Consider the following 57,671-nt stretch of genomic DNA (forward strand, 5'->3'; position numbering starts at 1 on the left):
TGTCCTTGAGCAGCGGGACGGTCTTCTCGGTGACGTACGCGCTGATGTCCTGGGCGCCGTCGTTGTCGAGCACCTGGGGCAGGTCGGTGAAGTACGTGTAGAACACGTCGGGCTGCGACTTCGCCTTGAGCATGGCCGTGAAGCGCGGCGGCTCCAGGCACTGGCCGGGGGTGGAGCGGCCCTCGATGGTGACGTTCGGGTAGGTCTTGTTGAACGCCGCGACGTCCTCCTTCCACTCCTTCAGCTCGGCCGCCTTCGCCGCCGGCGGCATGCAGTCGATGGTGAGGGTGACCTTGGTCTTCGGGTCCAGCGGAGCGGCGGGGTCGGAGGACCCGCTGTTCTTGGAGCCGGAGCCGGTGTCGTCGTCGCTGCTGCTGCTCGTGCCGCAGGCGGAGAGGGCGGTGAGCGTCAGGGCGGAGACGAGCGTCAGGGCGCCGGTGGCGCGGACACGACGGAACCGAGCACTTCTCATGGGTGGACCCCTTCGGGCATGAACGTGGAAGGCGCCCCACCGCCGATGCGTTGTGGGGCGCCGCTCACTCAACCACCGCGAACAAGTGGACGCAAGATTTCGCGCAGAGTTTGTAATTGATTGACAGGGAGCTGGAGTTCAGAAGCAGGAAGACGTCATAACGTTACCTACGCGGGGCTTCACAAGGCGCCCGCGGCGGGTTCCTCCCCGGCCTCGCCCGGCTGCGCGGTGGAACCGCGGACCACCAGTTCGGGCTCGAACAGCAGCTCGCTGTGCGGCACGTCGCTGCCCTGGATCTGCAGGGCGAGCAGCTCGACCGCGGCCCGGCCCATCGCCTCGATGGGCTGGCGGACGGTGGTCAGCGGCGGCTCGGTGCAGGTCATGAAGGCGGAGTCGTCGTACCCCACCACGGACACGTCGTCCGGCACCCGCAGCCCCTGCCGGCGCGCGGCCCGCACCGCCCCCAGGGCCAGCGGGTCGCTCGCGCACACGATGCCCGTCACGCCGCGCTCCAACAGCCGCGTGGCGGCCGCCTGTCCGCCCTCCAGCGAGAACATCGACCGCTCGACGAACTCGTCGGGGAGCGAGCCGCCGGCGGCCTTCCTGGCGGCCTTCAGGCGGCGCCTGGAGGGGATGTGGTCGGCGGGCCCGAGCACCAGGCCGATGCGCTCGTGCCCGAGCGACACCAGGTGGCGCCACGACTGCACCACGGCCACGGCGTCGTCACAGGCCACGCACGGGAAGTCGAGCCCCTCGATGGCCGCGTTCATCAGCACCACGGGGATGCGCCGCTCGGCGAGCAGCCGGTAGTGCTCGTGCGGTGCGTCCGCCTGCGCGAACAGACCGCCGGCGAAGATCACCCCGGACACCTGCTGCTGCAGCAGCAGGTCCACGTAGTCCGCCTCCGACACGCCTCCCTTGGTCTGGGTGCACAGCACCGGGGTCAGGCCCTGCTGCGCCAGCGCGCTGCCGATCACCTCGGCGAACGCGGGGAAGATCGGGTTCTGCAGCTCCGGCAGCACGAGCCCCACCAGCCGGGCGCGCTCCCCCCGCAGCTGGGTGGGCCGCTCGTACCCGAGCACGTCCAGCGCGGTCAGCACCGACTGCCGGGTCGCCTCCGACACCCCCTGCTTGCCATTGAGCACCCGGCTGACCGTGGCCTCACTGACTCCAACCTTCTTCGCCACCTGAGCAAGTCGTCGTGTCATGAGCGCAAGAATAGCGCAAGCGCTGCAAGGCGCTTGCGCTATTCGGACAGGCCTCGAAAGGCCCGTTGCACCTCTTCCCGCTGCCGTTCCGGGCTGCCGTTGCCGGCTGCCGTTCCGGGCGGCTAGGGGTTGTTCACGATCTTCAGCGTAGAGGTGGTGTTGCGGATGTCCACCGCGTTGTCGCTGAGCTTCAGCCCGTTGAAGACCACCTCGCCGACGGCCGGGCCCTGGCCCGCCTCCGGCATCTCGTTGGCCCAGAGCCCGAAGCCGGACTTCGCGTCGTACGCGTCACCGCTCTTGCGTGCCCCGGAGATGGTCACGTCCGTGAAGACGGTGTCCTTGATCGGGAACTGCGGCTGCCCGCCCACGTAGTTCGTCTGGAACATGATCCCGCTGTACGTGGGATCGACGATGTCCACGTGGTTGACCCGGATCCCCTGGAACACCTTGGAGGCGGAGAAGACCCAGATGCCGGGGAAGGTCTGCGAGCCCCAGAAGTGCCCGCCGGCCCGGACGACCGAGATGTTCTCGAACACCGTCGGATCCGTCCCGAAACCGTTCATCGGGTAGCCGAAGTCCAGCGAGGAGATCGTGATCCCCGAGTAGACCAGGGTGTCGGCGATGTGGATGTTGCGGAAGGTGTTGTGGTAGCCGCCGTACACGGCGACGCCCGCGGCCCGCCAGGTCAGCGTGGACGTCAGGTTCTCGTACACGTTGTTCTTCATGTCCGCGCCGCCCGCGTCGATCGCGGAGAACAGCGCGAAGCTGTCGTCGCCGGTCGCCCTGGCGTCGTTGTTGGTGACCAGGTTGTCCGTCGACCCGTTCGTCATGTTGATGCCGTCGGCGAACATGTTGCGGATGCGGGAGTTCTTGATGGTCACGTTGTCGGTGTTGGCGCCCCAGTAGAGGCACACCATGTGCTCGTTCCAGATGTTGTCGATGACGATGTCGGTGACGTTCGAGAAGTCGAAGACCTTGCCCGGGCCGTCGATGCGCGAGGTGTAGTTGCCGAAGTAGGCGAAGTTCGCGAACGAGGAACCCTTGGCGGTCGCGTCGGCGCGGAAGCCGACGTCGGTGTTCTCCTGCCCCGACGGCGCGTGGAACTGGGTGTACCAGGGCCCCGCCCCGACGACCTTGACCGCCTTGCCGTACACCTGGAACTTGCTGGAGGTCTGGTAATCGCCGGGCGGCAGGTAGACGCCCACCAGCTTGCCCGAGGTGTCCATCCGCACCCGGTCCAGGGCGTTCTGCACGTCCTGGTGGGTGAGCCCGGCGGGCACCGCGTACGTGGCCGGGTCCGGGTTGGCGACCGGTGCGACCTGCTCCAGGTTCACGAAGTCGATCGCGTACGTGGAGGTGTTGGCCGCGTCCTTCTGCAACCGGATCTTCGCGCCCGCCGGGACGGTCTCGCCCAGCATCAGGTGCGCCTCGTCGTAGATGTGCCGCGGCGCCCCGGACCCGGGCGAGTTGCCCGGCGCGGTCTCGTTCCCGTACAGCCAGGCGTGCCGGGAGGTGAGCGGGAACGCCTTCTTCATGACGCCGTCGACATAGACGTTGAGCGTGGTGTCGATGCCGCCGCCGCCCGGTGCGTCCGGTACGGAGAAGCGGGTGACCAGGGTGTTGGTGGCGGCCCTGGTGGTGAACTCGACGTACTCGCCCGTCGCGTCCAGGTTCACCGCCTTGCGGCCCGAGGCCTCGCCCGCGATGTCACCGACGGTGCGGTTGGGACCGACGACCTGTGCGCCTCCGCCCGCCGAACCGTCCTCAGCCTCGTACATGTCGTACGGCATGTTCGCGCCGCGGCCCACGAACAACGGCTGGCTGGAGGTGTTGTTCTCCCGCTTGACCGGCAGCTCGGCTGCGTCGGCGGCGATCGTCACCTTCGCGGTGTACGAACCGTTGACGGCCTTCCAGGTGCCCAGCGAGACGGGGGCTGTGGTCGCGCCCGCGGCGATCACACCGGTGTGGCTGCCCGTCAGCGTCTTGACCGTCGCACCCTTGGAGTCGGTCAGGACGATGGTGACGGCGTGGCTGCCGCCCGACGAGGCGATGGTGCCTTGGTTGCGGATGGCCACCTTGTAGGTGACGTCGTTGCCCGCCGCGGGTGAGGAGGGCGACGTGGTCACCGAGGCGGCGATCAGGTCGGCGCTGGCGACCGGCTTCACCACCAGCGGTGCGGAGTTGGTCAGGGTGTTGTTGGACTCGTTCTGTTCGAGGACCGCGTTGCCGTCGTCGGCCACGCCGCTCAGTTCGTACGAGCCGGCGTCACGCTGCCCCAGGGCGGCGGTGACCGTGGCCTGCGCACCGGCGGCGAGGGCCGGCACCTGTGCGGTGGCGACCTTGGTGGCGCCGAGGCGCAGCGCCACCTTGCTCGCCGCCGCGTCGGCGCTGCCGCTGTTGCGCACGGTCGCGGAGACGGTGATGTCGTCCGTCTCGACCGGGGCGGCAGGGGACGCAGTCAGCTGGGTGACCTCCAGGTCGGGGTTGGGCGCGGCCACGCCCATGACCTGGAACTCGGCCAGCTGTCCCGCTCCCGAACCGGAGTTGGCGGTGAAGCGCAGCTGTACGTCGGCGGCCCGCTTGCCGACGGGGACGCTCACGGTGTTCTGTCCGGACGCCGGGTCGAAGACGTACTCCTTGGCGGCGACCAGCGAGGTGAAGCCGGACGCGTTCTGGTCACGGCCGAGCACCTCGACGGTCTGGGTGCGCCGCCCCCAGGCCGAGTCCGGGCTCAGCTTGAGCACCAGCCGGTCGACGTCCGCGTTGGCGCCGAGTTTGACGGTGAGGGTCGCCGGGTGGCCGGTGCCCTCCCAGTAGGTCGCGGTGTTGTTGTCGTTGGCGTTCTCCGCGACGAAGGTGTGGATCACGGACGACGCGGTGATCGGCTTGCCGACGGCGAGGTTGGTTCCGGTGCCGCCGCCGGTGCCGTTGCGGGTCACGGTGTTGCTGTTGGCGGACCGGTTGCCCGCCGCGTCCTTGGCCCGTACGTAGTAGCTGACGGTGGCGGACGCGGGCCGGCTGTCGGTGTACGTCGTGACTGACGCGCCGACCGAGGCCAGCAGGGCGCCGTTGGCGTACACGTCGTACCCGGTGACGCCCGTGTTGTCGGTGGACGCGCCCCAGGCCAGCCTGATCTGGCCGGTGGCGGGCTCGGTGTAGGCGAGGTTCGCCGGGGCGGTCGGCGCCACGGTGTCACCGGTGTCGCCCGCGCGGGTCACGGTGTTGGAGTTGGCGGACTGGTTGCCCGCGGCGTCCTTGGCCCGTACGTAGTAGCTGACGGTGGCGGAGGCTGGGCGGGTGTCGGTGTACGTGGTCGTGCCCGCGCCGACCGAGGTCAGCAGGGCGCCGTTGGCGTAGACGTCGTACCCGGTGACGCCCGTGTTGTCGGTGGACGCGTTCCACGCCAGCCTGATCTGGCCGGTGGCGGGCTCGGTGTAGGCGAGGTTGGCCGGGGCTGACGGCGCCTGGGTGTCACCGGACTCGGGGCCGTAGACCTCCAGCTCGGAGACCTGGGCGGCGTTCTGGACGGTGTTGGCGCTGACCAGGACGCGCACGTACCGGGTGGTGGCGGCGTCGAAGGTCAGGGTGGTGGAGTTGCCGCCGGCCGCGTCGAAGGTGTACGCCTTGGCCGCGGTGAGGTCGGTGAACTCGGTTCCGTTGGTGCTGCCCTGGAGCTTCAGGGTCTGGCTGCGCGCACCCCAGCCGTCGGGGAGCCTGAGCACCACGCGGTTGACCCGCACGGCGGAGCCCAGGTCGGCCTGGATCCACTGCGGAAGCGCGTTGTTGCGGCTCTCCCAGTAGCTCGCATTGTTCCCGTCACCGGCGTTGCCCGGTGCGTAGACCTCCGTCTGGCTGCTCGCGGTGAAGGTGCGGCCGCGGGCCAGGTTGACGGACGACTCGCCCGCGCCGTGCACCTCCAGCTCGGAGAGCTGACCCGCTCCCCAGACCGAGTTCGCGGTGATCGCGATCCGGACGAAGCGGGCCTGTGTCGCGGGGAAGGACACCTTGACCGTGTTGCCCGAACCGGGGGCGAAGGAGTACGCGGCCGAGGCCTTGAGCGTGCTGAAGCTGGTGCCGTCCGCGCTGCCCTGCACGGACAGGGTCTGGCTGCGCTGCTCCCAGCCGGCGGGCAGCTTGAGTACCACCTCTTCGACCCGCCGGGTGGCGCCGAGGTCGGTCTGCACCCACTGCGGGAGCGCGCCCTCGGCGCTCTGCCAGTAGCTCGCCTGGTTCCCGTCGGTGATGTTCGCCGCGCCGTACTCCTGGTGCGAGCTGCTGGCCGTGGCGGGCTCGCCCACGGCGATGTTGGGGCCCTCGACCGCCGACGCCGGGGTCATGAGCGGACCTCCGAGCACCAGCAGGCCGGTGGCCAGCGCGCCGCTGAGCAGGCTGCGTCTCGCGCGCTTGCGGGTTTCCCTACGTCTTTCCATGCGTCCCCGATCTCGGCCGCCGCGCAGGGCGGGGCCACGTCAGTGGGATGGGTGGGGGGCGGTGCGCCCGGCGGGGAGGCCGGGCGCACCGGTCGTACGTACTGCCGTGTCGCCGAGTGATCAGCCGCGCGGTGCCGCGCGCCCGGCCGCTGGGGCCGCGCCCGGCGCGCCGTTGATCACGAACTGGGAGCCCGGCTCGATGAGCACGTTGCCCTGCGCCGAGTTGGTGATCGTCACGCCGCTCAGGGTTGCGCTGCCGCGAGCCCCGCTCATCGCGAGGATGCCGGAGCCGTTGTTCGACTTGTCGATGGTGACGTTCTTGATCTGCACGCCCGGCATCTCGCCGCCGCCGGTCTTGAACTGGATCCCGTCGTACGTCGAGTCGCGGATGTCGGTGTCCCGGATGGTGACACCGGGGATGGGCTGGCCCTGGGCGAACAGGGTGATGGCGCCGAACTCCTGGTCCTCGTTCCAGAACGCGCCGCCGGTGCGGTACAGACCGTTGTTCGCGATCAGGGTCTGCCCGGAGAAGGGCAGCGGGTCGTGGTCGGTGGCCAGCATGATGCCGGGGTAGTTCATGGTGTCGGAGATCAGGTTGTTCTCGATGGTGTTGCCGTAACCGCCGTACACCGCCACGCCGTTGGCGCGCCACGGCAGCTGGATGGTGTTGTTGCGGAAGTGGTTGTCGTGGCCCACGTCGACGGAGGTGTCCTTGACGTACTTGCTGGCCCACACGGCCAGGGCGTCGTCACCCGTGTTGCGGAAGGAGGAGTTGAAGACGGTCGAGTTGCGGGTGCCGTTGGCGAAGTTGACGCCGTCGGCGTAGGTGTTGCGGATACGGACGCCGTTGAACTCCAGGCCGTCGCCGGGTCCCCACAGCTCGGGGATGTTGGAGTAGTCGCGGCCGACCCAGGCGCCGACGTTGGCGTGCTCGATCCAGACGTTGCTGATCTTCGTGTTCTTGCCGAAGCGGCCGTTGAGCGCCACGCCGCCCTCGGCGTTGCCGTCACCACCCCGGATGGTGCCTGAGCCGAAGATCGCGATGTCGGAGATCTTGGTGTTGTCGTCGATGTCGAAGCCGAAGTTGCCCTCGTGCGGGTGGTTGATGCCGCCCGCGTCCTGCGGCGCGATCAGCGAGTACAGCTGGGAGTGCCACATGCCCGCGCCGCGGATCGTGACGTTGCTGATGCCCACCTGGTTGTACTGACCGCGGTTCAGCGGGTCGTCGGTCAGGATCTTCTTCTCCTGGCGCCACTGTCCGGCCGGGATCCACACACAGGGGATCTCGCCCTTCTGGTCGGCGGTGACGGCGCGCTGGATGGCGTCCGCGTCGTCGATGCCGTCGTTGGGCACGGCGCCGTAGGCGGTGATGGAGGTGCACTCGGCGGGCTTGCCGGCCGGGGCCGCGACCTGCTCCAGGTCGATCAGGTCCACGACGTAGAAGGCGGCGTTGTCACCCGCGTCGCGCTGGAGCCGGAAGACGGTGCCCGCCGGGTAGGTCTGGGTGAGCAGGGCGTTCGACTCGTCGAACAGCCGCCGCGCGTCACCGCCGGGCCGGTTGGTGAGGCCCTCCGGGTCGTCGGTGCTGCCGTACAGCCAGCTGTGCTTGGAGGACAGGTTCACCTTGCGGACGAAGGTGCCGTTGGCGTACAGGCTGAGCGTGGCCTCCTGGCCGCCGCCCGCCGCCGCGTCGGGGATCGAGTTGCGTACGACGATCGAGTTCGACGGGCTGGTGGAGGTGACCTCGACGTACTGGCCGGTGGCGGTCAGCCGTACCGACTTGCGGCCTGAGGACTCGGTGGCGAAGTTGGTGTGGCCGAAGGTGCGCAGTGCGTCGGACTCCAGCAGGGTGCCGTTGTGGCGTCCGTCCTCCGCCTCGTACTCGGCGTACGGGACGGCGGCGCCGCGCCCGACGACCAGGGAGCGCGCGTAGGTGTTGTTGTTCTCGTTGGTCTCGGCGACGGTGCCGGTGGCGTCGGCGGTCGCGGTGAGGGTCGCTCCGCCGCCGGTGGCGGTCCAGCTGCCGCCGATGGCCACGTTGGCGGTGGCTCCCGTCGCGACGGCGGGGGTGGTGCCGTTGAGCGTGCTGCCACCGACCGAGAGGCGGGTCACGGAGCCCGCGGCCACCGCGCTCGTACCCCTGTTACGCACGGAGACGGTGAAGGTGACGGGTGAACCGACCGCGGGGGACGCCGGGTTGGTGGTGATCCCGGTGACTTCCAGGTCGGGTCCTGGCGCCTGGCCGACGACCAGCTTCGAGGCGGCGCTGCGGCCGTTGTTGGTGTTGTCGAGTTCGGCGACGGTGTCGGTGGGGTCCACGACCGCGGAGACGGTGTAGCTGCCCGCGGGCCGCTTGCCGACCTGGACGGGGACCTTCACGGACGCCCCGGGGGCGAGGGCGCCGACGGCGGCGCTGCCGGCGACCGCGCCTTCGAGGCTGACGTCGACGGTGCTCGCGGGAGATGCGGCGGTCCCGGTGTTGCGTACCGTCGCGTCGACCGTGACGGCGTCCGCCTCGGACGGGGTGCCCGGCGACCAGGTCAGGTCGGTCACGGTGAGGTCGGGGGCGGGCGCCGCGGCTCCGACGACCTGGAACTCGGCGATCTGTCCGCCGCCCGCGCCGGTGTTGCCGAAGAACTGCAGGCGTACGTCCGCGTACTTGCCGGCCACCGCGATGTTGACCGTGTTCTGGTTGCCGGACGGGCTGAAGGCGTAGTCGGCGCGGGCCTTCAGCGAGGTGAAGGCGGACGCACCCGACTGACGGCCCAGAACCTGGAGGTTCTGGGTCCTGGCTCCCCAGGCTCCGTCGGGGTTGAGCTTGAGGACGACGCCCGAGAGGTCGGCGTCGGCGCCGAGCTTGACGGTCAGCGTGGAGGACTGGCCGTTCGCCTCCCAGTAGGTGCTGGTGCTGTCGTCGTTGGCGTTCGTCGACACGTAGTTCTGCGTGGTCGACGAGGCCTCGATGGGCTTGCGCAGGGCGAGGTTGGTCCCGCTGGGCGGCGGGTCACCGGGGTCGCCACCGGTGCTGCCGTACGCCTCCACCTCACTCAACTGGGCTGCCGCCCAACCGGTGTTGGCGGTGATCTGCACCCGGAGGTAGCGCGCCTTGCCGGACACGGGGAGCGCCAGCCTGTTGCCCGCCGTGGGGTTGAAGCTACGGGCCGAGGCCGCGGACAGGCTGCTGAAGGCGCTGCCGTCGGTGCTGCCCTGAACACTCAGGGTCTGGGTGCGGGCCTCCCAGGACGCCGGGAGCTTGAGGACGACCTCGTTGAGGTCGACGGCGCTGCCGAGGTCGATCTGCACCCACTGCGGGAACGAGCCGGACGGGCCTTCCCAGTAGGTCGCCTGGCTGCCGTCGGTGACATTGCCCGCCGGGTAGGCGCCGTGCGCTCCCCCGGTGGTGACGGGCCGGCCGAGCGCGAGGTTGGGGCCGGCGAGGACCCCGGCCGCTCCGGAGGCCTTCGCGGACTCGGCGGACTTGGCGGACTTGACGGACTTGGCGGGTCCGGTGGCCTTCGCGCCCGCGGCTCCGGCCTTCGCGACGGCGTTCACCGTGTCGTGCGCCGGGGGCAGTTCCGCGGCGTACGCGGCGGCGGGCAGCACCCCCGCGCCGAGCAGGCCGGTCGCCAACAGGCCGGCGAACAGCCGTCGGCCGCGAGGCTTCTGCCCCGGTATCTGTACTTTTCTCGGTCTCTGACTCATGAAGCCCTCTCGGGAGGCGACGGGTCTCCTGGTGATGCCGAGACGCGATAATCAAAAAATTGAGTTCTTTCGTCAATCTTTTGCAGCGTCGAGGTGACAGGTTTCTACCAGGTATCAACTTTGTCAACGGCTCGGTACGGAGCGGGAGTTGCCGAGGGCACATGAAGCACCCGCCCGGCGACTTCGCGGGGCGGGTGCGGGAGGCGTGCGAGGGGTGCGAGGGGCGGATGCGGGAGGGGGGCGAGGGGTGGATGCGAGAGGGGGCGAGGCGCCTACGGTTTGTGCGTCACCCAGAGCAGTTCCGCCGGCCAGCGGTGTGCCCAGTCGGACGGCTCGGTCTCGTTGTAGCCGTTGGGGGTGCCACGTTCGGGTCGCGGCTCGATGAGGTCGTCGATGACGAGACCCGCGGCGCGCAGGACCCTGACCCAGTCGCCGTAGGTGAACTGGTAGCTGGTCGCGCCGTCGCCCTCGGCGATGGCGTTCAGCCCGAAGTAGTCCTTTTGCAACGTCGTAATCACGCGGCCGGCCGCTTCGTCGTAGCAGGCTTCGAACCACGGGCTGGCGACGTTGAACACCAGGCGTCCGCCCCGCCGCAAGACGCGTGCGGCCTGCGGGACGGCCAGGTGCGGGGGCGCCCAGCTGAGCCCCCCGAAGTCGCAGAACACCAGGTCGAAGCTCTCGGTGGCGAAGGGCAGTTGCTCGGCGGCGCCTTGCACCAGCGGGTAGCGCAGGTCTCCCATCGCACGCCCTGCTGCGGCGAGTTGGGCCTCGGACAGGTCCATCCCGACGATGTCGGCGCCCTCGGCGGCAAGCGCCCTGGACCACTGGCCGGCTCCGCAGCCGAGTTCCAGTACGCGCTTACCGGTCACGTCGCCCAGGGCGCGCAGATGGGCGTCGGGGATGGAGTACATGCCCCACAGCCGGGGCGCGGCGCCGATCTGCGGGTCGTGCTTGTGCTGGTAGGAGCTGCTGATCCGGTTCCAGAGACGCCGGTTGGCGGGGATGCTGTCCACGTGCCGACTCCAGCACTGCCCGCCAGGGGCGGTCAACACGATTAGGGCCGGCCGTCGTCTCGGTCCGGCCCCGACTCGGTCCATGATCGGCCGGACGAGCCCTGGTAGCCCCCTGGCCGCCCCCTAGTCGACCCTGTACATCGGGTTCGGCAGCTTGAACGTACGGTCCGCGTGGCCGCCGGGGAAGTCCGAGGCCTGGTCACCGATGCTGGCGACCAGGTCGTACCCCCGGGACTCGATGTACTTCCGCGTGGCCGCCTTGTAGCGGGCCCCGTCGCAGGTCCAGGCGTCGCCCGCGCCGCATGCCCGCCTCAGGTAGGCCGGCGGGTCCACCTTGTCCTTGAGGAAGAGATGGGCACGGTCGAGCGGGGTCCGTACCCCGACCTTCGCCAGGTTCTTCGCGAACGGCGCCCGGACGTCCTCCGCGGAGGCGGTCAGGAAGAAGATCTCCATGCCCTTGCCCTTGGCGTAGTTGACGAGTTCGGGCATCCCGTGGACGGGGCCGCGGTCGGCCTTGCGCACGTAGTCCGTGAACGACTTGACGGCGTAGGTGAAGTTGGTCGACTTCTCGTAGTCGTAGGTGAGGAGCATGGTGTCGTCGACGTCGAGGACGACGGCGGGCTTTCCGCCGCGCCGGGCGCCCTTCCTCGCGGTCTCGTCGGTGTGCTTCCTCGCGGCCTCGGCGATGTGCTTCCGCGCGGCCTGCTCCACCCGGCGGACGTCGCGTGTGTAAGGGCTCTCCGCGGCGGCGGACCAGGAGCCGTCGGCGTTCTTCGTACCGCCGTAGTAGCGGTCGATCTGGGTGACCAGGTCGGCGATGTTCAGCGGCTCACGCACGTCACCGGGCCGGTGCGCGGGGGCGGGGAGGCTCGACGGAGGACTGCCCGCGACCGCCGCACCCGTACCGTAGGCGGCCCCGCCGCCGAGGGCGAGGGTGGCGGCGAGTCCGGCGATACGGGTGGGCCAACGCGTCATGTCCGGTTCTCCGATGGGGCGTCGTCGCGGAGGGCGGCCTGCCCGCCCGTGTCCATGGGTACGTCGTAGCAGGTCACCTCCCACTACGCGCGTCACACGCCCGGCCACCGACCGCTTTGCCCACCCATTGCCTGATCCACGACGGGGCAGGACGGGCCGCGACGGGCCCCAACGGGACTACGGGGTGCAGGCCTCGGCGATCGACAGGCTGTTCTCGTAGAGGTGGTGCCTGGTGATCCGGCCGTCCTCGACGGTCAGCCGCAGGGCGAACGGGCCCTCGAAGGCCTTCCCCGTCGCCCGTACGGTCCCCGACACATGGCCCGTCAACACCGCGTCGGCGCCGTCGACGAGGAAGGCGTCGACGCTCGCCCGCGCGTCCTCGGGCACGGTGTGCGCCATCAGTTCCGTGAACTGGGCCGCGCACTCCTCGCCGGTCGACCGCGGCCGGATCCACGGCACGGCGGAGTTCTCGGCGAGCAGCCAGTCGACCTCGTCGGCGAACAGCTCGACCAGCCGTCCGGTGTCCCCGGCCAGCCGGGCCGCGATGAACTCACGCACGGTGGCCCGGGTGGCTTCGGAGCGGTCGCTCGCGGCGGTGGCCGAACCCGCGGCGTGGGCAGGGGACGTGACGGACATGGTGTGCTCCTCAAGGCTGCGACCAGATCCGGCGGGAGCTCCCTGCCGGACCCCGGCGGGGGTTCCCGCCGATGTCCTGGATCCTGCCGGAGGCGGCCGGAGCGGTCGATTACCTCCGGGGTAAGACCGCCGGGGTCAGGCCTCCGGGGCAGGGCCTCCGGGGCAGGGCCTCCGGGGCAGGGCCTCCGGGGCAAGACCGCCCGGAACACGGGAAATGGAGGTGAGAGGCCCTAACCCTGCGGGGCCGGGACGATCTTCCCGTCCTTGTCGACGGTGTGGCTCTGCCAGTACTCGTCCCACTCGTCGCCCACGTGTTCCGGAACCTTGCCCTCCGGGTAGCGGACATAGCCCTTGGGCGGCTCCTCGCCCTCGGAGACGCAGGCGCTGCCGGTGGAGCCGACGTTCAGCACCGGGTACTCGCCGCCGCCGCAGATCGCGTCCTCCAGCGAACAGCCGGTGACGGAGAAGGCCGCCGCTGCGACGGCCAGCACGAGGGCCGGCACGCCGCGCCCCCTTCGGTAGCCGGACACGGCGGTGCGGGCACGGGCGGGCTGGCGGCGCATAGCAGGCTCCCTGAGAGATCGACGTTGCCCGCAAGTCTTTCCGGATACCGGCCCGGCCAACATGAGTACGGGTACTCAAAACCCCGCGCCGGCAAGGTCGGCAGCGGCGCGGGGTCCCGCAGCGTCAGCAGGTGCTGGACATCCCGGCGCGGAGCCGGCCCAGGATCCGGGAGAGGATGCGTGAGACCTGCATCTGGGAGATGCCGAGCGTCTCGGCGATCTTGGTCTGGGTGAGCTCCTGGCCGAAGCGCAGGGTCAGGATGTCCCGGTCGCGCTCGGAGAGTTGCGCGAGGAGCGGTGCCAGGGTGTGCAGGTTCTCGAAGAGTTCCATGCCGGGGTCGCAGTTGCCGAAGAGGTCGGCGAAGTTGAGCGCCGAGTTGTTGCCCTGCCCGTCGCCCGCGTCCGCGGGCAGGTCGAGGGAGCCCGCGGTGTAGGCGTTCGCCGCGACCAGGCCGTCGATGATCTCGCTCTCGCTCCGTTCCAGGAACGCGGCGAGTTCGGCGACCGTGGGGTCGCGGTTCAGCGAGACGGAGAGCTGTTCCTTGGCCTTCGCCAGCTCCACCCGCAGTTCCTGGAGCCTGCGGGGTACGTGCACGGCCCAGGTGGTGTCGCGGAAGAAGCGCTTGATCTCGCCGGTGATGTACGGGATGGCGAAGGAGGTGAACTCCACCTCGCGGGTCAGGTCGAACCGGTCGATGGCCTTGATCATTCCGATCGTGCCCACCTGGACGATGTCCTCCAGGTCCCCGCTGCCCCGGTTCCTGAAGCGCAGTGCCACGAACCTCACCAGGGACAGGTTCATCTCGATGAGGGTGTTGCGCGCGTACTGGTGCTCCCGCGTGCCCTCCTCCAGCTCCTCCAGCCGGTCCAGGAACAGCTTGGAGAGCCGGCGCGCGTCCTTGGGGGCGACGGCCTGCGGGTCGACGATCCGCGGCAGCTCGCTCCGCTCACCCGTGTGCGCAGCGGGTGTCTCCCGTACCGCCGACTCCGGCTCCGGCTCCGGCTCCGTCCGCGCCCCGGACCGCGGGCCCTCTTGCTCGGACCACGGTCCCACCGGCTCCGGCCACTGGGCCACCTGCTCGGACCGTGGGCCCCTCGCCGCGGACCAGGGGTCCACCGGCGCGGACCACGGGTCCACCGGCGCGGAATCCGGCCGGAGGTCCCGCGCTGCCGATATCGTCCCGGTCCCCGTCTCCTGCACTGCCGACATCGTGCCAGTCCCTTCTCGCACCCCGTTACCTGCCTGCCTGCAGCGAGACTTTCCCTGCCCAGGGGCCGACGCACCCATCCGAAGGACCCGCCTTCGCCCTGCCGAAGGGCCCGTCCCGTACCTGCCGAAGGACCCGCCCCGCTCCTGTGGCCTCCTGCCGTCCCCACGCACCGGTGCCCGAACACCGCGGCCCGAGCCTGTGTTTTCATGAGCACGGCAGTCGGACGGTGCGGGCGGGGGAACAGCGACGTGGCAGATACGCCGAGGGTGACCGTTTCTCCTGGTCAGGAGCGTGTCGGACGACACGCCGCCGTGGTTTACTCCGACGACCGGCAGTGGGCCGCCCACCTGTGCGCGTTCGTACGGGACGGGCTGGACCGGGACGAGCAGATCCGGTACTTCGCGGACGCCACCGAACCCGCCCGGGTGCTGCACACACTCACCGAGGCGGGAATCGACGCGGCGGGCGCGGTGCGGCGCGGCCAGCTGGCCGTGTCGACCGCCGCGCAGACGTATCTCGCCGGCGGCGGCTTCGACCCCGACCAGGTGATCGCCCTGTGGTACGAGGCGGTGGCCGAGGCCTCCGCGCAGGGCTTCCGCGCGCTGCGGGCGATCGGCGAGATGTCCTGGGGGGCCCGGGACGTCGCGGGCGCCGACCGCCTGCTGGAGTATGAGCTGCGGATGCACCACGAGGTGTTCGAACGACTGCCGCTGACGGCGTGGTGCTTCTACGACCGTCGTCCGATGCCAAAAGAGGGAGTGGACGTGCTGGCCGGCGCCCATCTGACGCACCGGGGAACGTGCCGGGAGGACGTCGCGCCCCGGCTCGCGCTGCGGGTCGCCCCGCTGGCCGGGTCCTCCGGCTTCCTGTTGAGCGGCTCGGCGGGCCACGAGTCACGCCATGTGGTGGCTGCCGCGGCTGCCGCCGTGACGAACGCGCCGGACGCCCGGGTGGAACTGGACCTCTCCGCCCTGCGCCACCTCGACGCCGCCTCCCTGCTCACCCTCGCCGAGGCGTCGGACCGGCGGCCGGGCAACGTCCCGCTGCGGATCCGCGAGGCTCCGGCGACCGTGCGCAGGCTGCTGGACCTCTTCCCCGAGCTCAGCTCGTCCGTGGAGGTTGTCGGCCGATGACCACCGAGTCGCCTCTCGCCGTCGGGCGGGACAGCCGGTCCGCCCTCTACCACCCGGCCCTGTTCTACGGCAGCCAGGAGGAGTACCTCGTCGGCGTCGGTACGTACGTCAGGGACGCCCTCGCCGAGGGGCAGCCGGTGCTGGTGGCGGTGCCGGGCCCCTCCCTCGTACTGCTGCGGGAGGAGCTCGGCGCCGAGGACGCGCGGGTGACGTGGGTGGACATGACGCTCGCGGGGCGCAACCCGGGGCGCATCCTGTCGCTGCTCCAGGACTTCGCCGACCGCCGGGCGGGTGCGCACGACCGGGTGTCGATCGTGGGCGAACCGATCTGGGTCGGCCGCACACCGGCGGAGGCGTGGGAGGCGACCCGGAGCGAGGCGCTGATCAACCTGGCCTTCGAGGGCCGCGAGATCGGCATTCTGTGTCCGTACGACACCGCGCTGCCCGTCGAGGTGCTGGCGCAGGCGTACCGTACCCACCCGGTCGTCCGCGGCCTTGGGCCCTACGGCGCCAGTTCCCGCTACAGCGATCCGCACGAGGTCTGCCGGGACTGCGACTCACCGCTGCCCGAGCCCGGGGAGGCGGTCGTTGTCGCGTTCGACGAGACCGGTCTCGGGCGGGCGCGCGACGAGGCGGACCGGTGGGCGGCCGCGGCGGGCCTGTCGTCCGCCGGGCGCGCGGACTGGCTGCTCGCCGTCGGGGAGGCGACCAGCAATTCGGTACGCCACGGAGGCGGCCGGGGCAGACTGCGCATGTGGCGCGAGGGGGACGAGCTGATCGCGGAGATAAGCGACCGCGGCACTCTGGCGGACCCGCTGACGGGCCTCAGGCGCCCCGACCCGGTCGCGGCCGCGGGCGGTCGGGGCGTGTGGATCATGCACCAGCTGTGCGACCTGGTCGAGATCCGCGCGGTGTCCCAGGGGCTGGTACTGCGGCTGCACCTGGGGCTGAAGTGAGGCCCCGCCCCTGAGGACGGGCCTCTCGACCAGCCGGCACCTCGGAAGCCGGCCGCTCAGGAAGCCGGGACGGGGCCGCCGGGACGGAAGCGCTCCACCCCGACGATGTGCCGCACCTTCACCGGACGGACGATCACCGCGACGCGCTCCTCCCCCGGCATGAGCCACTCGAACCGCTCGCTGCCCAGGTACTTGCGGGCCAGCCGGTCCATCCGGTCGTGCGCCTCCTCGCCCTCGACGAAGCGAACCACCTCGCCGCTGATCTGAACCCGGTCGAAGGGGTCGACGGCGTCCGCGTGCGACAGGTAGACGCGGGGGTCGTGGCGCAGGTTCTGTTCCTTCACCCGGCCCACCGAGGTGTTGAACGACAGCTCCCCGTCGCCCTCCAGGTCCACCCACATCGGGCTGACCTGCGGCGCTCCGTCGGGGAACACGGTGCCGACGTACCAGATGTGAGGGGCTTGCAGACGGGCACGGACGGTTTCGTCAAAGCGGAAAGTCATCAGGGGAGGCTACCAACCACGCGTCGAGCGCCTGCGACGAGCACCTGCGTCGAGCACCTCGCCTCGCCCCCGGCCCGCGGCCCCGCTCAGCGCACGTAGCGGTCGACGACCGCGGCGATGGTCCTGGTGTAGCGCTCGATCCCCGGCGAGGCCGTCGGGCAGGGGCGTGCCTTCGGGGTGGTCGGAGCCAGACAGAAGTGCAGCGGGTCGTCGTCCCTGTGCAGGGCGGTCAGGCCGTCGCGGCACTGGCCGGGGCGGGAGCGCTCCGTTGCGTTGCAGGGCACCCGCTGACGCCACTGGTAGCGCGCACCGGGCGCGCTCACCTCGTGCCCGGCGTCGGCGACCGTGTCCCCGGTGGCCGAGGCGTGTGCCCGGTAGAGGTCGTTGACCCGGTGGGTGCGGTCCGCCGAGAAGGCGTCAGGTCCTTGGAGGACCCAGACGAGCCGGGGCCGGGGAATTCCCGCGTTCCGTGCGGCCAGGGCGATTTGCGCGGTGAGTGCCTCGGCGTCCTGCGCGTACCGCGCGTAGTAACGGTCGCTGCCCTGGGGGATGCCGTCCATGCAGGGGGTGAACCCCCAGGAGTTCCCCCAGAACTGGAGGACGACGACGCGCGGCCGGTGCGTGGCGACCAGTGCCGCGGCCTTGTCCCGCGGGGGCACGAGGGACCGTGTGGCGCGGCCGGTCAGGTAGTCGCAGAGCGTGGTGCCCGAGTACGGGGCGCTGTGCACGCTCGCCCGTCCGCCGGCCGAGACGTGTTCACCCAGCGCCACCTGGCTCTCCATGGCGAGCGAGTCCCCGAGGTAGAGCACGGCGGCCTTCTCACCCGCCGGTGCAGGCCGCTCAGGCGGGGGCGGCGGTGACTGCGGGGCAGGAGGTGGCTGCGTGGCCGGTGGTGGTGAATCCCGGGGCGGGCGCGGCCCGTCGGCCGCTGCGGGAGCCCGCGGCAGCTCCGGTGTGGTGTCGGGCCCGGCGGCTGCCGCTGCCGCGGGGCCCTGGGGCGCCGCGACCGGCTGGTCCATGGGCACCGCGGCCTCCGTGCAGCCGGTGACCCACAGCAGCACGAGCACGACGAGCGCGGCGCCGTACCGGCGGGCGCCGGCCGGCTGCGGAACTCCCCTTCGCCCCACCGGTGTCTCCCTCCCTCACCGTACGGACAGGAGTGACCACCCTGGACCGGCGGACGGCGGAAGAACAGATACCTGGGTGACAAAGAGCCGCCGGGCCCACATGCCTGTCCCGCCGCCCCTGCGGCCCCTCACGAGGGGGCGGCGGGACGGCGGGACGGGGGAAAGGGTGGGAAGGGGGTGGGAAGGGGGTCCGGTGGGACGTTGCTCGGTCGCGTCGCGGCTCAGTCGCGGTCGACGTGCTCGCGGACCACCGAGCCGTCGGCCGCGTCGATGTCGTACGTCGTCTTGTCCCAGTTCCCGGGGGTCACCACGTCGACCTTCCAGACGAGCCTCTTGTCGTCCATGTCGTCGAGTTCGACGGTGGTCACCGTCCCCTTCTTCCGGTCGGTTGCGGTCTTGGCGGCCTTGTCCCAGGTCACCTTCGCCTTGCTCAACCGGTCGACGAGCTTCTGCTTGTCCTCCTTGTCCTGGTCGTCGTCAGCGCGGGGCTCCGCCACCTTGCCGCCGATCGCGTCCACGTCGACCCGCTGGACCGTGCCGTCGGTCTGCGCGACGTCGGTCTCCCACACCGGGGCGCCCTCGCGGGTCTTCTTCGTCAGCTCCATGGCGACGAGCTTGCCGCCGGAGACCTTCTCCTGCGCCGTGGTGCCGGCCTTCTCGTAGCCGACCTTCGCCATCGGCAGCAGACGCTGGCGCTCGGACTGGTCGTCGGTCAGCCGGCTGGTCGAGGGCGACGGAGAGGCGCTGCTGGCCACGGCGGCGGGGGAGGCGCTGGCGGCGGCCTCCCCCGTCCCGCTCCCGGTCGTCTGCGAGCTGCTGCTCCCGCACGCCCCGACGAACAGCATCGCGGTCGCGACGCCGCATGCCGCGAGAACGGCCCTGGCCGGCGCGGGGCGGGAGGGGGCCTGCTGATTTCGCTTCTGGTGCTCTCTTTCGATCATTCCTCAGCAGTACCCCGGCGTGCCGATTTGCCATCATCTGTCCGAAACGATCCACCCGGACGGATGTCTCCGCACCACAGCGAACCCTACGGAGCCATCTCGTACGTGCCCGAGAGCGCCGCCACCCGCTCCCAGACCCTTGCCGAGCGGGCGTCGTCCACGGCCGGGCGACGGAGCGCGGCGAGGGCCCACTCCTGCTGCCGTTCGGTGGCGGAGTCCTTCCCGTACAGCTCCACGGCGTGCGCCGAGAAGTCCCGTACGAGAACGGCGAACAGCTCGTCCAGCACGTCCTCGTCAAGACCGGTGAGGCGGGCCTGCTCCAGGATCAGCTGACCGTGCACGACCAGCGCGAAGAGCTGGCCGACGGCGAGCAGGAGGTCGAGGTCCTGGCTCTGCTCCTGGTCGGGGGCTGCCGTGGTGACGAAGTCGCAGAGCGCGTCGGCCTGCTCGCGCAGACGTGCCACGTTGGGGAGCGTCGCGTACGCGTCGAAGGCGGGGCGCCAGTCGTGGAAGCGGACGGAGCCCAGACCGCGGGCCGGGCCCTGCCGGAAGAGGAAGTCGTCGTCGGCCGCGTCGAGGCGGGTCGGCACGGGCTCGTACGGCGCCGGGTCCAGCAGGTGGTTGCGCATGAACTTCAGGATCAGCGCGAGATTGACGTGGACCGTGCCCTCCAGCTTGGGCAGGCCGCGGATCTCGACGGCCGCCTGGGCGAAGTAGTTGTCCTTCTCGAAGCCCTTGGCCGCGATGACGTCCCACATCAGGTCGATGACCTTCTCGCCCTCCGTGGTCACCTTCATCTTCGTCATCGGGTTGAAGAGCAGGTAGCGGCGGTCGTCGGGGCCCGCGGTGCGGAAGTAGTCGACGGCGCGGTCGCTGAACAGCTTCATGCCGACCAGCCGTACGTACGCGTCGGTGAGCTCGCGGCGCACGTGCGGGAAAGCGGTGACGGGGCGGCCGTAGAGGATGCGGTTGTGCGCGTGGGTGACCGCCTCGTACATCGCGTGCTCGCAGATGCCGACGGAGGCGGTGCAGAGGTTGAACTTGCCGACGTTGACGGTGTTGAGGGCCGCGTCGAAGGCGGCGCGGCCGGTGTGCAGGACGTCGTCCGCGCCGACCGGGTAGTCGGCGAGGCGGAACTCGCTGACGTACTTCGAGGAGTCGACGACGTTCTGCACCAGCTCGTAGGCCGGGTGGCGGCTGTCGGCGGCGAAGAAGACGTATCCGTCGGGGCCCTCGACGTCGGTGCGGCGGCCGAAGACGGAGACCAGGCCCGCGGCGTTGCCGTTGCCGATGTAGTACTTGGCGCCCGAGGCGCGGAAGCCGCCGTCGCCGTCGGGGGTGAGCAGCATGTCCGTGGAGTAGATGTCGGCGCCGTGCGACTTCTCGGAGAGGCCGAACGCAAACACCTCACCGTCCGCGAGGAGGGCGGCGGCGCGGCTGCGGGCGGCGGCGTTGTCGCTCTGCCAGACCGGGCCGAGGCCGAGCACGGTGACCTGCCAGGCGTACCAGTAGTCGAGTCCGTAGAAGCCGAAGATCTCGTTGAGTGCGGCGATCCGGGCGGTGTCCCAGCGCTTGTCCGGGTCGCCCGCGGAGGCGGCGGCCGGTGTGAGGAAGGTCGCGAACAGGCCTTCCTTCGCGGAGAAGGCGAGGAAGTCCGCCAGCCAGGCACGGGAGCGGTAGTCCTCGATGAGCCGGCGTTTGCCGCGCGCCTCGAACCAGTCGACGGTGGCGCGCAGCAGCCTGCGGGTCTCCGCGTCGAAGCCCTGGGGGTCGTACGTGCGCGGGTTGAACAGGAGGGACTCGGCCATGAGGGGTTCCCTTTCGGGGCGCGGGGGTGCCGTGCGGCGGGACGGGTGGCGCCTCGGGGGTACGAGTGCCTGTCGCGATCTTCCTATGCAACTTGTTGCACAAGCAAGACCTATCACGCCTTTTCCCAGTTCAAAGGCGGTATGGCCCGCTCAGCGTCAGCCAAAAGTCAGTATGAGTCCGGAGTCAGCACACCATGGTCAGCAAAACCCTCGCCCGCGGCACATGGGCACCTTCCTGAAGAAGTGCGACTGCGCCAAGCCCACGCGTTGCCCCCACCACTACACCATCCGCTTCCGGAACCCAGCCGGCCGCCGCCGCGACTGGGGCGTCTCGAGGCACGCCGGCTTCCCTTCAGGAAGCCCCGGAGCTGATGCCGCCCGTACTCGCTGTATCTGGTGGGTGCGAAGTTCCCGGTGGCAAGAACTGCGACAGCAGCCGGTGCCGTTGTGGGATCTCAGGTTACGTGCCATGTCGAGTTTCAGTGATCTGCCATCTCACGGCGTTGGCCGCGCTCCTGTCTCAGGACCACGGCCATTTCCTCTTCCGTATCGTGAGCAGGCACGAACTCTCCGTTTGATCTTGTCCTTCGGCACGAACTCGGGACATAGTCATCGCCCTAGCCTGAGGTGGTGATCAGTGAGATGCCGGTAGGTCCCCGCACGAGCCTGAGCCGTGTGCTCGAAGACCTTGGTCCGTCCCTGCTGGACCTCGTGCACGGCAATCCGGGCTTGGCCGACGACGTAGGGGGTGTGGTCATTCATGACCCGGGGGACGAGGTTTCCTACCCCTCCCAGGCGATCGTCCTGGGCGTCGGCGTTTACGGGGCCGGGGAGATCTCCCGGCTGCTGATGGAACTGAGCACCTACGGTGCGGCTGCACTCGTGGTACGCGGCCCCGTGGAACGGAGCGAGGACCTTGCCGCGGTGTCGGCCGCGTCGGGGGTTGCTCTGATCACTGTCACGCAGGGTGCGTCGTGGTCGCAACTGACCGCGCTTTTGCGGACATTGCTGACCGAAGGCGATGTGGGAGACGCCGGGGCGGAGATGCTGGGCGGCGTTCCGTCGGGAGACCTGTTCGCCCTGGCCAACGCGGTGGCGACGCTGCTGGACGCACCGATCACGATCGAGGACCGGCGTTCGCGGATCCTCGCCTTCTCCGGCAGGCAGGACGAGGCCGACCAGTCCCGGGTGGCCACGATCCTGGCGCGTCAGGTGCCGAACGGGTACCTGCGGATTCTGGAGAGCCGGGGAGTCTTCGGCGAGCTGTACCGCAGCGACCGGCCGGTGTACATCGCGCCCGCGACCATCGAGGAGGGGGAGACCGCGCTGCCCAGGGTGGCCGTCGCGGTGCGCGCGGGTGACGAGTTCCTGGGGTCGGTGTGGGCGGCGGTGCGCGAGCCGTTGTCGCCGGACCGGGAGCAGGCGTTCCAGGACGCGGCGAAACTCGTCGCCCTGCATCTGCTGCGCTACCGCGCGGGCGCGGACGCGCAGAACCGGCTGCGGGCCGACCTGGTGAGCACGGTGCTGGAGGGCGGGGCCGGGGCAGCGCAGGCACTGGACCGGCTGGGCTTCGTGAACGAACCCACCGTGGTGATGGCCATGGGTTTGTCCGCCCAGACAGGGGATCATGCGCATGTCGCGGCAGAGCGGCAGCGGCTCACCAGCGCCCTGGGCATCCACCTCAACGCGGTGCAGCCCCGGTCCGCTCTCGCTCTGCTGGGCGATGTCGCGTATGCCATCGTTCCCGTGCCCGGGGACCCGGAGGCAGGCCGCATGCGAGCTTCGCAGATCGCGGGGAACTTCATGGAGCGCACGGGCCGTCGCCCGGGAGCGGTGATCGGCATCGGGTCCGTCGCCACCGAACCCTCGGCACTGGGGCGCTCACGGACCAGCGCAGACCGCGCACTGCGGGTGTTGCTGAGCGGGCGCACTGGCAGGCGTGTCGCTGCGATCGCAGACGTCTACATCGACACGCTGCTGCTGGAGCTGCGCGACTCGGTGGCCGTGTACGGCGACGAACCGCTGACTCCCGTCGCCCGGCTGGCCACGTACGACACCAAGCACCAGTCCCACCTGGTCGAGACGCTGCGCGCGTGGCTGGATGCCTTCGGGGACATCCCGACCGCGTCGGCGAACCTCTTTGTCCATCCGAACACGTTCCGGTACCGGATTCGGCGGGTTGCGGAGGTGGCGGAGATCGATCTGGGGGACCCGTCGGTGCGCTTCGCGCTGATGCTGCAGCTGCGCCTGCTGCCGGACCCGGTGCCGCAGGCCGACAAGGAGAGCTGAGGCCCAGGGCGTCTGCCGGCGGCTTCGGTCGCTCGGGCGGCCCGTCGGCGACACGTTCCGGTAGGAAAAGGTGTCGCCGACGGGCCGTCTCCCCCGAGATTCTGCCCGGAGCATCCTGGTGAGGACGCGTGCGGGCGGACGTTCGTGCCCCCTGGCGGAGGCGGGTCAGAAGCGCAGACCGGGCGGGACCGGGAGGTGCGGGGTGGCGCGGTGGAAGGCGTTGGCGCGTTCGATGGTGCGTACCCAGTCGTAGAAAAGTTCCTTGGTGGAGAGCGTCTCGATGCCCGCAGCGGCCAGCCGTCGCAGTCCCGCAGGGTGGGCCGGGCCCGGGGAGAAGGTGGCGTCGTCGACGACGACCACCCGCTTGCCCGCCGCCTGGAGCTGCAGGGCGGAGTGGGCGACGCAGATGTCGGTCTCCAACCCGACGAGGACCAGGGTGTTGCGGCCAGTCCCTTCGATTCCTGCGGCGATGTTCGGGTTGTCCGACACGGCGAAGGCGTTCTTCGGGAAGGTCTGCGCATCTGCTGCAAGGGCCTTGACGATGACCGGCTCGGTGCGTTCGTTGTGGTCGGGCTCCTCCTCCGTCACCACGGTCGGCACCTTCAGTTCCGCGGCGGCTGCGGCGATCCATGCGATGCGCTGAACGGTTTCGTTCAGCCGGAGGCGGTCGACGTCCAGCCGCTTGGCCGGGTAGAAGTCGGACTGCACATCGATGACCACCAGAGCGCAGTCGTCAACATCGAGCAACGGCATGTTCATCTCCCACGGGACCTCAAGAAGCGTTCCTTCGCGCGAAGCGCGCGGCACGGACGGCCAGATGCGGCAGGGGCACCGGCGGCCGGTCCCCCCACCCTAGGCACCGCAGCGGGGAACACGGCTCGTCGTCCGCGACGAGGGAGGGCCGGATTGTTCGTACCCCCGTACCACCCGCCGTGGGAGCCCGTCGCGCACTATGCCCGGACCCCGCCGGCGGAGCGGGACCCGTCCGGCAGAAGGATGCAGTCATGCCCAAGTCGCCCCAGGCCCCGGAACACAACCGGCGCGAACCGCCGGTGGACGCAACAGACCGCGCGCTGCTCGCGGAACTGGTGAGCAACAGCCGCATCTCGGTGCGTGCGTTGGCCGAGCGCGTGCACATCTCCCGGGCCGGCGCGTACGCCCGGATCGAGCGGATGCTGGCGGAGAAGACGATCCGCGGGTTCACCGCCCGGATCGATCCGGCGCGCGTCGGGCTGGGCACCACGGCCTACGTCACGCTCTCCATCGACCAGGCTGCCTGGCGCCCCCTGTGCGCGGCGCTGCGTTCCGTGCCCTATGTGGATCACTTCGCCCTGGTCGGGGCGGAGTTCGATGTGCTCGTCCTGGTGCGGGCTCCTGACAACGAGGCGTTGCGGGACGTGGTCCTGCGGGAACTCCAGGCACTGCCCGGGGTGCGGAGTTCCCGTACCTGGCTGGTCTTCGAGGAAGCAGACGGCCGGGGCTTCTCCGATCCGGCCTGACCCGTCTTCGTATCTACGGACGAACGCCGCCCGGCTCTTTCGTCTTCACAGCCATGAGCAGCGACGACATGCGGCCATAGTGTGGCGATCTCGCCGCTCCCTCCTCGTCTCAAGGACGGTTTCGTGACGTCTCCTGCCGACTACAGCCACTGGCACCACCGCCTGGCCGCCCTGGCCGCCGAGTTCGGCATACCGGGTGCCTCGCTGGCCTTTTCACACGCCCGGGGACAGACCCATGCCTTCGCCGCCGGAGTCCTGAACCGGGACACCGGCGCCCCTGCGACGGCCGACTCCCTGTTCCAGGTCGGGTCGATCACAAAGGTCTGGACGGCCACGCAGATCATGCTCCTGGCGGAAGAAGGCCGTCTCACGCTCGATACCCCGGTGGCGGGCCTGCTGCCGGAATTTTGCGTACGGGACGCCGGAGCGACGAGCTTGATCACCGTCCGGCACCTGCTGACCCATACCTCGGGCATCGACGGCGACCTGTTCGTCGACACCGGGCGCGGTGACGACTGCCTGGAGAAGTACGTGGCGGCGTGCGCCGGGCTGCAGCAGCTGTTCGCTCCGGGAGACGGGCAGTCCTACTGCAACGCGGGTTTCGTCGTCGCCGGCCGGATCGTGGAGCACCTCACCGGGCTGCGCTGGGACGACGCACTGCGCACACAGATCGTCGAGCCGCTCGGGCTGGCCCACACCTGCACCCTGCCCGAGGACGCACTGCGGTACGCCACCGCCCTGGGGCACCACGACGACGACACACCGGTCACCACATGGGGGCTGCCGCGGTCCATCGGCCCCGCCGGGCTGGTGTGCGCGCGGGCCGCCGACGTAGTGGAGTTCGGGCTCGCTCATCTCCAGCCAGGACGACTGCTCGCCGACCCGCAGGCGCTGCGCGTACCGCAGGTGGACGTGCCCAACCCGCATGTGGACGCCGAGCGGTGGGGCCTGGGCTGGGGACTGACCACCTGGGAGGGACAGCCTGTTGCCTTCCACGGCGGGGACACCATCGGGCAGCACGCCATGCTGTGGGTGCTGCCCGGCACCGGAACGGTGGTCGCGCTGCTGACCAACGGCGGCCGCCCCTTCGAATTCCAGCACGCCCTCGCCTCCGAGCTGTTCGCCGAGCTGGCCGGGGTGAACGTCCCGCCGCCACCCGCCCCGCCCGCGCAACCCGTCGCCGCCGAGCCGGCACACTACGCCGGGGTGTACGAACGCTCAGGCAGCCGCATCACCGCGACCCTGCAGGACGGCGCGCTGTGGCTGCGGACCGAACCCACCGGAGCCCTCGAAGGGCTGGCCCCCACGCGCGAGTTCCCGCTCACCGCAGCAGGCGAGCGCACCTTCCTCGGTCGCCTCGACGAAGCATCCGTGTGGGACGCGGTGGTCTTCGAGACGCGGCCCGACGGCACGTCCTTTGTGCACTACAGCGGCCGGGCCACGCCCCGAGTGCGCTGAACATCCCCGACCCGACCTGTCAGGAGCAGCCGTGACGGCACCTTCCCCATCCCGAGCGCCCGCACCGGCAGCGCTCTTCCCCTCCCTCTTCCACCACGCCGGGGCAGACGGCTTCGTCCACGTCCTCGACGTGGACAGCGGTGCCGAAATCGCCTACCGGGCCGACGAACCGGTCGTCCTCGCCTCCGTACGCAAGATCGCCATCGCCCTGGAGTACGCCCGCCAGGCCGCGGCCGGGACCCTCGACCGGGCCGGTCGGCACACCGTGCGGGTGGCCGAGAAGGAGGGCGGTGGTATCGGCACCGACGGATGCCTGGACGATGTGACGCTGGCCGCCCGCGATCTGGCGTACTTCATGATGGCGATGAGCGACAACGCCGCCACCGACACCCTGCTCTCCCTCGTCGGCGCCGACCGCGTACGGGCCACGCTCGACGAGCTCGGCGTCTCCGGATTTCCCGTCGGCACCGGACGTGAGCTGTACGGCCACGAGTGGGCCGAACTGGGCATCGACCCCGAGAGCGACATCGACGCCCAGCTGGAACACGTCGACGAGGCACGCATCCGCGCCCTGTCGATCCTCGACCCGCAGATCGCGCAGGCCAGCACGCCCCGCGACGTCACCGCACTGCTCGCCGCGATCTGGCGCGACGAGGCGGGCGAGGCGCAAGCCTGCGCCGAAGTACGCGACCTGATGGCACGCCAGCTCTCCCGTCACCGTCTCCTGGCGGGTTTCGAGGACGGCATCAAGGTCGCGGTCAAGAACGGCTTTATGTGGAACCTGCGCAACGAGGCCGGGGTCGTCGAGTACCCCGACGGCAAGCGCTACGCCGTCGCCGTCTTCCTGCGCACCCATTCCCTGGCCACCCGCCAGCCGAGGGTGGACGCCGCGATCGGACGTGCGGCCCGTACGGCGATCGACTTCCTCCGGGCCTGACGCCGCCCCCGCCGAAGGAGCACACATGACCACCGAGTCGTCCCTTGCCGCACCCCCCTGCGTGGCCTCGATCTTCGAGGCCGCCGAGGCAGACGGCTTCCTCCACGTCCGCGACCTCGCCACCGGAGCCGAGGTCTCCTTCCGCGCCGACGAACGCGTCGTCCTGGCCTCCGTGTTCAAAGTGCCGATCCTGCTGGAGTACGCCCGCCAGGCAGCCTCCGGAGCCCTGGACCGGCAAGCCCGGCACACGGTCAGCGCCCCCTACCGGATGGGGGGTTCGGGCAGCGACGGGTGCGCGTACGACATCGAGCTGAGCACCCGGGACCTGGCGTACCTGATGATGTCGATCAGCGACAACGCGGCCACCGACCTGCTCCTGGACGTCGTCGGCCTGCGAGAAGTCCGCGCCACTCTCGACGCACTCGGCTTCCCCGGCTTCGGGGTGTCCTCATGCCGGGAGCTGGACGTACCCGTACGCCGCGACCTGTGCATGCCGCCCGACGCCGACTTCGACACCTGGGTGGCCGAAGCCGACGAGGAGACGATCCGCCGGCTCAGCGTGCGCGACCCCGCCCGGGTGCCCTCCAGCACTCCGCGCGAGGTGACCGCGCTGCTGGCGGCGATCTGGCAGGACCGGGCAGGTCCGGCCGAGGCGTGCGCGGAGGTGCGGGCGGTGATGGGGCGACAGGTATGGCAGCACCGGCTCACCTCCGGGTTCGAGGACGGCGTCAAGATCGCGGGCAAGACCGGCACCGAGTTCGGCATCCGCAACGAGGCCGGCGTCGTCGAGTACCCCGACGGCAAGCGCTACGCCGTCGCCGTGTTCCTGCGTACGCACTCGATGGCCGACCGGCAGCCCCGCGCGGACGCCGCCATCGGGCAGGCGGCACGGGCCGCGATCGAATCGCTGCGGGCCTGATCCGGCCGACTCCGCCGTCACGGACCTGCCCCTGCCGGACACACCGGTTCCCCGGCCGACTCACGGCCCCACACTTTTCTCCCCCTTTCCTTTTGGAGCCCTCGATGACACGTGTGCGCAAAGCGGCACGGTGTACGGCGTGGTGTACCGCGGCGATGCTGCTGGCCGCCGGTTGCGGCAGTCCCCAGTCGGCCGGTTCGGCCGGTGGTGACACCTTCAGCTTCGCCGTCAAAGGAGATCCCGGCCTGCTCGATCCGGCGCAGGTGCGCAACACCACCACCTACACGGCGCTGTCCCTGGCCTACGACACCCTCGTCCACGTCGAACCGGACGGGAAGGTCGTCTCCGGCATCGCCCGGAGCTGGGAGGTCAGTCCTTCGTCGGTCACCTTCACTCTGCGGCCGGACGTGGCCTGCTCGGACGGCAGCCCGGTGACACCCTCGACCGTGGCGGAGAACGTACGCCACCTCACTGACCCGGCCACCAAGTCACCGACGCTCGGCGTCACCGTCCCCGAGGGGCTGACCGCGAAGGCGGACACGGCTGCCGGGAAGGTGACGCTGTCCACGCCGAAGCCTTTCGCGTTCATCCTGGAGAGCACCCGGTTCATGTTCCTGGTGTGCGGCAAGGGGCTGAAGGACCGTTCCGTCCTGGCCCGTACGACGTCCGGCTCCGGGCCGTTCACGCTGACCTCGGCCCAGCCCAACCAGCTCTACACCTACGCCCTGCGCAAGGACTACGCCTGGGGTCCCGGCGGCGCCAACACCAAGGACCCGAGGATGCCGGGCACGTTCGCCCTCAATGTGGTGCCCAGCGAGCAGACCGCGGCGAACATGATGATCTCCAACCAGCTGAACGGGGCCATGCTCAACGGCCCCGACCGGTCCCGCATGCAGAAGATCCCCGGCGTGAGGACCACCGAGCAGTCCATCGGCCCCTCCGAGTTCTTCTTCCACCAGGGAAAGGGCCACCCCGGACACGATCCGGCCCTGCGCCGGGCACTGCTCCAAGCCGTGGACCTCAGCCAGCTGGGGGCCATCGCCTCCAGCGGAACGGGACGCAAGGCCACCGGACTCGTCCAGAGCCCGCGACCGTGCCCCGGGGACACCGTCTCGGGCACCCTGCCCCCACCCGACCGGGCGGCTGCCGAGAAAGCCCTGGATGCAGCCGGCTGGCCGCGCGATGCGTCCGGCACCCGGACCAGGAACGGCAAGCCCCTCAGCGTCCGCATGGTGTACGGGGCCTCCTCCGGCGAGGCCGCCACCGCCGCCGCCGAATACCTGGCCCAGGCGTGGCAGGACGTGGGCGTCCAGGTCCACCTGCGGGGCGTCGTGGACGCCGCGTACGCCGACGTCGAGTCGGTGACCCAGGACTGGGACGTGATCTGGGAGCCGCTGGGCGTCACCCTTCCCACCCAGCTCCTGGGCATGCTGTCGGGCCCCTTCACCCCGGACGGCGGGAACTTCGCCCACCTCACCAACACCCGCTACGAGCAGCTCAGCGCTGAGGCGGGAAAGCGCCCGGGAAGCGCAGGATGCGCCCAGTGGCGGGCCTCCGAACAGGCCCTGCTGCGCGGCGGTGACATCGTCCCGGTCGTGGACCGCACGGCGACCGTCGCGGCCCGCAACTCCACCTTCCGGATCATGTCCGGCCTCTTCGAACCGACCTCGATCCGGATGACCGGAGACGGACGATGACCCTCGCCGCACCTGGCACACCCGCCTCCGAACGGGCGCGTCGCCGCACCCTGACGCCGCGCTTCCTCGCCCGGCACCTGACCCGCTTCGCCCTCTCCCTGACGGCACTGCTGGTGGCCTCGTTCGCGATGATCCACCTCATCCCCGGCGACCCCCTGCGCAAAATGCTCGGCCCCACCGCGCCCAGGGAACTCATCGAGCAGCGCCGCCACGAACTCGGCCTCGACGACTCGATCCCCGTACAGTTCGCCCACTACCTCGGCGACGTGTTCCGTGGCGACCTGGGCACCTCGTTCATCTCCGCCCAGCCGGTATCGGCCATCATCCGCGACGGCCTGCCCAACACGCTGGCGCTCGCCCTGCTGGCGACCCTCGTGGCGCTGCTGGTGGCGGTGCCGCTCGGGATGTGGGGCGCCGTACGGACGGAGAACGGCCGCAGCCGGCGCACCGAGAGCGCCTTCGGCGCGCTCACCGGTGCGGCCGTGGCCGTCCCCGAGTACCTGTACGCCCTCGCCCTGGTCATCGTCTTCGCGCTCGGGCTGAGCTGGTTCCCGCCCGCCGGCCTGACCGCGCCCGCCTCGTACGTACTGCCCGTGCTCGCTCTGTCCATCGGGCCCGCGGCGATGATCGCCCGGGTGGCCCGTGTGGAAACCCTGCGCGAACTCGGCTCCGACTACATGCGCCTGGCCCGCGCCAAGCGCCTGCCCGCCGGACGGCTCTACCTACGGCACCTGCTGCCCAACACCCTCACGGCCACCCTCACCATGGGCGGCCTGCTGCTCAGCGGGCTGATCACCGGCAGCGTGCTGGTGGAGAACGTCTTCGCCTGGCCCGGACTGGGGCTGCGCACCGTCGAGGCGATCACGCAGAAGGACTATCCCGTCGCCCAGGCCGTGATCCTCGTCTACGGGGCGATCGTGCTCGCGGTGAACTTCGTGGTCGACCTCGCTCTCGGCGCCCTGGACCCCAAGTCCGCGCTGAGCGCCGGCAAGGAGAACTGATGCGCCGCACATGGAAGAACCCGACCACCCTTGTCGGCGCCCTGCTGGTCACCGTCCTGGTCGTCCTCGCGGTCGTCGCACCGCTCCTGTGGGACGAGGCGGCCACCCGGTTCGACCCCGACTCCATCAACGCCGGCTCCTCCGCCGCGCACCCGCTGGGCACCGACGCCCTGGGCCGCGACCTCCTCGCCCGCATGCTGGTCGCCACCCGGCTCTCCCTCGAACTGGCCGCGCTGGCCACCGCGATCGGAGCGTTCCTCGGCATCCTGCTCGGGGTGCTGCCGACCGTACTGCCACGCCGGGCAGGACGGTTCGTGGTCGGTGTCGTGGACGCGCTGGTGGCCTTCCCCTCCTTGCTCCTGGCCATGTTCACCGCAGTCATCGTCGGGCTCGGTGCCCAGGGTGCGGTGCTCGGGATCGGGGTGGCGCTCGCGCCTACGTTCGCCCGCATCACCCACACCCTGACCGCCTCGATCGCCCAGGCCGACTACATCGCCGCCGCCCGCATGCTGCGCGTACCGCGCCTGCGGGTCCTGACCCGGCACGTCCTGCCGAACATCGCCGAACCGCTCATCCTCAACCTCACCCAGGCCATGGGCGGCGCCCTGCTCGGACTCTCCGCGATGTCCTTCCTCGGCCTCGGCGTCCAGCCGCCGTCGTACGACTGGGGCCGCCTGCTCTTCGAGGCGTTCGGGCACGTCTACGTGACCCCCGTCGTCATCGTCGGCCCCGCCGTCGCCGTCACCCTCGCGGGCGTCGGCTTCACCCTGCTCGGCGACACGTTCGCCAAGGCGGCCTCCCGCACCCCGCAGACCGCCGGCACGGTCACCGCGACCACAGTTGCACCGGCCACAGAGGTGCCGGAGGCCGACGCGGTCTTGGAAGTGCGCGACCTGACGGTCTCCTTCCCCGGCGACGTACGCCCCGTGCGCAACCTCTCGCTCACCGTCCGCGCCCGCGAGATCGTCGGCCTGCTCGGCGAGTCCGGCAGCGGCAAGAGCATGACCGCCGCCGCGATCGGCCAGCTCGTTCCCTACCCGGGACAGATGACAGCCGCCCGCTACCGGCTGTGCGGCACGGACGTCGACACCCTGAACGCCCACGACCGGCGCAAGCTCCTCGGCTCGTCCCTGGCGATGGTCTTCCAGGACCCCACCGCCTCCCTCAACCCGGCCCTGCGCATCGGCGGCCAGCTCGCCGAGGTCGCCACCGTGCACTCCGGAGCCACCAAGGCGCAGGCACACGAGCGGGCGGTCGAGCGCCTCGCCCAGGTCCGCATCCGCGAACCGCAGACCACAGCCGATCAGCACCCGCACGAACTGTCCGGCGGCATGCGCCAGCGTGCCGTGATCGCCATGGGCCTGATGGGCATCCCGCAACTGATCATCGCGGACGAGCCGACCACCGCTCTCGATGTGACCGTGCAGCGCGAGGTCCTGCGCCTGCTGCGAGAGGTCGTCGACGACAGCGGAGCAGGCGCCCTGTTCATCTCGCACGACATCGCGGTCGTCAGCGAACTCTGCGACCGGGTCGTGGTGATGTACGCGGGCCGCATCGTCGAGGAGCTGCCCGTGCACCAGCTCGCCACCCAGGCCGCCCACCCCTACACCCGGGCACTCATCGGCTCGCTGCCCGACATGGACACCGACCGCGCCCGGCCCCTGGACACCATCCCCGGCCGCCAGCCCGCCCCCGCCGAAGTCCCCTCCGGCTGCGCCTTCGCGGCCCGCTGCGCCCTGGCCACCGACCGCTGCCAGGTACGCCCACCCCTCGTCGAACTCACCCCCGGCCACCACGCCGCCTGCTGGGAGGCACAGTGAAGATCACCGAACTGACCGTGCGGTACGGCACGTTCACCGCCGTCGACCACCTCTCGCTGGAGGTGCCGCCCGGATCGGTGGTCGGCCTCGTCGGCGAATCCGGCTCGGGCAAATCCACCGTCGCGCGCGCCGTCGCCGGCCTGACCCCCTGCAGGGGGACGGTCACCGGCATCGACAGAGCCCGTATCCAGATGGTCTTCCAGGACCCCTACTCCTCCCTCAACCCCCGCATGACCGTCGGCGCCTCCATCGCAGAGGGTCTCGGCCCGCGGGCCCGCCGCGCCGAACGTGCCACAGGCGTCGCACGCCTGCTGGACCTCGTCGCACTGCCGGCCACCGCGGCGGCCAAGTACCCCCGGGAGCTGTCCGGCGGCCAGCGCCAACGGGTGGCCGTCGCCCGCGCCCTGGCCGCCCAGCCGGAGCTGCTCATCGCAGACGAGATCACATCCGCGCTCGACGTCTCGGTGCAAGGCGCCGTCCTGAACCTGATCCGGGACCTGCGCACCGAACTGGGCCTGTCGATGCTCTTCATCTCGCACAACCTGGCCGTAGTCCGCTACGTGGCCGACACCGTCGCGGTCATGCGTTCCGGCCGCCTCGTGGAGGCAGGCAACGTCGACGAGGTGATCGGCAGTCCCCAGCATGACTACACCCGCTCCCTGCTGGACGCGGTGCCACGGCTCGCCCACAGCTGAACCGGCATCACCGGAAGCGTGGCGTGCGCTTCTAGAGTTGGATCCACTCGCTGGATGTCGTCACTTCTTCCAGGAAGTCGGTGACCGGCTCCACGCCAAGGCCCGCCCCTGTCGGGACGTCAAGGTGTCCCTCGTGGAGCTCGAAGGGTGCGGTGATGTCGGTCGCGAAGTAGCGGCTGGAGCCCGACGTGTCGCCGGGCAGGGTGAACCCGGGCAGTGCGGCCAGCGCCACGTTGGCGGCGCGGCCGATGCCGGTCTCCAGCATGCCGCCGCACCACACCGGCATGCCGTGCGCGACGCACACGTCGTGAATGGCCTTGGCCTCCAGGTAGCCGCCGACCCGACCGGGCTTGATGTTGATGACCGAGGCAGCGCCCAGCGTGATCGCTGCCGCCGCGTCCTCGGCGGACTCGATCGACTCGTCCAGGCAGACCGGTGTACGGAGTTGACGGGCGAGGGCTGCGTGCTGCACGAGGTCGTCGTCGGCGAGCGGCTGCGGGCCACGTCCCAGCACGGCTCGATCTTCAGCTTGATGCGTACGTAGCCCTCGTCGATGAATCCGCCGACGGAGTCGAGGAGGTGGGGGATCGAGTCCATGATGCCGACCGACACCCCGCACGGGACCCGATCACGTTCGGCACCGAGGTATGCGCCGAACGACTGCCCGGATGCCCGGAGCTGGGCGTCGAGCACAGCTGTCTCCAGGGCGGCCTTGGCCATCTTGTGCCCCTTGAAAGGATGCAACGCCCGCTTGACCGCATACGCATCCACGGCATCGGGCAGTGCAGGGATCAGGAAGCGGCGCAGGACGTCGGCTGCTCCGTCGACGTACTCGGAGCAGTAGCGGGGCTCGGACATCGCGACGCACTCGCCCCAGCCTTCGCTCTCCGGGGTGACGACGCGCACGAGCAGAACGTCGCGTGCGGTTTCCACGCCGAAGGAAGTGCGGAACGGCGCCTCAGCGGCATCGCGATGACCGGGCGGGCGCCTAGCCTGGTCAGATTGAAGTGGGCGTTGCGGCGCACCAGCGGGTCGTACGTCCAGGTGATCCGGGAAAGCCCGCGGGCCTGGGCCCAGTCGCGCTGGTGCAGCTTGAGAGCGAGACCTGCGCCATGGCCGGGACGTGCGCCGGTGACGTGCGGATGAAGCACCCATCCGACCGGTGCGGCGAAGAAGGTGACCGAGGCACCGGTCAGTTGGCCGTCCGTACGGGCTCCGGCCACGTAGTTCCCGGCGTGCGAGAGGGCGCGCATCTGCTCAACGTCATTGGCGAGGCACCAGGTTCAGCGCCCCAGATCTGCTCGAAGAGCGCGCGGGAGCATCTCGGCGACGATCACGTGCTCGCGATCGGCGTGCGCACCCCCGCCGACGGCTCCGAGACCGTCCAGGGTCGGGCAGCCCAGTCCTACGGTGAAGTTCCCGTCGGACGCCCCGCCCACCGACGCCGACCCCAGCGGCTGAAGTCCCTGCCGCTCAGCGAGGGCACGCGCCCGGTGGAACAGGTCGGCGGACGATGCCTCCTCCAGCGGGGGACGGCTGGGGCCTCCCCGTACCTCCAGGCGTGCTCCCGGCACGGTGGTCCGCAGCGCGCGCAGTGCAGCGTCCACCTTCGCCTGGGCAGCGAAGGTCGGCACCCGGACGTCCACGCTCACCGTCGCCTGCGCCGGAACAGTGTTGGTCACCGATCCGGCGGCCACTACGGTCGGCGTCACCGTGGTGCACCAGCTTTCGGGCACCCCGGCGTTGACGTCCCTGGCCACCTTGTTCAGGGAGAGGGTGAGGTGCGCGGCTTCGATCGCGGCGTTGACGCCCTTCTCGGGTTCGAGGCCGGAGTGGGCCGCTTGCCGTGCACCTCCAGCTCGTAGGCGGAGGTGCCCTTACGGCCGGTCTTCAACGCCCCGCCGTCGGCGGACGCTTCCAACACGAACGTCGCCACGCACTTCCTGGCGGTCTCCTCGATCAACGCCCGCGAGGTGTCCGAGCCGACCTCCTCGTCCCCTGTCACCAGCACGCAGACACCCTCCAGGGAGGGCAGTGAGGCCAGTGCGTGGAACATCTGCACCAGCCCCGCCTTCATGTCGAAGACGCCGGGACCCCGCGCGATGCCATCCGTCACCTACCAGGGGCGGGTGTGGAGCGAGCCCATCGGCCACACGGTGTCATGGTGTCCGAGCAGCAGCACGCGCGGAGCTCCGAACGTCCACCGCAGGTGTGTGACACCGTCGACGACGATGCGCTCCGGTTTCGCCCCGAGGTACCGGGCGCCCATTGAGGCCACTACCTGGGCACTGCGCGCGACAGCATCAAGATCAGCGGAGAGGGACTCGCAGACCACCAGCTCTTCCAGATCGGCGAGCGTCGCGGAGAGTTGCCCGGGTGTCCGTTCCTGTGTTGCGCCGGCGCTGTTCATCGTCCCCTGCCCAGCTCGGCGCGGAAGAGACGCTGCACGTTGCCGCCCAGGACGGCGCGGATGCTGTCCTCGTCAAGTCCGCGCTTGACCATTGCCTCGGTCAGTGTGGGCAGCTCGGCCGGTCCGTCCAGTCCTGGCAAGGCGGCGTCCAGCGCCACTCCCGTGTAGTCGTTGCCGTCGCAGCACGGCGGTATGACGTCGGCGGCCACTTCCTTCAGGAAGTCCGGGCCGATACCCACGTGTTCGACGCCGACCAGCGCGGCGATGTACTCGATGTGGTCGACGATCCGGTCGATGGTCTGTGACTCCCGGTCGCCAGCCAGGAAGTCCGGTACGAAGTTGACGCAGACGACTCCACCGGTCGCCGCCACCCCGCGGATCTGCTCGTCGGTGAGGTTGCGGTGGTGGTCGCACAGTGCGCGGGCCGCCGAATGTGAGGCGATCAGCGGACGGGTCGCCAACTCCAGCACGTGCGCCACGCCGCTCGCCCCGAGGTGGGAAATGTCGAAAACGATGCCCTGACGCTCCAGTTCACCCAGCGCCGCCACACCCTCGCTGGTGAGCCTGCTGCCCGTGGCGTCCTCGCCGCTCCCGTCGGCGAGCGGCGAGCGGCCCCAGTGGGCGATCGAGGTGACCCGCACGCCGAGACGGTGCAGGGTACGGAACAGCTCCACGTCCGCATCGACACCGGGTGCGCTCTCCAGCGCGAGCACCAGGGCGATCTTGTCCTGGGCGAGCGCGGCGTCGATGTCGTCGCCGTCCAGGCACAGCTGGACGCGGTCGGCGTTGCCCTCGGCGAGGGCATGAGCGCACTCGATCATCCGCAGGGTGCGGCGCAGCGCGCCTTCGGGCCGGAACTGGTCGTCCACGAAGACGGGCAGCACCTGGATGTTCACCCCGCCTTCGAGGAGCTGCGGAAGCCACCGCTCGCGGAAGAACTCCGCCCACCGGTGCGGAGGCCGCTCCACCACCGACATGAGCAGGTCGTTGTGTGTGTCGGCGACGACCGCGCGGTCGTGCAGATCCAGGGTCACCTTCGGCTCCTTACGAGAGACATGCTCCCGACGCTACGAGGGACAAAGCGACGACGGTTCGTCGCAGAGACCCAAGAAAGCGAGCTAGATCCGTACCCGGTGACGACACCGGCCGCTGTCTTTCCGGCGGGTGAGCGCGGAACCGGGCTGGTGCCACCGCACCGGTCGAACGACCCCCTTTTGTTTCGACCGACGAAGCTGCGTCCCGTATGGCACCGAAGACTGGCACCCATGCATCCGACACCGATGGCCATACCGGCAGCGGCCCCCCTGAAGGGCCCATCCACAGGCGAGAGCCGGGCAAGGGCGGCACCGCGCTCGCCTGCCACACTGCTGGGAGTCCTTGGGGGAATGGGCCCCCTGGCCACCGCTCACTTCTACCGGTGCCTGATCGAACGGACACCCGCCGGCCGTGACCAGGAACACCTGCCCGTCGCCATCTGGGCGGACCCCACCGTCCCCGACCGGACCGAAGCCTTGCTGGGGCGAGGCCCCTCCCCGCTCCAGACGATGCTGACCGGCCTGTCCTGGCTCGCCCAGGCCGGCGCCACCTGCGTGGCGATTCCCTGCAACACCGCCCACGCCTATCGCAATGCCCTACGAGACCACACCGACCTTCCGGTGCTCGACATGGTCTCGATCGCCCTGCGAGCCTGTCAGGCCCAGAAACCGTCCCTGCGCAACGTGGGCATCCTAGCCACCGAGGGCACCCGTCAGGCACGCCTGTACGAGACTGCCGCAGACCGACTCGGCCTGCGCGTCATCCACGTCACCCAGACCACCCAGGCACAGCACGTGAACAGCGCTATCACAGCCGTCAAGCAGGGTCAGCCACGCGCCGCCGCCCGAGCCCACATCACCGCCGCTGCCACCGAACTCCACGACGCGGGAGCAGAAATAGTCATTGCCGCCTGCACGGAGATCCCCTTGGTTTCGGACCAGGCACAGAAGATCCTGCCTGTGCTCGACTCGACCGCTGCCTTGGCCGAGCACGCACTCGCCGTGCTGATGCCGAACATCCAGCACGTTGGGCAGTCCGCCCCGCGCCTGTAGCCACGCGCCCAGCTCTTCTACGGTTGCCTTGGGTAGGACCCGGTGGGGCGGAGCTGGGTGCCGGTTCTCAGGACTGCGAGTCAGGAGTCCAGTGCCTCGCCGGGCTGAACCGCGTAACGGATCGGCAGGATCCGCGGCACGGCGTCACCCGGCGGCCTGCCTACTGCAGGGCCGCGACGCAGGGTGGCGCCGACGGCACCCGCAAGGCGTTCAACCTCGCCAACAGCGCGCTCACCGAGCGCAACCTCGCCATCGCGGACGTCGTGAAAGCGGTCGCCGCAGAGCAGGGCAGGACCCCCGGCCAGGTCGGGCCGGCGTGGCCCCTGCAGAACCCGGGCGTGACGGCGCCGATCATCGGTGCGCGCACCCCCGCACAGCTGGAGGAGAATCTGGGCGCCCTGGAAGTCGATTTCACCGCCGCCCAACTGGCCCGCCTCGAAGAGGTCAGCGCCATCGGGCTGGGCTTCCCGCACGACTTCCTTTCCAGCGCCAGGGGCCGCACGTTGAACAGCGGCGACCTGAAGATCGAGCCGCGCCGCTGAGACCGGATCGAACGCCGAGAGCGGTGCCACCGCCGCACCCGGCGCCGAATGCCGTACGACCGATCACAACCGGAGCGCGGTCGCACACGCGGCAGCGTGCCGCACGACCGAACCGCCGAACCGCCGAACCGCCGAACCGCCGTAAGCCAGGCAAAGACCGACGGCCCCCAGGGCTGGAACACCCCGCGGGCCGTCGGCCGATGTCCGCCCGCCGGTGCGGCAGGGCGGTATGTCAGCGGTGCCTCAGTCGAGCACGTAGCCCCACCAGATCCCGTCCGTTCTGGACAGTTCCACCCGTACCTCCGGCAACGCGGTCGTGCCCGGCCGGGTGAAGGACAGTTCGGCCGTGGCCGTGCCGCCGCCCGGGTGGGCCAGGCGGGTGAGCAGTGGGCGGGTGTCCGTCGGTGCGGAGAGGCGGACGGACACCGGGGCCTTGCAAGCCCACTGGGCGTACGAGGGCGGGAAGTCGGACTGCTCGCGGTGCACGGCGGCGCCGTCCGGGTAACCCTGCGCCAGGGCGTCCACCTCCTTTGTGTCTCCCTCCGCGATGCGCTGCACCAGCACCTGGAGGAAGGTGCGCAGGCCCTCGTCCGCGGGCGCACCGGTGTCGGCCCCGGAGCCGGCGTAGGTGAGCGTCACTTTCGGCCCGGACTTCAGCGCGTAGGGCAGGTCGGCGGGGTCCGGGGCAGGATCGTGCAGCAACCGCCAGGTGCCCGCGGCGATGAGCGCGACCAGGAGCAGGGTCAGGGACGTCCACAGCGCACGGCGCCGCCGCCGGCGGGGGCCGAGGCCCTCGCCGGCAGCGATCCGGGCGGTGCCGTCCGGGGGAACGGGACTACCACTTGGGTGTGACATGCGCGATCCAAACCGAGTACGGACGGTTGCGCTTGCGGCCGTCCTTCATCGTCGTGATCCGGTACTTGCTGGTGTGCTGGGCGATGTTGACCCGGCTGCCCGACTTGCTGATGACGATCGACGCGTGCTGGATCGGCTTGCTCCGCTTCCACTTCCAGAAGACCACGTCACCCGCGGTCGCCTGGGCGTCGTAGGAGCGCCAGGTCACCTTCGCCTTCTTGTTGAAGAACGAGAAGAGGTGGTTGGAAGCGGCCCAGGAGTAGGTCTGGTTGCCGAGGAAGCCGTAGGTGCGCCACCAGTAGTTGTCGCTCCGGTACCAGCCGGGACTCTTCATGCGCATCTTGCCGCCCCGGTTGAGGGCCTTGGACACGAAGTTGGTGCAGTCGGTCCCGAACTCGTCCTTGTCCTTGGCGTGCTTCTTCGCCCAGGACGCGGCGCCGGAGCGGTTGAGCGAGGTGCGGGCCTGGACCGGAGGGTTGGGGTCCTCCAGCGAGAACCCGTCGGCGTCGGTCTGGATCGCGGGGGCGTCCACCGGCTCCGCGCTCTCCGCGTCGTCCGTGCTTTCCACGGTCACGGCGACCCGGGCCGCCTCACCGGCCGGCAGGGCCGCGTACACGTCACGGTCGTCACTCACGCGCTGGAGGACGGGCGGCTTGCCCGCGCCGGGGAGCGTGAAGACGTACTCCTCCTCGGCGAGTTCCTCGATCGGGTCGGAGTCGACTCCGTCCTCGACCTCCGTGCGGGTGCCGGTGCGGGTGACCCGCAGGACGGCAGTGCTGCCGCTGGAGCTGACGACGGCATCGGAGAGCGCGCCGGTCAGGTTCTTGTACGTCACGTCGTGACGTGCGTACGCGGCCCTGTCCTCCAGGATCGCCGGGCCCTGGGCCCGCAGCAGCGTCTCGAAGGACGCGGCCAGCGGCGACGCGGCCAGCGCGGCGTCGACGGTGGCGTACTTGCCGGAGAGCAGCCCGTCGGACGCGGCCGTGAACTGCTGCACGGTGTCCTTGAGGGCGTTCTGGTCGGCGGCCGCGGCCACCGGTCGCACCAGCGCCGAACGGGCGGCGGCCCCGGTTCCGTGTGCGTTGACCGCCGACACCTCGACGGTGTAGCTGCCGCCGTTGGTGAGCGCGGCGATGCCCGCGAAGGCGGCGCGGCGGTCGGCGGTGGTGGTCTCGGCGACCTGGGTGGTGCCGCTGTCGCGGACGACGACCTTGTACGTCACCGGGTCGACGGACGAACTGCCGGTGTCCTCGGGGGTGTTCCAGGTGGCGACCAGGGACTTGTCACCGGGAACGGCGAGAACCTCGGTCGGCTTCCCGGGCGCGGTGGCGGGCAGGTAGGCCACGCGCAGGCGCGGCTTCAGGGCGTCGCCGCCGGTGGTGCGCGAGGAGTGGTACGTGACGCCGGTGGTGGTGTCGCTGTCCTCGTCGGCGGCGCGCAGGGCGAAGCCGTTGTCGGACTCCGGGTCGGAGAACCACTGCGAGACGGCCTCGGTGAGGTCCAGCGCGAGCGGGTCGGCGACGGAGGCTGCGTACGGCTCCTCGCTCTCGGCCGCGACGAGGCCCTCACCGGTGCCGGTGGCCGGGTCCCAGGCGTCGTTCAGGGGGTGCGCGGCGATCTGGTGCGCCTCGCAGGCGCCCAGGCAGCCGGCCGCGTCCAGCGACAGGGTGGCTCCGACGATGCGCGCCCCGGCGGGCAGCGAGCTCAGGTCGGCCTTCAGGTAGCTGTGCCAGTGCGTGGTGTCCGCCCCGTCCGCTCCGACGCGCAGGTCACCGTCGGTGACGGGGGTGTCGGCGGTGCCCGCCTTCACGGAGGAGTCCGTGGCGGCGGGCACGGTCACGGTGGTCGGCTCGGGCTGCACGGGGGCGGCCGGAACACGCACGGTGAACGCGGCCGGCGCGGTGTACGCCGAGCAGCCGCCCGGCGTGCAGGCACGCATCTGCCAGGTGTAGGCGCCGCCGTCGACGACGAGACCGTCACCGACCTCCAGAGCGGCGCGCTTGCCGCTCTCCACGCTGACAGAGGCCAGCGGGGTGCCGCCGACGACCGCTCCCGTGGCGTCCTTCAGGACGAACTCCGCGGTCGGTGTACCCGCGTTGGGCGCGGTCACCACACCCGACAGGATCGGGTTCAGCGTCTCGGCGCCACCGGTCTGCGGGGCCTGCGGCAGGTCGGCGGGCGGCGGCGGGGCCTTGGCCAGGTCGACCTGGAAGGGCAGCGGGTCGGACCAGTCCGACCAGTCGGTGCCATCGCTGGTGCGGGTGCGGAAGGAGTAGGTGTGCTTGTCCAGCAGCTTGCCCGCCGGCGCCTTCACTGTGACCGTCGTTCCGGCGGCCGCGGAGGGGGTCGTGCCGGAGGCGACGACGGTGGCGCCCTCGGTCAGCTGCCAGCTGCCGGTCAGCGCGTTCTTGTCGGCGTCCGCGGTGCGGAACGAGAACGAAGGGGTGGTCGAGATGACGTACGCGGTGGTGCCCGAAGTGCCGCCCGGTGTGGGCGGGTTCACGACCGGGGTGCCCGGCTTGGTGTTGTACGTCACCGACAGGTACGGGTCGTTGCTGGTGGCGTCCGAGGAGTTGAACCGCTTCCAGCCGTACTCGTCGGTCTCGTCGGCGGCCCGCAGACCCAGGTGGTTGACCGTGCCGCCCTTGGCCGCCCAGGACTTGACCAGCGCGGTGGTGTCGGCGCTTACGTATCCGGCGGCGCACGCGGACGAGGAGAAGCCCTTCGTCTGCGTCGACGTGGCCGACTTCGACGTCCACTTGGGCTGGCTGGTCCACCGGGTCGCGGTGGAGGCGGCCGGTGTCGACCACACCTCCCAGGCGCGTGCCGAGCAGGACCACGAGTGGTACTCGTACAGGTTCAGCGACGCGGAGAGCACGTTCTTGCCCGCGAAGGAGCCCGTCGGGAAGGAGAGGAAGGAGCGGGCGACCTGGCCGGAGCCGTTGTTGCCGAGCTTGAGCTCCGTGGCGTGGGACTGGTCGGTCCCGTACCCCTGCTGCACGAAGGTGTCGAAGGTGTCCCCCAGCTTGAGGGCCGGGTCGACGGTGACGGGGTAGACGGTCCTCGGGTCGTTCAGGAAGGCGGGGTCGGCGCTGATCTTAAGCGCGACGCTGTCGCCCTGCTGCTCGACCTGCATCGAGACCTTGCCGCGCCGCAGGTGTTCGCCGGAGCGCTCGTCGATGCTCGCGTCCCACATGACGGGGGCGGGTATCGCCCCGACGGGCAGGCCGCTCTTCTTGTCGAGGAAGGAGACGCTGCCGTCGAGGCCACGCCTGGCGGTGAGCCCGGCGGCCTTCAGCGGCAGGGTGAACGTGCCGTTCTCGGCGGCGGACCTGTCCTTGAGGACGACGTACTGCTCGGCGCCGGTGCGGGTGGCCTCGACAACGACGTCCGTACGGGGCAGCGCGTCGCGGTAGACGGCTCGCTCGCCGTCGAGCTCGGGGGCGGGCAGCGGGCCCTCCCAGCCGAGGGTGAGCGCCTGCGCACCGGAGCCCATGGTGAGGAGGGGCACGGCGTCGGTGGCTGCGGCCTTGGCGGAGCGTCCGGTGGGGCGGGTGCCCTCGTGCTTCCCCGCCAGCTTCAGCGCGCCGGGGTGCGCCTTGGCACGTACCGAACCGTCCGCCGCCCGCACCAGACCGGCGTCGACGGCCTGCCAGGCGTCGCCCTGGGCGTTCGGCACCCGGACCGGGGCGGCGTGGTAGTCGACGGTGACCGTGCCGTTGCTGTTGGCCCAGGTGGTGCTGGTGGCGGTGCGTTCGGCGACGGCCTCCACGCGCTTGCCGCTGCGGGCGGCGTCCTTGAACGCCTGGCCGAGCTGTCCTGTAGCCGTGGGAGCGGGCTTGGCAGGTGCGGCGGGCTGGTGGTCGGCGTTCGCCTGGACCGCGCCGGTGGCGAGCAGGCTGAGCGCGGTGACGGCGACGAGCGAAGTGCGGACTCTGCGACGTCGGGCGGCCGGTGGTGGTGACTCTGGTGCTGGGTGTGCGTGCGCGTGCATGCGGAGCATTCCCCCCTGGGTTTGCGTGACTTGCTGAGCTGGCCCGTCAACTCCCGTTCGAACGACGGGCGGAGAAAAAGTAACAGGAGTGTGGACTTATACCTTCCGTTTGTCCGTTTTCTCCTTCACAACCATTGCGTCACGTCTTCACCATGTGAAGGTCAACGATGCTCGGACGGGAGCGAATGGGCAGCAATATCCTTCTTTTTGAGTCATTGCCACAAGCTTTCAGTGAAGATGACCTTCGCAATTCGCACACTTCCAGTTTGAAATGGATGTACACCAGGGCCTCGCGCGGGCCGGTGCTAGGTTCCTGCTCCGGGAAGCGCACCGGCCCCGCACACGCAGTGAACGTCCTTCACACAAAGTGAACGACCCGCACGGTGCGCGTGCGCCGAACCAGGCGCGCGCGCCGCGCCGCGCCGGGCCGGGGCAAGGCGCCCCCGAGCGGCAGACCTGCAGCAGTTCAGGCCGGCGGCCTTCCACCTTCCCGGCCGTTCCCGTCCGTCTTCTCACCCGTCAAGGAACCCGATGCCAGACTTCCGTGCGAACCGTCGCACCGTCCTCACCACCCTCGCCGCGGTCGCCGTCGGCGCCCCGGTACTGAGCACCCTCACCGCCACACCGGCCTTCGCCGCGACGGGCGACGACACGTATCCGTCGAACACGGCGCTCTACCGCGCCACGGTCGAGGGCAAGGACTTCGCGCGCCGGTTCAAGCGCCACGAGATGGCCGACGACGACAAGCTCGCCACACCGGGACCGCGGCTGACGACGGTTTTGGCGATCCACGGCGGCGGCATCGAGATGGGCACCTCGGAACTGTGCCTGGCGATAGCCGGATACCGCCCGGACACCCTCGCACCGCTGACCGAGGGTGCCGCGCTCCACGACTACTGGATGCTGGAGGGACTGCTGCCGTCCGGGAACGGCAAGCTGCACGTCACGGCGTCGCACTGCGACGACCCCGTCGCCCGGTCGATGGCGGCGGCGAGCGCCAACGTCCTCAGCCTGCACGGATGCACCGCCGCCCAGGCGGGCGCGCCCGCCAACCGGCCGGAGGCCGTCGTCGTCGGCGGGTTGAACGCCCGGCTGCGTACGCTCCTCACGGCGAGCCTGCGCACGGCCGGCTTTCAGGTGATGGCAGGCGACCCGGAGGACCTCAACGGCGACCTCCCCCACAACATCTGCAACCGCACCCTCACCGGCGAGGGCGGCAGCCAGCTGGAGCTCACCACGGAACTGCGCCAGAGCCTGTTCGGAAACTTCTCCGGCGCGACCAACCGGGCGACCACGTTCAACGCCACGTTCCTGAAGTTCACGGCCGCCTGTCGCGACGCGCTGGCCACGATGGAGGCAGAGCAGCGAGCCCGGCCGAGTCTGTTCACCTTCTGATCCAAAGCGACCCTTTGCGCATTATTTGGGTGCTTTGGTCCTGAAGCCTTCCTTCCACCGTGCCGGTCGTGCGGGGCCGCGTGGTTCAGATCGCCATGGCCTCCTGGGTCCACCGGTTCACCCGGTAGGGGACCCACCAGGCGAGCGGCCCGTGATGGAGTACGAGGCGCTCCTCGGTGAAGTCGTCGAGGGCGTCCCTCGGCACGGACTCCGCAGGCGCGCCGTAGGCCAGCGCGTCGACGGCGGTGCGGTAGTGCGGCTCGTCCGCGGTGAAGCGCTGGAGGTTGCCCCAGCGGCGGTCGCGTATCTGGAAGAAGCCGGGTCCGTTGCGCCACAGGCATTTGCCCAGGTAGTGGCCGTTGCGCCAGGTGGCGAGCGCGGCTTCGGCGTCAGGGTGGCCGTACAGGGTGCGCGGCGGCTGCAGGTGGCTGAGCACGAGCGGGTCGTCGGGGCGGGCGGGGTCCAGGCGCAGGTCCCATTCGACGAGCACGGCGCGGGCCGTGAGGTCGCGGACCAGGCTGAGGGCCCGTACGGTGCGGCGGGCGGCGGCAGGACCGTCGGGTTCGGTGAGGTCGACGGGCTCGGGCAGCAGGACGCGGCGGGCGCCGGCCTCCCAGAGCCGGTCGGCCTCCTCACCTGTGGCAGCGGTCAGTTCGAAGTCCCCCAGGAACATCCCGGGCAGGGCGCAGGCGGCTTCGTCGTAGTCGCGCCAGGCGGAGACGTTCAGGGGGGCTGCTGCGTCGACGGGGGTGGAAGCTGTGTCCATGGCGGGGGTCTCTCCGTGTCGTGGCGGGCCGTTGCGCGGGCGGGGTCAGGCCAGTGCGGGCGTGCGGTCCGGTTCCGTGTCCCGCTCGGGACCCTGGTCCGCCTCAGGCGCCGGGGCCGCGTGCCGGTGGCGCATGAAGTCCAGTCGCAGAAGGTCCTCGTTGACGGCCGCCGGGGCGAGATGGACGTACTGTCCGGCGTCGGTGAAGACCAGTCCGAGGCGTACCCACTCGGTGAGCAGGTGCGCGACGTCGGCCTCGGTGCGGTCGTGGTCCCGGACGCGCGCGGTCGCCTTGCGGAGGAGGGCGGCAGGAGTGTGCGGCTGGTCGAGCAGGCGGAAGAGGGCGACCTCGAAGGGGTCCGTGAGTTCCTTCGTACGCCAGTCGAAGGCGCGCCTTCTGCTGACCAGGACGATGCGTGAGCCCAGGTCGGTATGGGTGAGGCGGGCGTCCGCGTGGTGCTTCTTCCACGTGGCGAGAGCGTCGTTGAGGGCGGAGACGGTGGGCTCCGCGATGCCGCGTTCCGGGGCCTCGAAGACGTACGCGAGGTCGTACAGCTCCCGCTCGGGGAGATCGTAGGTGAAGCGGTAGTGGGCTTCGGGGCGCAGGCCGTCGAAGCCCAGTTCGGGGCGGTTGAAGTAGGGGCTGAAGCGTTCGATGGCGATGCGGGCGGAGAGGTCGACGGGTGGGTCGAGGTGTTCGAGGGCGGCGAGCTGGCCGATGACGCCGTCGTAGTCCTGGGCGCTCTCGCCGGGGAAGCCGTGGAGGTAGTTCCACGACACGGAGAGTCCGGTCTCGGCGCCGTCGCGGAGCATGCGGACGTTCTGGCAGCCGCTCACGCCCTTGTCCATCAGGTCGAGGACGCGGTTGTTGAGGCTTTCGATGCCGGGCTGGACGTAGATGAGACCGGCGTCGGAGAGGGTGCGCAGCTGGCTGCGGCGCATGTTGGCCTTGATCTCTATGTGCAGGCGCAGGTCGTAGCCGCTGTCGATGATGCGGGGCAGCACGGTGTTGAGGTAGCCCATGTCGAGGATGTTGTCGACGACGTACATGTCGAGCACCTTGTGCTTGCGGGCCAGGTCCATGATCTCGTCGTAGAAGACGTCGGGGCTCTTGCTGCGGAACTGCATGAAGGAGCCGTTGAGTCCGCAGAACGTGCAGTGGTGCTTCTCGCCCCACCAGCAGCCGCGCGCGCCCTCGACGACGAGTTTGGGCTCGACCCAGTTGCGTGCGACGGAAGCGGCGAGACGTTCGAAGTAACCGCTGTAGTCGGGCGGCAGGATGGTGGCGGGCGGCAGCGGGCTGGTGGCCATGGGATTGGCGACGGAGGCCCCGTCGTCGGTGCGGCGGCACAGGCCAGGCACGGTGGAGAGGTCGTCGCCCGTGCTGAGCGCGGTGAGGAGTTGCGGGAAGGCGGCCTCGCCCTCGCCGCGTACGACGAAGTCCACGAAGTCGAAGTTGCGGTGCAGCGCCGCACCCTGTTCGGCGTCGCAGTTGGCACCGCCGATGACCGTCCTGATGTGCGGGGCGAGCCGCTTGACGTGCTTGGCGGCTGCGAGGGCGGCGGTGTTCTGCTGGAAGGTGGAGGTGAAACCGACGACGTCGGGGTTCTCGGCCACGATGCGGCGGGCGGTCTCGTCGACGAACTCCGGTACGACTGCGTGCAGTTCGTGGGACATCCGCATACGGGACTTGTTGAGGCGGGAGCGCATGGTCTCGGTGAACTCTCGTACGCGCCAGGCGGGGTCGTCGTACAGGGCGGAGGAGAACACCCAGTCGCCGCAGCCCATGAAGTAGGAGGAGAGCGCGTAGTACTCGTAGTCGTCGGCGGTGAACTCGGTGCGGGCCGTGATCCAGTCCGTGAATTCCAGGTTGGCGTGCAGGACGGTCGCCGACGCGCAGGGGACGCGCTCGTCGACACTGCGTTTGAGTATCCCCAGGGCGAGCGACGGAAGGTCGATGGGCGACCAGGGCATGTTGACGAGCAGGACACGCACGGGGAGCACTCCTTGGGGTGGGGAGAGGGGGTGGAGCCGGTCCGGGGTACGCACACCCCGGACCGGCCCCTTGTGCGGGAACGGCGTCGTGCCCGTCCCTCGGTGCGGAAGTGGTGAAGCACCGCTCCCGGACGCGGGAGCGGCGGGACGCCTACTCCTCGTCCTGGCCTTCCTCGGTGTTGCGGAAGGGGACCGTCACGGTGATGCCGACGCTCGGCTTGCGGTTCTCCTCGTCACCCGCGAGCGGGTCGTTGTTGATGATGTCCTTCTGCATGGTGGGTCGTCCTCTCCGTGGAATGGTGCGGTGTGCTGCCTCCGGCCGGTACGGCCGAGTGCTCCGTCGGGCCGGACTCCCCTCGCCGGGTGGCGGGGGGTGCTGTGGGGGTGGTGCGGCACCGGGGACCGGGCGGGGCGTCGTCACCACACGGTGGGCGGTCGTCGCCCGGGGAGCGGTCGCCACGCAGGGAACGCTCGTCGCCCGGGGAGCGGTCGCCACGCAGGCAGCGGTCGAGGAAGACGATGGATTCGCGCAGCGCGCGCACGTGGTCCGCGCCGTCATAACCGTCGTGCCCGGTGTCCAGCCAGAGGACCCTGTGCTCTTTCCTTTGCCTCGTCAACTCGGCCGCGTACTCCCGGATCTGACCGGGCGGACACTTGACGTCGTGCCTCGCCGCGACGATCAGCAGCGGGGCTTCGAGGCGGGGCAGGTAGGTGTGGGGCGAACTGCGTGCGTAGACCTCGGGCAGTTCCTCGGGGGTGCCGCCGAAGAGGCGTTCGTCGAGGGCGCGCAGTGCCGGGGTGGTGGTGCCGTGGGCGCGGGCGAGGTCGGCCGTGGGCTTGGCCGCCACTCCTGCCTGCCAGAGTCCGGGGCGGACGCCGAGGGCGAGCAGGGTGAGGTAGCCGCCAAAGGAGGTTCCCCACAGGGCCAGGGCGCCGGCGTCCGCCAAGCCGCGGTCGACCAGGGCGGCGCGGGCGGCGACGAGGTCGGCGACCTGGGTGAGTCCGACGCCCTCGGTCATCGCGGCCCGCCAGGCGGGTCCGTAGCCGGTGGAGCCCCGGTAGTTGACGCGGGCGACGCCGAACCCGGAGGCGACCAGGGAGTGCACGGTGCCGTCGTAGGCGTCCCGGTCGTGGTCGGCGGGACCGCCGTGCACGAGGAAGACCGTGGGCACGGGGCCGCGAGCCCCGTCGGGGAGGGTGACCAGGGTGTGCAGGTCGCCGTCCGCGCCCGGGGTCCACAGGTCGTACGACACACCGGGCACGGGGTCGGGGAGGCGCGGCAGGGTGGGCAGTGGGGTGCCGGCGCTGGAAGTGGCGCGCGGGGGTTCGGCGGTGCTGGTCCAGAGCGTGTGGAGGTCCCGGGTGGCGGGCCCGGTGCCGTGCTCGGCGGCATCGAGGAGGGTGCCGGGCGGGGTGGGCAGGAGGGTGAGGGTGCGGGCGTCGAGGTCGGCGCGGTACAGGATGCTGCGCCCGTGCCGGTCCTGTCGGATCAGCACGCTGTGGCCGTCCGGGCTCCAGCGAGCGGTGATCTCGGTGTCGAACGTGGCCCAGGCCAGGGCGTGCGGAGGTTCGCCCGGCCGCCAGGTGGCGAGCAGGTAGCGGCCGCCGTGCTCCCGGACGAGGAGCAGGTCGTGGCAGCCCACCGAAGGCGTGAAGCCGAGCGACCACAACGCACCGTCTTCTTCACGGAGTTGGGCGACAGGAGCGCCGTCGGCGGTACGGAACACCGTGACGGCGTACGGGGAGCGGGCCTGGCCGCCGATCGAGAGGAGTTCGCCGTCTGCGCTGATGCCGGTCAGGTTGGCGTGGTACGGAAGCCGGGCGAGCTGACGGGCGGGGCCGCCGCGCTGTCCGCCGTACACCGTGGTGCCCACCGCGTCGCCCAGCGCGAGGGCGACGGCTCCGTCGGTACTGACCGCGAGGCCGCGCGCCTGCCCGCCGGGCAACTCCCGCAGGCCGTCGTACGTCGGGCCGCCCTCGAAGGGTTGGAACCGCCAGCGGCCGAGGCCGTGGGCGTCCTCCTCGAACCACCACACATACGCTTCGGCGTCCACGGAACAGTGGAAGGTGCCGCCGGGACGGTCGGTGACCTGTCGGGCGGTGGCGGTGGAGGTGTTCCAGGTGAAGACCTCGCAACGGCCGTCCGCGTCGGCGGTGAACACCATGCGGTCGGGGTCGAGGGCGCACACTTCGGGAAGGGCGGCGCGGAAGACGCGGTAGCGGGCGGGAGGCTCCGGGACGGGGCCGGGCGAGACGGGGCCGGCAGAGGGCTCCGGGACGGGGCCGGCGCCGGTGGGGGCGGTCATGAGGCACTCCCGGTCGTATCGGCGGTTCCAGCGGTTCCGGCGTTACCGGCGTTACCGGCGGTTCCAGCATCACCCTCGGCTTGGATACTGCCGGGACCTCCGACGGCACGGGTGACTGCGGGGCGATCGCCGGTTCCGGCGCTGCCGGCGCCCTCGGTGCTGCCCGTGCCGCCACCGCTGCCACTGGTGCCACTGGTGCCACTGCTGCCACTGCTGCCACTGCTGCCACTGCTGCCACTGCTGCCACTGCTATGAGTGTCGTCGGTACCCTTGCCACGCCCCGGATGCCCGTCCGTGCCGCCCGCGAGAGTGCGGGAGTGGACCCGACCCGTGTACGCCGCCAGGGCGAGCAGGACCGCTGCGCAGCCGAGCGGGGGCCCCGCCTCGCCTGCCTCGGCCAGCATGCCTGCCGCCGCGGGCCCGAGCGCGGCCGCCGCCCCCGCTCCGGTGGCCAGCACGGCCCCGGCACGGGCCTGAAGGTTCGGCAGCGTGGCCGCGATCGCCCGGGACTGGAGGACGACGGTGGCCACGGGCATGGCCAGGCAGAGAGCACCGAACAGGACGGCCTGCCACCACGGCGAACGGGTGGCGGCCAGCGCTCCGGTGAGCGGTACGAGCAGCCAGGTCACCACGAGGACGCTGCGGTTCGCGCCGACGCGGACGGCGAGTGCGGGGGCGGCCAGCGCCCCGGCGATTCCGGCGGCGCCGGCGACGGCGAGGACCGCTCCGGTGGTGGTGGCGCCGTGCCCGCCGCGCTGGAGGTTGAGCAGGACGCCGAAGTAGAGCGCGGCCAGCACCCCGTTGACGACGGAGGTCCACAGCAGGACGAGCCGAAGGACGGCCGAATGTGCCACGAGGCCCACCCCGGCGGCGAGTTCGGCGCGGAACGGGACCCTGGCGCCGGCGCGGGACACGCCGGGAGCGGCGGCCGGGACGGCGTCAGCGGACAACGTGCCCGGTCCCGCCGTCGGCCGGGCCGGTGCCTGAGCCTCGTCGGGCACTGTCGCGGAGACAGTGCCGTCCGGCGCTTCTGAATGCAACGTCGGCCGCGCGTCGACCACACGTTCGAGAGCGCGCAGGTCGGCGCGCATCGACCGTACGCAGAGTGCGGTCACCGCGTACGACACGGCGTCGACGGCGAAGGGCCAGGCGCGGCCCAGCTGGTACAGCGCGCCGCCGAGCACCGGGCCGAGGACGAGGGCCAGCCGCTCCCCCACTTCCAGGCGAGCCACTGTGCGGGCGTACCCCTCCGGCCCGGTGAGCAGGGCGACCGTGCCGCGCGAGGCAGCCTCGTACACGGCGGTGGCGAACCGTTCCACCAGCACGCCGGCCAGCACCAGTGCCAGGGGCGGACGGCCCGTGGCGACCGTGACGGCCACGACCGCCATGGCCAGTGCCGCCGTGCACGCGGACCACACCATCACCGGTTTGCGTGCCCCGCGATCGGCGGGAAGGGCCGCCAGCGGGCCGAGTACCAGGCCCAGGACCGCCGAAGCGCCCACGACGACGCCGACCGCGGCGGGCGAGTGACCGAGGGCCAGCAGCAGAAGTGGAAGCACCACTCCCGAGGTCTGACTGCCGAGGGCGTCGGCCGTGTTGGAGGTCCAGAAGAGACGGAAGTCGCGTGGCACGGCAACGGTCGGGCTGCTCGGGGCACCGGTCACCTGCGGGCGCGGCAGTGGCGGTTCGTGTGCCGCCCGCGACGCCGAAGTCTCCGCCATCCCCGCCCCCTTCCGGTTCTCCCGGTGCCGTGCCGGCCCCCGCCACCCCCGCGCGTCCGGTGTCCGATGCCGCGTGCCCGCTGTGCGGACATGGCATGACTGTTCACCATTCGCTCAAGAGGTTGCAGAAATTACGAAGGAACTGAAACGAGCCGGAGCCTAACCACCCTCCTTCGAGCGCCACAAGACGGCCGCCCCCCTTGTCGCGGAGCGCCCATCGGCGTGATTCCGCTGGCGTGCACAGAGCTTGTACGAGGCCGCAATGCCTTGGAGCACTTACCCGCGTAGACTCCCCGGCCCGGCACGGCGCGCGAGGGAGGCGCGCCTTGGCGTAGAAGGCGAATTCGCTTGGGCACACCTGTCTCGCGAACCCCGCACGGAACCGCACCAATGCCCTCCCGAGTACATTCCCGGAGGCGAAGCATCGGGCCGGGCACTGCGCGGAGCGGGCTCGGGTACACCGCTTCGCAAGAAGCGTGACGCCCCGAAGTTGCCGGGATCGCCGGAGCACGCGCGAAAGCCCTTGCCCTCCACCATCATTGGCCGGAAGCGGCCCCCGAACCGTCCGGGCGCCGCCGTCGAGGCGGCGCCCAGCCAGGCTTCAAAGCCGAGTCCCCGTGGTTCCTAGCGGTCGTACGGCAGCCGGCCGACGCCCCTGGACCGTCTCGCCCCCTTCGGGCCTCGGGGCCCGGCCCGCCTCAGCGGCGCTCGGGCAGGTCGGCCTCCGCCGGAAGGACGGAGAACGCACGCGTCGTCGCGGTCGACGACGACCCGGGCGGCACGGTCTTCCTCCCGCAGAACGCCGCCTCCAGCGTTCCGCCGAGCGCCGTGTTCGCCGCGCCGCGGTTCGAGGTGTTCGCCATGGCGGAGAGCGCGCGCCGACCGTCGCGGGTGGCGAACGCGTAGGTGTAGTAACCCTGCACGGTGCCGGTGTGCCCGTACACCTCGGTGCCGCAGGACAGGAGGTACCGGCGCAGCCCGAGCCCGTAGAAGCGGGTCCCGGTGGCATCGGTGGGGGTGGCCGTGGTCATGGCGTCCAGCATGCGGGGCGACAGGAGTCTGCCTCGCATCAGCGCGCTCGTGAAGGTGTTCAGGTCGGCCGGGTCGGAGATGACCGCGCCGGCCGACCGGGCCCAGGAAACGGCCTGCTCCGTGGAGTCGACCAGCGGGGCCCCCTCCTCGTCGGGGTGGAGGTAGCCGCGTACGTGCGTGCCCTTGATGCTGACCCGCGGGTGGACGTAGGAGGTGTGCCGCAGCTTCAGCGGCTTGAAGATGCGCCGCTCGTACTGGGTGGCGACGGAGGTGCCCGTGGCGTTCTCGATGAGCATGCCTACGACGACGAAGTTGGCGTTGGAATACTTGTAGGCCGCACCGGGTTCGGTGGTGCGCGGGAGGGCCAGCGAGAGGTCGACCAGCTCCTGGTAGGAGAAGACGCGGTTGCGGACGGCCTCGAATCCGGGCACGGTACTGGCGAACATGGCGTCGGTGTAGTCGGCGAGGCCGCTGCGGTGGGTGAGCAGGTGACGGACCGTGATGCGGTCGTCGGGCAGCAGGCCGGGGAGATAGCGGTTGACCGGGGCGTCGAGCTCCAGTTTTCCCTCGTCGACCAGTTGGAGCAGGACGACGCTGGAGAAGGTCTTACTGACACTGCCGATGCGGAAGCGCGCACGGGTGTCCATGGCCTCGCCCGAGACGCGGTCGCGGACGCCGACGGTGCTCGTACGGACGCCCTAGGGCCCGGTGAAGCGGGCCATCGCGCCCGGAGCGCCGTTGGCCATGGCGGAGTTCAGGGCCGCGGTCACGCCGGCCATGTCGGGGGCGGGGGCCGCGGGGGCGGCCGGTGCCGCGGGGACGGCCGGTGCCGCGGAGGCGGCGCCGACGGGGGCGAGGCCGCCGGCGAGGGTGGCGGCCAGGACGGCGGCCAGGGCCAGCCTTGAGGGCGTCGACAGGTGCACGTGGCTCCTCGTTCTCGACTCGTCGGAGAGACGGCGCACGGGTGGAGTGCGCCGTGAAACCGGGAGGGCCGCTCGTTGGTACGCCGCCCCCGGATCTTCATGCAGCATGAGTGTCAACGGGGCGCGTCGGTTCCTGTCACGGGGCATCGACAGTTCGTCCGACGGTCCTGCCCACCCCTCCGTCGAACGTCGCCCTCCCCGCCGGGCTCGCAGGGCTTCCGCGACTCCCCACGAGCCCGGTGGTGCACGGGCGCTCCTCCCGCCCGTGATGGCGGCGAAAGGGGCGAGGGTTTGCTGGAAACGGTCCGCGTGGCTCAGGGCGCGGGACTGGGTTTGCGGGTGGCTGTGTGGAAGCGGGTGCGGTAGGCGGTCGGAGTGACGCCGAGGTGGCGCAGGAAAACCCGGCGCAGCGTCTCGTCGCTGCCCAGGCCACTGCGCTGCGCGGTGGTGGTGACGGTTTCCCCTGCGTCGAGGAGTGTCTGGGCGGCTTCCAGGCGGATCAATTCGACGTGGCCCGCGGGTGTGGTGGCGACCTCCTGACGGAAGAGGCGGGTGAGATGGCGGGTGCTGAGGCCGGCCCGTCGGGCGAGTTCGGGGAGTGAGTGGTCGGCGGCGGGGTCCGCGGCGATGGTTCTCAGGAGGTCGGCGAGTACCTGGTGGCGTGGCGCGGGAGTGCGCAGCGCGTGCGAGAACTGCGACTGTCCGCCGGGGCGTTGGAGGTAGACGACGAGGTCGCGTGCCACTGCGCGGGCGAGTTCGGAGCCTTCGTCGGCCTCGACGAGGGCCAGGGCCAGGTCAAGTCCGGCGCTGACTCCCGCCGAGGTGTAGATGCGGCCGTCACGTACGAAGATCGCATCGCTGTCCACGTCGATGTCCGGGTGGCGTCGCGCCAGCGTGGCCGTGTGGCGCCAGTGCGTTGTGGCCCTGCGGCCGCGCAGCAGACCCGCGTCGGCGAGCGCGAACGAACCGGTGCACACCGACGCGGTGCGCCAGGCCCGGGAGTGCAGCGCCCGGACGGTGTCGAGCAGGCCGGTCGGCATCCGGTGGGGCAGGTCGCGGGAGCCGGGGACGATCAGGGTGTGCATCCGTGGTGTCGGGTCGTCGACCGGCTCCGTGAGCAGTTGGGTGCCGGCCGCGGTGGTGACGGGCCCGCCGCGCAAGGACAGCAGCCTCACGCGATAGCGGGCACCCAGGGAGGCTGCCGTGCTGAAGACCTCCACCGGGGCGGTGACATCCAGCAGGCGGACGCCGTCGTACGCCACAACAGCGACAGTACGAGGCAGGGGGCGTTCGCGCGATTCCATCGTCCCAGGCTAGCGCCGCGCGATGTCCCAATGTGTGGGATTGCTGTCCGTACAGACATAGCGCCTGTACGCGTCACGGAGGCACGCTGGGTGGACCGGAGACCACCGACGAGGAGCCACCATGACGACCAGGATTGCCGACGTCGAGATTCCCGACAGCGCGCTCACCCGGGAGGCGACCGAGCTCGTCCGTGACTCGGCAGGAGAGCTGCTCTACGACCACTCACGTCGCGTCTTCCTTTTCGGCGCCTTGCGCGGGCACCACCGCGACCTGGAATTCGATCCCGAACTCCTCTACGTGGCAGCCTTGTTCCACGACCTCGGGCTGACAGCGAAGTACGCCGACTCCGAGCAGCGCTTCGAGCTCGACGGTGCGGACATGGCACGCGACTTTCTTCTGCGCCACGAACTCTCCGTGGATCGGGCCCGGACCGCCTGGACGGCCATCGCCCTGCACACGACCCCGCAGATCCCGTGGCGGATGGAGCCGGAGGTCGCGCTGGTCACCGCGGGCGTCGAGCACGACGTACTCGGCCTGGGCTTCGAGGAGATCACGAGCGAGCAACGTGCCGCGGTCGTGGCGGCCCACCCGCGCCCGGACTTCAAGCGCCGCATCCTCGCGGCGTTCACGAACGGCATCGCGCACCGTCCCGAGACGGCCTTCGGCAACGTCAAGGCCGACGTACTCGCACATTTCTCGCCCGGCTTCGTCCGCACGGACTTCGTGAGCATGATCGAGAACTCCAGGTGGCCCGAATAGGGCCCGACCAGGGCCCCCACCCGATGTAGACGTTCGCGTGACCAGTGCGACATCGTCATCGCGGGCGGTACGGAATCCTGCACGACCCCGCTCATCGTCACCGGCCTCGCCCAACTGGGCGCACTGTCGACACGGCGCCAAGATCCTGCGGCTGCCTCCCGGCCCTTCGACCGCGCACGCGACGACTTCGTCCTGGGCGAAGCAACCGCGATCCTCGTCCTCGAACGGTCGGCGGACGCCACTGCCCGCGGCCACCGACCACGGGCCCTGCTCGCCGGCTGCGGATCCATCACCGACGCCAATCACCCCATCGCCCCCCCACCCCGACGGCCGCGGCATCAAGCACGCCATACGCCTCGCCCTGGCCGACGCCCGCCTCGACCACCGCGAGGTGGGTTACGTCAACGCCCACGGCACGTCGACCCAGGCGGGCGATGCCGTGGGAGCGGAAGCGATCCGCACGGACACCCTTGGTGAGACACGGCTCACCCGCCCCGGGGCGGCGCCCTGTCGTGCACCTCGCCCGGTCGCGCGCCCGCGCCCTCAGGCGGGTCGGTCGGTCCTGGTGCCGATCGTCAGCTCGACCTCCTCGCCCACCTGCCGGAACTCCCGGACGGACCAGGTGTGTTCGTCCACCCGGGTGCCGGCGCCCGTGGTGTACGCCGGAACGGCCAGCACGGGTCCCACCGGGCCGCCGGTACGCAGTTCGGCGTCGGCTGCCGTCCCGTCCGAAAAGCGCAGGTCCACGCCGGCCGGCTCGGGCCCGGCGGCGAAGGCACGGGGATCGGGAAGCCCCTGGAGGTTGCAGCGGGCCCCGGGGAACAGATGCGTGTGGCCGCACACGGCCGGAAAGGTGTCCGGGCCGGGCGGCCCGTCGGAGGAGGAGGACGGCGATGACGAGGAGGACGGCGAGGACGAGGGACCTGTGGGTGGCTGCGGCATGGCGGGCTCCGGGTTCACGGCGGGCGTCTGGTCGTCCGCAGTCTCGCCGCGCGGGAACGCCCCGGCCACCGGACGCACGGCACGGGGGTCGAGCGTCCGGAGCGGGGGTCGAGGCGCCGGAGTGGGGGGCAGCCGTCGGAACGGGGTCGAGGCGCCGGAGCGGGGGGCAGTCGCCCGGAGCGGGCAGCCGCGGGGGTCAGCCGTTCGGCAGGATGACCGCGCGGCCGTTGATGCGGCCCTCGTGCAGCCGCTCGTACGCCGTGGGGGCCTCGTCCAGCGGGTAGGTCTCGACATGGACCTCGATCACACCGGAACGTGCCAGGTCCAGCACCTCGATCAGCTCGGAGCGCGACCCCCAGTACGGGGCGCGGAACGCGGCGTCGTAGGGGACGGCGCCGAAGCCGACCGGGGCGCTGCCGCCGCCGATGCCGACGATGGTGACGTCCGCCTCCACGGCGGCGCAGGCCGAGGCCGTGGCGACGGTGGGCGGCGCGCCCACGAAGTCGAAGACGGCCTGGGCGCCCAGGCCCCCGGTCAGTTCGCGGACCTTGGCCGCCGCGTGCTGGTCCGACAGGACGACCTCGTGCGCGCCGACCTCGCGGGCGAGATCCAGCTTCTCCTCGTTCACGTCCAGGGCGATCACCCGGGCCGAGGTCAGGGCCCGCAGCAGCTGGATGGCCACATGGCCCAGGCCGCCGGTGCCGATGACCACGGCGGTGCTGCCCGGGGCGAGCTTCGGCAGGGAGGTCTTGATGGCGTGGTACGGGGTCAGGCCCGCGTCGGTGAGCGGCACCGCGGTGACCGGGTCGAGGTCGCCCAGCGGAACCAGGTGGCGCGCGTCGTCCACGATCATGTACTCGGCGAGCGCACCGGGGGCACCCAGTCCCGGCGGACGGATGCCGAGCTCGGCGGCGCGCAGACAGATGTTCTCCTTGCCCTGCGCGCACATCAGGCAGTTCCCGCAGCCCCACGGCCCGTACACGGCGACGGACTCGCCGGTCTCGAACCCGGTGACGCCGTCACCGAGGGCGGCCACGGTCCCGGCGCCCTCGTGACCGAGGGTGAGGGGCAGCGGGAAGGGCAGGGCCTCGGCGGGCCAGCTCATCACCGCGATGTCGGAGTGGCACACGCCCGCCGCGGTCACCTTCAGCAGCACCTGGCCGGGGCCGGGTTCGGGACGGTCGACCGTGACCACCTCGGGGGTCGCGCCGACACTGCGGTACTGGACCGCCTTCATCCGGGTGGGTTCTGCGGACATCAGAAGTCCTCTCTTCTCTTCATTCTCTTCGCGCGCTCGCTGCCGGGCGCTCGCTGTGGTGTGTGTCGTCGGTGCCGGGCGTGGCCGGGTCAGCGGGCCGCGTAGCCGCCGTCGACGAGGTGGTAGCTGCCGTTGACGAAGGAAGCTCGGTCGGAGAGCAGGAACAGGGTGAGCTCGGCGACCTCCTCCGCGGTGCCGAGGCGGCCCTGCGGGTGGAGCGAGATCAGGTAATCACGCTGCGAGTCGGCGTCCTGGAGCAGCGGGGTGTCGATGAAGCCGGGGGCGACCGCGTTCACCCGGACGCCTCGGGAGGCGTACTCGACGGCCGCCGTCTTGGTCAGGCCGACCACGGCGTGCTTGGCGGCGGAGTACGCGGCGGAGCCGGCGA

At 70.8% G+C, this 57,671-nt stretch carries 41 protein-coding genes and 4 pseudogenes (2 of these 45 running past the window's edge); 16 read left to right on the forward strand and 29 right to left on the reverse strand.

Features of this window, described 5'->3' with window-relative positions; all coding sequences use genetic code 11:
- The 9 genes from ACIQM4_RS30290 to ACIQM4_RS30330 all read right to left on the reverse strand — a co-directional run.
- Positions 1 to 472: the beginning of an extracellular solute-binding protein gene (locus ACIQM4_RS30290; RefSeq protein WP_401598156.1), read on the reverse strand. It extends 950 nt beyond the left edge of the window; the window shows 472 of its 1,422 coding nt (coding positions 1-472); the start codon lies at positions 470 to 472; the stop codon falls past the left edge of the window.
- 179 nt (positions 473 to 651) lie between these two features.
- The gene (locus tag ACIQM4_RS30295) at positions 652 to 1,680 is read right to left on the reverse strand and encodes a LacI family DNA-binding transcriptional regulator (protein ID WP_401598158.1); all 1,029 of its coding nucleotides are present in this window, start codon (positions 1,678 to 1,680) and stop codon (positions 652 to 654) included.
- Between the two features lie 122 nt (positions 1,681 to 1,802).
- Positions 1,803 to 6,110 carry a discoidin domain-containing protein gene (locus tag ACIQM4_RS30300; protein WP_401598160.1) on the reverse strand — a complete coding sequence of 1,436 codons (4,308 nt, stop codon included), beginning with the start codon at positions 6,108 to 6,110 and terminating at the stop codon, positions 1,803 to 1,805.
- A 120-nt stretch (positions 6,111 to 6,230) separates the two neighbouring features.
- The gene (locus tag ACIQM4_RS30305; protein ID WP_401598162.1) at positions 6,231 to 9,812 is read right to left on the reverse strand and encodes a CARDB domain-containing protein; all 3,582 of its coding nucleotides are present in this window, start codon (positions 9,810 to 9,812) and stop codon (positions 6,231 to 6,233) included.
- A 272-nt stretch (positions 9,813 to 10,084) separates the two neighbouring features.
- Positions 10,085 to 10,825, reverse strand: a complete 741-nt coding sequence (locus tag ACIQM4_RS30310; protein ID WP_401598164.1) for a class I SAM-dependent methyltransferase — start codon at positions 10,823 to 10,825, stop codon at positions 10,085 to 10,087.
- A gap of 123 nt (positions 10,826 to 10,948) precedes the next feature.
- Positions 10,949 to 11,800 (reverse strand): HAD family acid phosphatase, encoded by an 852-nt coding sequence (locus ACIQM4_RS30315; RefSeq protein ID WP_401598165.1) that lies wholly within the window; start codon positions 11,798 to 11,800, stop codon positions 10,949 to 10,951.
- Between the two features lie 177 nt (positions 11,801 to 11,977).
- A complete protein-coding gene (locus ACIQM4_RS30320) occupies positions 11,978 to 12,436 on the reverse strand; it encodes a nuclear transport factor 2 family protein (RefSeq protein WP_401598167.1) in 459 nt (152 codons plus the stop codon).
- Between the two features lie 230 nt (positions 12,437 to 12,666).
- Positions 12,667 to 12,999, reverse strand: coding sequence for an SCO0607 family lipoprotein (locus tag ACIQM4_RS30325; RefSeq protein WP_401598169.1), 333 nt, complete (start codon positions 12,997 to 12,999; stop codon positions 12,667 to 12,669).
- 124 nt (positions 13,000 to 13,123) lie between these two features.
- Entirely contained in the window at positions 13,124 to 13,936 is an 813-nt protein-coding gene (locus ACIQM4_RS30330; RefSeq protein WP_401598284.1) for a SigB/SigF/SigG family RNA polymerase sigma factor, read from the reverse strand.
- A gap of 522 nt (positions 13,937 to 14,458) precedes the next feature.
- Here ACIQM4_RS30330 and ACIQM4_RS30335 point away from each other — a divergent pair.
- Both ACIQM4_RS30335 and ACIQM4_RS30340 read left to right on the forward strand, forming a co-directional pair.
- Positions 14,459 to 15,343: an MEDS domain-containing protein gene (locus ACIQM4_RS30335; protein ID WP_401598171.1), complete on the forward strand. Its 885-nt coding sequence runs from the start codon at positions 14,459 to 14,461 to the stop codon at positions 15,341 to 15,343.
- The gene (locus tag ACIQM4_RS30340; protein ID WP_401598172.1) at positions 15,340 to 16,299 is read left to right on the forward strand and encodes an anti-sigma factor RsbA family regulatory protein; all 960 of its coding nucleotides are present in this window, start codon (positions 15,340 to 15,342) and stop codon (positions 16,297 to 16,299) included. The genes ACIQM4_RS30335 and ACIQM4_RS30340 overlap by 4 nt, the downstream gene beginning before the upstream one ends.
- A gap of 56 nt (positions 16,300 to 16,355) precedes the next feature.
- Here the strand turns inward: ACIQM4_RS30340 and ACIQM4_RS30345 are convergent, their stop codons facing one another.
- From ACIQM4_RS30345 to ACIQM4_RS30360, 4 genes are all read right to left on the reverse strand, one after another.
- Positions 16,356 to 16,802, reverse strand: a complete 447-nt coding sequence (locus ACIQM4_RS30345) for a TIGR03618 family F420-dependent PPOX class oxidoreductase (RefSeq protein WP_401598173.1) — start codon at positions 16,800 to 16,802, stop codon at positions 16,356 to 16,358.
- Positions 16,803 to 16,888: 86 nt separating this feature from the next.
- Positions 16,889 to 17,929 carry an SGNH/GDSL hydrolase family protein gene (locus ACIQM4_RS30350; RefSeq protein ID WP_401598174.1) on the reverse strand — a complete coding sequence of 347 codons (1,041 nt, stop codon included), beginning with the start codon at positions 17,927 to 17,929 and terminating at the stop codon, positions 16,889 to 16,891.
- A gap of 221 nt (positions 17,930 to 18,150) precedes the next feature.
- A complete protein-coding gene (locus tag ACIQM4_RS30355) occupies positions 18,151 to 18,870 on the reverse strand; it encodes a PepSY domain-containing protein (protein ID WP_401598175.1) in 720 nt (239 codons plus the stop codon).
- Between the two features lie 86 nt (positions 18,871 to 18,956).
- Positions 18,957 to 20,678, reverse strand: coding sequence for an acyl-CoA dehydrogenase family protein (locus ACIQM4_RS30360; RefSeq protein ID WP_401598177.1), 1,722 nt, complete (start codon positions 20,676 to 20,678; stop codon positions 18,957 to 18,959).
- A gap of 675 nt (positions 20,679 to 21,353) precedes the next feature.
- Between ACIQM4_RS30360 and ACIQM4_RS30365 the strand changes: the two genes are divergently transcribed.
- On the forward strand, positions 21,354 to 22,967 hold the full coding sequence (locus ACIQM4_RS30365; RefSeq protein WP_401598179.1) for a PucR family transcriptional regulator: 1,614 nt from the start codon (positions 21,354 to 21,356) through the stop codon (positions 22,965 to 22,967).
- A 165-nt stretch (positions 22,968 to 23,132) separates the two neighbouring features.
- Here the strand turns inward: ACIQM4_RS30365 and ACIQM4_RS30370 are convergent, their stop codons facing one another.
- The gene (locus ACIQM4_RS30370; RefSeq protein ID WP_401598180.1) at positions 23,133 to 23,720 is read right to left on the reverse strand and encodes an isochorismatase family protein; all 588 of its coding nucleotides are present in this window, start codon (positions 23,718 to 23,720) and stop codon (positions 23,133 to 23,135) included.
- A 251-nt stretch (positions 23,721 to 23,971) separates the two neighbouring features.
- Here ACIQM4_RS30370 and ACIQM4_RS30375 point away from each other — a divergent pair, with 251 nt between their 5' ends.
- The 8 genes from ACIQM4_RS30375 (at position 23,972) to ACIQM4_RS30410 (ending at position 32,993) form a co-directional block, all read left to right on the forward strand.
- Positions 23,972 to 24,466, forward strand: a complete 495-nt coding sequence (locus ACIQM4_RS30375) for an Lrp/AsnC family transcriptional regulator (RefSeq protein WP_401598182.1) — start codon at positions 23,972 to 23,974, stop codon at positions 24,464 to 24,466.
- Positions 24,467 to 24,589: 123 nt separating this feature from the next.
- On the forward strand, positions 24,590 to 25,924 hold the full coding sequence (locus ACIQM4_RS30380) for a serine hydrolase domain-containing protein (protein ID WP_401598184.1): 1,335 nt from the start codon (positions 24,590 to 24,592) through the stop codon (positions 25,922 to 25,924).
- A gap of 31 nt (positions 25,925 to 25,955) precedes the next feature.
- Positions 25,956 to 26,861 (forward strand): serine hydrolase, encoded by a 906-nt coding sequence (locus ACIQM4_RS30385; RefSeq protein WP_401598186.1) that lies wholly within the window; start codon positions 25,956 to 25,958, stop codon positions 26,859 to 26,861.
- Positions 26,862 to 26,886: 25 nt separating this feature from the next.
- On the forward strand, positions 26,887 to 27,780 hold the full coding sequence (locus ACIQM4_RS30390; protein WP_401598187.1) for a serine hydrolase: 894 nt from the start codon (positions 26,887 to 26,889) through the stop codon (positions 27,778 to 27,780).
- 155 nt (positions 27,781 to 27,935) lie between these two features.
- Positions 27,936 to 29,477: an ABC transporter substrate-binding protein gene (locus tag ACIQM4_RS30395; protein ID WP_401598189.1), complete on the forward strand. Its 1,542-nt coding sequence runs from the start codon at positions 27,936 to 27,938 to the stop codon at positions 29,475 to 29,477.
- The gene (locus tag ACIQM4_RS30400) at positions 29,474 to 30,478 is read left to right on the forward strand and encodes an ABC transporter permease (RefSeq protein WP_401598191.1); all 1,005 of its coding nucleotides are present in this window, start codon (positions 29,474 to 29,476) and stop codon (positions 30,476 to 30,478) included. Before ACIQM4_RS30395 ends, ACIQM4_RS30400 begins: the two co-directional genes overlap by 4 nt.
- Entirely contained in the window at positions 30,478 to 32,298 is a 1,821-nt protein-coding gene (locus ACIQM4_RS30405; RefSeq protein WP_401598193.1) for a dipeptide/oligopeptide/nickel ABC transporter permease/ATP-binding protein, read from the forward strand. Before ACIQM4_RS30400 ends, ACIQM4_RS30405 begins: the two co-directional genes overlap by 1 nt.
- Positions 32,295 to 32,993 (forward strand): ABC transporter ATP-binding protein, encoded by a 699-nt coding sequence (locus ACIQM4_RS30410; protein ID WP_401598195.1) that lies wholly within the window; start codon positions 32,295 to 32,297, stop codon positions 32,991 to 32,993. Before ACIQM4_RS30405 ends, ACIQM4_RS30410 begins: the two co-directional genes overlap by 4 nt.
- Before the next feature lie 31 nt (positions 32,994 to 33,024).
- Here the strand turns inward: ACIQM4_RS30410 and ACIQM4_RS30415 are convergent.
- From ACIQM4_RS30415 to ACIQM4_RS30425, 3 genes and pseudogenes are all read right to left on the reverse strand, one after another.
- Positions 33,025 to 33,961: pseudogene (locus tag ACIQM4_RS30415) on the reverse strand (enolase C-terminal domain-like protein).
- Between the two features lie 315 nt (positions 33,962 to 34,276).
- Positions 34,277 to 35,403: pseudogene (locus tag ACIQM4_RS30420) on the reverse strand (M20 family metallopeptidase).
- Complete coding sequence (locus ACIQM4_RS30425; protein WP_401598196.1) at positions 35,400 to 36,437, reverse strand: dipeptidase; 1,038 nt, start codon at positions 36,435 to 36,437, stop codon at positions 35,400 to 35,402. The pseudogene ACIQM4_RS30420 and the gene ACIQM4_RS30425 overlap by 4 nt, the downstream one beginning before the upstream one ends.
- A 333-nt stretch (positions 36,438 to 36,770) precedes the next feature.
- Between ACIQM4_RS30425 and ACIQM4_RS30430 the strand changes: the two genes are divergently transcribed.
- Positions 36,771 to 37,490, forward strand: a complete 720-nt coding sequence (locus ACIQM4_RS30430; protein WP_401598285.1) for an aspartate/glutamate racemase family protein — start codon at positions 36,771 to 36,773, stop codon at positions 37,488 to 37,490.
- Positions 37,491 to 37,513: 23 nt separating this feature from the next.
- Positions 37,514 to 38,032 (forward strand): aldo/keto reductase, encoded by a 519-nt coding sequence (locus ACIQM4_RS30435; RefSeq protein ID WP_401598197.1) that lies wholly within the window; start codon positions 37,514 to 37,516, stop codon positions 38,030 to 38,032.
- Between the two features lie 243 nt (positions 38,033 to 38,275).
- Here the strand turns inward: ACIQM4_RS30435 and ACIQM4_RS30440 are convergent, their stop codons facing one another.
- Complete coding sequence (locus tag ACIQM4_RS30440; protein WP_401598199.1) at positions 38,276 to 38,887, reverse strand: hypothetical protein; 612 nt, start codon at positions 38,885 to 38,887, stop codon at positions 38,276 to 38,278.
- Positions 38,868 to 42,881 carry a DNRLRE domain-containing protein gene (locus tag ACIQM4_RS30445; protein ID WP_401598201.1) on the reverse strand — a complete coding sequence of 1,338 codons (4,014 nt, stop codon included), beginning with the start codon at positions 42,879 to 42,881 and terminating at the stop codon, positions 38,868 to 38,870. The genes ACIQM4_RS30440 and ACIQM4_RS30445 overlap by 20 nt, the downstream gene beginning before the upstream one ends.
- Before the next feature lie 531 nt (positions 42,882 to 43,412).
- On the opposite strand from ACIQM4_RS30445, the gene ACIQM4_RS30450 reads away from it, so the two are divergent.
- Positions 43,413 to 44,276 (forward strand): poly-gamma-glutamate hydrolase family protein, encoded by an 864-nt coding sequence (locus ACIQM4_RS30450; RefSeq protein ID WP_401598203.1) that lies wholly within the window; start codon positions 43,413 to 43,415, stop codon positions 44,274 to 44,276.
- A gap of 85 nt (positions 44,277 to 44,361) precedes the next feature.
- Here ACIQM4_RS30450 and ACIQM4_RS30455 read toward each other — a convergent pair whose 3' ends face one another.
- From ACIQM4_RS30455 to ACIQM4_RS30485, 7 genes and pseudogenes are all read right to left on the reverse strand, one after another.
- Positions 44,362 to 45,042 (reverse strand): DUF5825 family protein, encoded by a 681-nt coding sequence (locus ACIQM4_RS30455; protein WP_401598205.1) that lies wholly within the window; start codon positions 45,040 to 45,042, stop codon positions 44,362 to 44,364.
- Between the two features lie 45 nt (positions 45,043 to 45,087).
- Positions 45,088 to 47,037: a RiPP maturation radical SAM C-methyltransferase gene (locus ACIQM4_RS30460; protein WP_401598206.1), complete on the reverse strand. Its 1,950-nt coding sequence runs from the start codon at positions 47,035 to 47,037 to the stop codon at positions 45,088 to 45,090.
- Positions 47,038 to 47,188: 151 nt separating this feature from the next.
- A complete protein-coding gene (locus ACIQM4_RS30465) occupies positions 47,189 to 47,311 on the reverse strand; it encodes a hypothetical protein (protein ID WP_266661285.1) in 123 nt (40 codons plus the stop codon).
- The gene (locus ACIQM4_RS30470; protein ID WP_401598208.1) at positions 47,271 to 49,343 is read right to left on the reverse strand and encodes a prolyl oligopeptidase family serine peptidase; all 2,073 of its coding nucleotides are present in this window, start codon (positions 49,341 to 49,343) and stop codon (positions 47,271 to 47,273) included. Before ACIQM4_RS30470 ends, ACIQM4_RS30465 begins: the two co-directional genes overlap by 41 nt.
- Positions 49,340 to 51,064, reverse strand: coding sequence for an MFS transporter (locus ACIQM4_RS30475; RefSeq protein ID WP_401598210.1), 1,725 nt, complete (start codon positions 51,062 to 51,064; stop codon positions 49,340 to 49,342). Before ACIQM4_RS30475 ends, ACIQM4_RS30470 begins: the two co-directional genes overlap by 4 nt.
- 698 nt (positions 51,065 to 51,762) lie before the next feature.
- Positions 51,763 to 52,875: pseudogene (locus ACIQM4_RS30480) on the reverse strand (serine hydrolase domain-containing protein).
- A 458-nt stretch (positions 52,876 to 53,333) separates the two neighbouring features.
- Complete coding sequence (locus ACIQM4_RS30485) at positions 53,334 to 54,281, reverse strand: GlxA family transcriptional regulator (RefSeq protein WP_401598211.1); 948 nt, start codon at positions 54,279 to 54,281, stop codon at positions 53,334 to 53,336.
- Positions 54,282 to 54,444: 163 nt separating this feature from the next.
- On the opposite strand from ACIQM4_RS30485, the gene ACIQM4_RS30490 reads away from it, so the two are divergent.
- Together ACIQM4_RS30490 and ACIQM4_RS30495 are read left to right on the forward strand one after the other, a co-directional pair.
- On the forward strand, positions 54,445 to 55,083 hold the full coding sequence (locus ACIQM4_RS30490) for an HD domain-containing protein (RefSeq protein WP_401598213.1): 639 nt from the start codon (positions 54,445 to 54,447) through the stop codon (positions 55,081 to 55,083).
- A 93-nt stretch (positions 55,084 to 55,176) separates the two neighbouring features.
- Positions 55,177 to 55,263 (forward strand): annotated as a pseudogene (locus tag ACIQM4_RS30495) (hypothetical protein); the annotation flags it as partial.
- Between the two features lie 363 nt (positions 55,264 to 55,626).
- Here the strand turns inward: ACIQM4_RS30495 and ACIQM4_RS30500 are convergent.
- The 3 genes from ACIQM4_RS30500 to ACIQM4_RS30510 form a co-directional block, all read right to left on the reverse strand.
- Positions 55,627 to 56,025, reverse strand: coding sequence for a hypothetical protein (locus ACIQM4_RS30500; RefSeq protein ID WP_401598215.1), 399 nt, complete (start codon positions 56,023 to 56,025; stop codon positions 55,627 to 55,629).
- Between the two features lie 196 nt (positions 56,026 to 56,221).
- Positions 56,222 to 57,262 carry an NAD(P)-dependent alcohol dehydrogenase gene (locus ACIQM4_RS30505; RefSeq protein ID WP_401598286.1) on the reverse strand — a complete coding sequence of 347 codons (1,041 nt, stop codon included), beginning with the start codon at positions 57,260 to 57,262 and terminating at the stop codon, positions 56,222 to 56,224.
- 110 nt (positions 57,263 to 57,372) lie between these two features.
- A protein-coding gene (locus tag ACIQM4_RS30510) for an SDR family NAD(P)-dependent oxidoreductase (protein WP_401598217.1) crosses the window boundary here: on the reverse strand, positions 57,373 to 57,671 show its final stretch. 493 nt of this gene lie beyond the right edge of the window; the window shows 299 of its 792 coding nt (coding positions 494-792); its start codon lies beyond the right edge, outside the window; it ends in the stop codon at positions 57,373 to 57,375.

The organism is Streptomyces sp. NPDC091272 (assembly GCF_044757485.1).
Classification (GTDB): Bacteria; Actinomycetota; Actinomycetes; order Streptomycetales; family Streptomycetaceae; genus Streptomyces.

Bases quoted from the DNA above. Each gene is read 5' to 3' on its own strand.
- ACIQM4_RS30455 (WP_401598205.1), bottom strand. From the start codon at position 45,042: ATGGACACAGCTTCCACCCCCGTCGACGCAGCAGCCCCCCTGAACGTC.
- ACIQM4_RS30445 (WP_401598201.1), bottom strand. From the start codon at position 42,881: ATGCACGCGCACGCACACCCAGCACCAGAGTCACCACCACCGGCCGCC.
- ACIQM4_RS30450 (WP_401598203.1), top strand. From the start codon at position 43,413: ATGCCAGACTTCCGTGCGAACCGTCGCACCGTCCTCACCACCCTCGCC.
- ACIQM4_RS30440 (WP_401598199.1), bottom strand. From the start codon at position 38,887: ATGTCACACCCAAGTGGTAGTCCCGTTCCCCCGGACGGCACCGCCCGG.
- ACIQM4_RS30315 (WP_401598165.1), bottom strand. From the start codon at position 11,800: ATGACGCGTTGGCCCACCCGTATCGCCGGACTCGCCGCCACCCTCGCC.
- ACIQM4_RS30355 (WP_401598175.1), bottom strand. From the start codon at position 18,870: ATGATCGAAAGAGAGCACCAGAAGCGAAATCAGCAGGCCCCCTCCCGC.
- ACIQM4_RS30490 (WP_401598213.1), top strand. From the start codon at position 54,445: ATGACGACCAGGATTGCCGACGTCGAGATTCCCGACAGCGCGCTCACC.
- ACIQM4_RS30320 (WP_401598167.1), bottom strand. From the start codon at position 12,436: ATGTCCGTCACGTCCCCTGCCCACGCCGCGGGTTCGGCCACCGCCGCG.
- ACIQM4_RS30370 (WP_401598180.1), bottom strand. From the start codon at position 23,720: ATGCCGTTGCTCGATGTTGACGACTGCGCTCTGGTGGTCATCGATGTG.
- ACIQM4_RS30325 (WP_401598169.1), bottom strand. From the start codon at position 12,999: ATGCGCCGCCAGCCCGCCCGTGCCCGCACCGCCGTGTCCGGCTACCGA.
- ACIQM4_RS30475 (WP_401598210.1), bottom strand. From the start codon at position 51,064: ATGGCGGAGACTTCGGCGTCGCGGGCGGCACACGAACCGCCACTGCCG.
- ACIQM4_RS30505 (WP_401598286.1), bottom strand. From the start codon at position 57,262: ATGAAGGCGGTCCAGTACCGCAGTGTCGGCGCGACCCCCGAGGTGGTC.
- ACIQM4_RS30465 (WP_266661285.1), bottom strand. From the start codon at position 47,311: ATGCAGAAGGACATCATCAACAACGACCCGCTCGCGGGTGACGAGGAG.
- ACIQM4_RS30395 (WP_401598189.1), top strand. From the start codon at position 27,936: ATGCTGCTGGCCGCCGGTTGCGGCAGTCCCCAGTCGGCCGGTTCGGCC.
- ACIQM4_RS30405 (WP_401598193.1), top strand. From the start codon at position 30,478: ATGCGCCGCACATGGAAGAACCCGACCACCCTTGTCGGCGCCCTGCTG.
- ACIQM4_RS30400 (WP_401598191.1), top strand. From the start codon at position 29,474: ATGACCCTCGCCGCACCTGGCACACCCGCCTCCGAACGGGCGCGTCGC.
- ACIQM4_RS30375 (WP_401598182.1), top strand. From the start codon at position 23,972: ATGCCCAAGTCGCCCCAGGCCCCGGAACACAACCGGCGCGAACCGCCG.
- ACIQM4_RS30360 (WP_401598177.1), bottom strand. From the start codon at position 20,678: ATGGCCGAGTCCCTCCTGTTCAACCCGCGCACGTACGACCCCCAGGGC.
- ACIQM4_RS30500 (WP_401598215.1), bottom strand. From the start codon at position 56,025: ATGCCGCAGCCACCCACAGGTCCCTCGTCCTCGCCGTCCTCCTCGTCA.
- ACIQM4_RS30340 (WP_401598172.1), top strand. From the start codon at position 15,340: ATGACCACCGAGTCGCCTCTCGCCGTCGGGCGGGACAGCCGGTCCGCC.
- ACIQM4_RS30345 (WP_401598173.1), bottom strand. From the start codon at position 16,802: ATGACTTTCCGCTTTGACGAAACCGTCCGTGCCCGTCTGCAAGCCCCT.
- ACIQM4_RS30300 (WP_401598160.1), bottom strand. From the start codon at position 6,110: ATGGAAAGACGTAGGGAAACCCGCAAGCGCGCGAGACGCAGCCTGCTC.
- ACIQM4_RS30470 (WP_401598208.1), bottom strand. From the start codon at position 49,343: ATGACCGCCCCCACCGGCGCCGGCCCCGTCCCGGAGCCCTCTGCCGGC.
- ACIQM4_RS30390 (WP_401598187.1), top strand. From the start codon at position 26,887: ATGACCACCGAGTCGTCCCTTGCCGCACCCCCCTGCGTGGCCTCGATC.
- ACIQM4_RS30295 (WP_401598158.1), bottom strand. From the start codon at position 1,680: ATGACACGACGACTTGCTCAGGTGGCGAAGAAGGTTGGAGTCAGTGAG.
- ACIQM4_RS30305 (WP_401598162.1), bottom strand. From the start codon at position 9,812: ATGAGTCAGAGACCGAGAAAAGTACAGATACCGGGGCAGAAGCCTCGC.